General features: G+C 66.5%; 57 protein-coding genes (1 of these 57 cut by a window edge). 28 read left to right on the forward strand and 29 right to left on the reverse strand.

All coding sequences use genetic code 11. The annotated features are described in order from the left end of the window. Positions 1 to 82: 82 nt before the first annotated feature. The 3 genes from AC3WJI_RS02545 to AC3WJI_RS02555 form a co-directional block, all read right to left on the reverse strand. Complete coding sequence (locus AC3WJI_RS02545) at positions 83 to 2,821, reverse strand: TonB-dependent receptor (RefSeq protein WP_492755670.1); 2,739 nt, start codon at positions 2,819 to 2,821, stop codon at positions 83 to 85. Between the two features lie 222 nt (positions 2,822 to 3,043). Further along, entirely contained in the window at positions 3,044 to 4,114 is a 1,071-nt protein-coding gene (locus AC3WJI_RS02550) for an acyl-CoA dehydrogenase family protein (RefSeq protein ID WP_492755671.1), read from the reverse strand. Positions 4,115 to 4,209: 95 nt separating this feature from the next. Continuing rightward, the gene (locus tag AC3WJI_RS02555) at positions 4,210 to 5,484 is read right to left on the reverse strand and encodes an acyl-CoA dehydrogenase family protein (protein ID WP_492755672.1); all 1,275 of its coding nucleotides are present in this window, start codon (positions 5,482 to 5,484) and stop codon (positions 4,210 to 4,212) included. A gap of 269 nt (positions 5,485 to 5,753) precedes the next feature. On the opposite strand from AC3WJI_RS02555, the gene AC3WJI_RS02560 reads away from it, so the two are divergent. Next, positions 5,754 to 6,968, forward strand: coding sequence for an MFS transporter (locus AC3WJI_RS02560; protein ID WP_492755673.1), 1,215 nt, complete (start codon positions 5,754 to 5,756; stop codon positions 6,966 to 6,968). Between the two features lie 6 nt (positions 6,969 to 6,974). Here the strand turns inward: AC3WJI_RS02560 and AC3WJI_RS02565 are convergent, their stop codons facing one another. After that, complete coding sequence (locus tag AC3WJI_RS02565; protein ID WP_492755674.1) at positions 6,975 to 7,307, reverse strand: hypothetical protein; 333 nt, start codon at positions 7,305 to 7,307, stop codon at positions 6,975 to 6,977. 12 nt (positions 7,308 to 7,319) lie between these two features. Beyond that, positions 7,320 to 7,751 (reverse strand): hypothetical protein, encoded by a 432-nt coding sequence (locus tag AC3WJI_RS02570; protein WP_492755675.1) that lies wholly within the window; start codon positions 7,749 to 7,751, stop codon positions 7,320 to 7,322. A 209-nt stretch (positions 7,752 to 7,960) separates the two neighbouring features. Here AC3WJI_RS02570 and AC3WJI_RS02575 point away from each other — a divergent pair, with 209 nt between their 5' ends. From AC3WJI_RS02575 to AC3WJI_RS02600, 6 genes are all read left to right on the forward strand, one after another. Continuing rightward, complete coding sequence (locus tag AC3WJI_RS02575) at positions 7,961 to 9,439, forward strand: class I adenylate-forming enzyme family protein (protein ID WP_492755676.1); 1,479 nt, start codon at positions 7,961 to 7,963, stop codon at positions 9,437 to 9,439. Further along, on the forward strand, positions 9,436 to 10,209 hold the full coding sequence (locus AC3WJI_RS02580) for a thioesterase family protein (protein WP_492755677.1): 774 nt from the start codon (positions 9,436 to 9,438) through the stop codon (positions 10,207 to 10,209). The genes AC3WJI_RS02575 and AC3WJI_RS02580 overlap by 4 nt, the downstream gene beginning before the upstream one ends. Positions 10,210 to 10,351: 142 nt before the next feature. Beyond that, positions 10,352 to 10,780 carry an EF-hand domain-containing protein gene (locus AC3WJI_RS02585; RefSeq protein WP_492755678.1) on the forward strand — a complete coding sequence of 143 codons (429 nt, stop codon included), beginning with the start codon at positions 10,352 to 10,354 and terminating at the stop codon, positions 10,778 to 10,780. Positions 10,781 to 10,858: 78 nt separating this feature from the next. After that, on the forward strand, positions 10,859 to 11,578 hold the full coding sequence (locus tag AC3WJI_RS02590; protein ID WP_492755679.1) for a response regulator: 720 nt from the start codon (positions 10,859 to 10,861) through the stop codon (positions 11,576 to 11,578). A 124-nt stretch (positions 11,579 to 11,702) separates the two neighbouring features. Beyond that, the gene (locus AC3WJI_RS02595; protein ID WP_492755776.1) at positions 11,703 to 13,019 is read left to right on the forward strand and encodes a sensor histidine kinase; all 1,317 of its coding nucleotides are present in this window, start codon (positions 11,703 to 11,705) and stop codon (positions 13,017 to 13,019) included. A gap of 98 nt (positions 13,020 to 13,117) precedes the next feature. Next, a complete protein-coding gene (locus AC3WJI_RS02600) occupies positions 13,118 to 13,456 on the forward strand; it encodes a PilZ domain-containing protein (RefSeq protein WP_492755680.1) in 339 nt (112 codons plus the stop codon). Here AC3WJI_RS02600 and AC3WJI_RS02605 read toward each other — a convergent pair. The 3 genes from AC3WJI_RS02605 to AC3WJI_RS02615 all read right to left on the reverse strand — a co-directional run bounded on the left by AC3WJI_RS02605 (position 13,453) and on the right by AC3WJI_RS02615 (position 14,881). Next, positions 13,453 to 13,698, reverse strand: a complete 246-nt coding sequence (locus tag AC3WJI_RS02605; RefSeq protein ID WP_492755681.1) for a DUF6894 family protein — start codon at positions 13,696 to 13,698, stop codon at positions 13,453 to 13,455. The two genes, AC3WJI_RS02600 and AC3WJI_RS02605, sit on opposite strands and share 4 nt — an antisense overlap. Positions 13,699 to 13,872: 174 nt before the next feature. Continuing rightward, positions 13,873 to 14,295 carry a nucleoside-diphosphate kinase gene (gene ndk, locus AC3WJI_RS02610; protein WP_066794654.1) on the reverse strand — a complete coding sequence of 141 codons (423 nt, stop codon included), beginning with the start codon at positions 14,293 to 14,295 and terminating at the stop codon, positions 13,873 to 13,875. Between the two features lie 145 nt (positions 14,296 to 14,440). Beyond that, a complete protein-coding gene (locus AC3WJI_RS02615; protein WP_492755682.1) occupies positions 14,441 to 14,881 on the reverse strand; it encodes a DNA polymerase III subunit chi in 441 nt (146 codons plus the stop codon). Between the two features lie 107 nt (positions 14,882 to 14,988). Here AC3WJI_RS02615 and AC3WJI_RS02620 point away from each other — a divergent pair, with 107 nt between their 5' ends. The 4 genes from AC3WJI_RS02620 to rsmA all read left to right on the forward strand — a co-directional run bounded on the left by AC3WJI_RS02620 (position 14,989) and on the right by rsmA (position 20,602). Further along, positions 14,989 to 17,310 carry an LPS-assembly protein LptD gene (locus AC3WJI_RS02620; RefSeq protein ID WP_492755683.1) on the forward strand — a complete coding sequence of 774 codons (2,322 nt, stop codon included), beginning with the start codon at positions 14,989 to 14,991 and terminating at the stop codon, positions 17,308 to 17,310. Positions 17,311 to 17,464: 154 nt separating this feature from the next. Further along, positions 17,465 to 18,769 carry a peptidylprolyl isomerase gene (locus tag AC3WJI_RS02625; RefSeq protein WP_492755684.1) on the forward strand — a complete coding sequence of 435 codons (1,305 nt, stop codon included), beginning with the start codon at positions 17,465 to 17,467 and terminating at the stop codon, positions 18,767 to 18,769. Between the two features lie 16 nt (positions 18,770 to 18,785). Beyond that, positions 18,786 to 19,790 carry a 4-hydroxythreonine-4-phosphate dehydrogenase PdxA gene (pdxA, locus tag AC3WJI_RS02630; RefSeq protein WP_492755685.1) on the forward strand — a complete coding sequence of 335 codons (1,005 nt, stop codon included), beginning with the start codon at positions 18,786 to 18,788 and terminating at the stop codon, positions 19,788 to 19,790. Next, the gene (gene rsmA, locus AC3WJI_RS02635) at positions 19,787 to 20,602 is read left to right on the forward strand and encodes a 16S rRNA (adenine(1518)-N(6)/adenine(1519)-N(6))-dimethyltransferase RsmA (RefSeq protein WP_492755686.1); all 816 of its coding nucleotides are present in this window, start codon (positions 19,787 to 19,789) and stop codon (positions 20,600 to 20,602) included. Before pdxA ends, rsmA begins: the two co-directional genes overlap by 4 nt. On the opposite strand, the gene AC3WJI_RS02640 is transcribed toward rsmA, so the two are convergent. The 6 genes from AC3WJI_RS02640 to AC3WJI_RS02665 form a co-directional block, all read right to left on the reverse strand. After that, a complete protein-coding gene (locus AC3WJI_RS02640; RefSeq protein ID WP_492755687.1) occupies positions 20,595 to 21,104 on the reverse strand; it encodes a tetratricopeptide repeat protein in 510 nt (169 codons plus the stop codon). The genes rsmA and AC3WJI_RS02640 overlap by 8 nt on opposite strands. Positions 21,105 to 21,133: 29 nt before the next feature. Then, a complete protein-coding gene (locus AC3WJI_RS02645; RefSeq protein ID WP_492755688.1) occupies positions 21,134 to 22,321 on the reverse strand; it encodes an RsmB/NOP family class I SAM-dependent RNA methyltransferase in 1,188 nt (395 codons plus the stop codon). 3 nt (positions 22,322 to 22,324) lie between these two features. Further along, positions 22,325 to 23,782 (reverse strand): IMP dehydrogenase, encoded by a 1,458-nt coding sequence (gene guaB, locus AC3WJI_RS02650; RefSeq protein ID WP_492755689.1) that lies wholly within the window; start codon positions 23,780 to 23,782, stop codon positions 22,325 to 22,327. A gap of 62 nt (positions 23,783 to 23,844) precedes the next feature. Then, positions 23,845 to 23,967, reverse strand: a complete 123-nt coding sequence (locus AC3WJI_RS02655) for a hypothetical protein (protein ID WP_492755690.1) — start codon at positions 23,965 to 23,967, stop codon at positions 23,845 to 23,847. 74 nt (positions 23,968 to 24,041) lie between these two features. Further along, positions 24,042 to 24,494 (reverse strand): hypothetical protein, encoded by a 453-nt coding sequence (locus AC3WJI_RS02660; protein ID WP_492755691.1) that lies wholly within the window; start codon positions 24,492 to 24,494, stop codon positions 24,042 to 24,044. A 30-nt stretch (positions 24,495 to 24,524) separates the two neighbouring features. Next, positions 24,525 to 25,334, reverse strand: a complete 810-nt coding sequence (locus tag AC3WJI_RS02665) for an HpcH/HpaI aldolase/citrate lyase family protein (RefSeq protein ID WP_492755692.1) — start codon at positions 25,332 to 25,334, stop codon at positions 24,525 to 24,527. Between the two features lie 51 nt (positions 25,335 to 25,385). Here AC3WJI_RS02665 and AC3WJI_RS02670 point away from each other — a divergent pair, with 51 nt between their 5' ends. The 5 genes from AC3WJI_RS02670 to AC3WJI_RS02690 are packed head-to-tail and all read left to right on the forward strand — an operon-like array spanning position 25,386 to position 29,340. Then, positions 25,386 to 26,372, forward strand: coding sequence for an SPFH domain-containing protein (locus tag AC3WJI_RS02670; RefSeq protein ID WP_492755693.1), 987 nt, complete (start codon positions 25,386 to 25,388; stop codon positions 26,370 to 26,372). A gap of 3 nt (positions 26,373 to 26,375) precedes the next feature. Beyond that, positions 26,376 to 26,825: an NfeD family protein gene (locus tag AC3WJI_RS02675; RefSeq protein ID WP_492755694.1), complete on the forward strand. Its 450-nt coding sequence runs from the start codon at positions 26,376 to 26,378 to the stop codon at positions 26,823 to 26,825. A gap of 15 nt (positions 26,826 to 26,840) precedes the next feature. After that, positions 26,841 to 28,661 carry a DUF885 domain-containing protein gene (locus tag AC3WJI_RS02680; RefSeq protein WP_492755695.1) on the forward strand — a complete coding sequence of 607 codons (1,821 nt, stop codon included), beginning with the start codon at positions 26,841 to 26,843 and terminating at the stop codon, positions 28,659 to 28,661. A 41-nt stretch (positions 28,662 to 28,702) separates the two neighbouring features. Further along, the gene (locus AC3WJI_RS02685; RefSeq protein ID WP_492755696.1) at positions 28,703 to 29,026 is read left to right on the forward strand and encodes a ribosomal maturation YjgA family protein; all 324 of its coding nucleotides are present in this window, start codon (positions 28,703 to 28,705) and stop codon (positions 29,024 to 29,026) included. Then, positions 29,023 to 29,340, forward strand: a complete 318-nt coding sequence (locus tag AC3WJI_RS02690) for an antibiotic biosynthesis monooxygenase family protein (protein ID WP_492755697.1) — start codon at positions 29,023 to 29,025, stop codon at positions 29,338 to 29,340. The genes AC3WJI_RS02685 and AC3WJI_RS02690 overlap by 4 nt, the downstream gene beginning before the upstream one ends. Before the next feature lie 26 nt (positions 29,341 to 29,366). Here AC3WJI_RS02690 and AC3WJI_RS02695 read toward each other — a convergent pair whose 3' ends face one another. Genes AC3WJI_RS02695 through AC3WJI_RS02705 form a run of 3 tightly spaced genes read right to left on the reverse strand, consistent with a single transcriptional unit; the run spans position 29,367 to position 31,713 of the window. After that, on the reverse strand, positions 29,367 to 29,561 hold the full coding sequence (locus AC3WJI_RS02695) for a hypothetical protein (protein WP_492755698.1): 195 nt from the start codon (positions 29,559 to 29,561) through the stop codon (positions 29,367 to 29,369). Positions 29,562 to 29,590: 29 nt separating this feature from the next. Next, a complete protein-coding gene (locus tag AC3WJI_RS02700; RefSeq protein ID WP_492755699.1) occupies positions 29,591 to 30,043 on the reverse strand; it encodes a hypothetical protein in 453 nt (150 codons plus the stop codon). A gap of 53 nt (positions 30,044 to 30,096) precedes the next feature. Further along, a complete protein-coding gene (locus AC3WJI_RS02705; protein WP_492755700.1) occupies positions 30,097 to 31,713 on the reverse strand; it encodes a phosphoenolpyruvate carboxykinase in 1,617 nt (538 codons plus the stop codon). Positions 31,714 to 31,893: 180 nt separating this feature from the next. On the opposite strand from AC3WJI_RS02705, the gene AC3WJI_RS02710 reads away from it, so the two are divergent. From AC3WJI_RS02710 to AC3WJI_RS02745, 8 genes are all read left to right on the forward strand, one after another. Further along, on the forward strand, positions 31,894 to 32,601 hold the full coding sequence (locus AC3WJI_RS02710; RefSeq protein WP_492755701.1) for a response regulator: 708 nt from the start codon (positions 31,894 to 31,896) through the stop codon (positions 32,599 to 32,601). Beyond that, positions 32,570 to 34,144, forward strand: coding sequence for a sensor histidine kinase (locus AC3WJI_RS02715; protein ID WP_492755702.1), 1,575 nt, complete (start codon positions 32,570 to 32,572; stop codon positions 34,142 to 34,144). Before AC3WJI_RS02710 ends, AC3WJI_RS02715 begins: the two co-directional genes overlap by 32 nt. After that, positions 34,144 to 34,587, forward strand: a complete 444-nt coding sequence (locus tag AC3WJI_RS02720; RefSeq protein ID WP_492755703.1) for an HPr kinase/phosphorylase — start codon at positions 34,144 to 34,146, stop codon at positions 34,585 to 34,587. The genes AC3WJI_RS02715 and AC3WJI_RS02720 overlap by 1 nt, the downstream gene beginning before the upstream one ends. Further along, on the forward strand, positions 34,584 to 35,522 hold the full coding sequence (gene rapZ, locus AC3WJI_RS02725; protein WP_492755704.1) for an RNase adapter RapZ: 939 nt from the start codon (positions 34,584 to 34,586) through the stop codon (positions 35,520 to 35,522). The genes AC3WJI_RS02720 and rapZ overlap by 4 nt, the downstream gene beginning before the upstream one ends. Position 35,523: 1 nt before the next feature. Further along, positions 35,524 to 35,931: a PTS sugar transporter subunit IIA gene (locus AC3WJI_RS02730; protein ID WP_135962088.1), complete on the forward strand. Its 408-nt coding sequence runs from the start codon at positions 35,524 to 35,526 to the stop codon at positions 35,929 to 35,931. 20 nt (positions 35,932 to 35,951) lie between these two features. Next, complete coding sequence (locus tag AC3WJI_RS02735; protein ID WP_492755777.1) at positions 35,952 to 36,200, forward strand: HPr family phosphocarrier protein; 249 nt, start codon at positions 35,952 to 35,954, stop codon at positions 36,198 to 36,200. Positions 36,201 to 36,329: 129 nt separating this feature from the next. Continuing rightward, a complete protein-coding gene (locus AC3WJI_RS02740; RefSeq protein WP_492755705.1) occupies positions 36,330 to 37,130 on the forward strand; it encodes a TrmH family RNA methyltransferase in 801 nt (266 codons plus the stop codon). Positions 37,131 to 37,211: 81 nt separating this feature from the next. After that, entirely contained in the window at positions 37,212 to 37,913 is a 702-nt protein-coding gene (locus tag AC3WJI_RS02745) for an META domain-containing protein (RefSeq protein ID WP_492755706.1), read from the forward strand. Between the two features lie 75 nt (positions 37,914 to 37,988). Here AC3WJI_RS02745 and AC3WJI_RS02750 read toward each other — a convergent pair whose 3' ends face one another. From AC3WJI_RS02750 to recR, 3 genes are all read right to left on the reverse strand, one after another. Then, positions 37,989 to 39,377, reverse strand: coding sequence for a DNA recombination protein RmuC (locus AC3WJI_RS02750; protein WP_492755707.1), 1,389 nt, complete (start codon positions 39,375 to 39,377; stop codon positions 37,989 to 37,991). Positions 39,378 to 39,522: 145 nt separating this feature from the next. Then, the gene (gene def / locus AC3WJI_RS02755) at positions 39,523 to 40,050 is read right to left on the reverse strand and encodes a peptide deformylase (RefSeq protein ID WP_492755708.1); all 528 of its coding nucleotides are present in this window, start codon (positions 40,048 to 40,050) and stop codon (positions 39,523 to 39,525) included. 256 nt (positions 40,051 to 40,306) lie between these two features. Continuing rightward, positions 40,307 to 40,903, reverse strand: a complete 597-nt coding sequence (gene recR / locus AC3WJI_RS02760) for a recombination mediator RecR (RefSeq protein WP_492755709.1) — start codon at positions 40,901 to 40,903, stop codon at positions 40,307 to 40,309. Between the two features lie 140 nt (positions 40,904 to 41,043). On the opposite strand from recR, the gene fmt reads away from it, so the two are divergent. Beyond that, complete coding sequence (fmt, locus tag AC3WJI_RS02765) at positions 41,044 to 41,946, forward strand: methionyl-tRNA formyltransferase (protein WP_492755710.1); 903 nt, start codon at positions 41,044 to 41,046, stop codon at positions 41,944 to 41,946. Further along, positions 41,943 to 42,683: a tRNA pseudouridine(38-40) synthase TruA gene (gene truA / locus AC3WJI_RS02770; protein WP_492755711.1), complete on the forward strand. Its 741-nt coding sequence runs from the start codon at positions 41,943 to 41,945 to the stop codon at positions 42,681 to 42,683. The genes fmt and truA overlap by 4 nt, the downstream gene beginning before the upstream one ends. Positions 42,684 to 42,711: 28 nt before the next feature. On the opposite strand, the gene AC3WJI_RS02775 is transcribed toward truA, so the two are convergent. From AC3WJI_RS02775 to AC3WJI_RS02800, 6 genes are read right to left on the reverse strand one after another with little or no spacing between them, the layout of a single operon-like run. Continuing rightward, a complete protein-coding gene (locus tag AC3WJI_RS02775; RefSeq protein WP_492755712.1) occupies positions 42,712 to 43,908 on the reverse strand; it encodes a class I SAM-dependent RNA methyltransferase in 1,197 nt (398 codons plus the stop codon). Beyond that, positions 43,899 to 45,302, reverse strand: coding sequence for an NAD(P)H-hydrate dehydratase (locus AC3WJI_RS02780; RefSeq protein ID WP_492755713.1), 1,404 nt, complete (start codon positions 45,300 to 45,302; stop codon positions 43,899 to 43,901). Before AC3WJI_RS02780 ends, AC3WJI_RS02775 begins: the two co-directional genes overlap by 10 nt. Then, positions 45,299 to 45,670, reverse strand: a complete 372-nt coding sequence (locus tag AC3WJI_RS02785; protein ID WP_492755714.1) for a hypothetical protein — start codon at positions 45,668 to 45,670, stop codon at positions 45,299 to 45,301. Before AC3WJI_RS02785 ends, AC3WJI_RS02780 begins: the two co-directional genes overlap by 4 nt. Positions 45,671 to 45,698: 28 nt before the next feature. Then, entirely contained in the window at positions 45,699 to 47,420 is a 1,722-nt protein-coding gene (gene ilvD / locus AC3WJI_RS02790) for a dihydroxy-acid dehydratase (RefSeq protein WP_492755715.1), read from the reverse strand. Between the two features lie 11 nt (positions 47,421 to 47,431). After that, entirely contained in the window at positions 47,432 to 48,166 is a 735-nt protein-coding gene (locus AC3WJI_RS02795) for an N-formylglutamate amidohydrolase (RefSeq protein ID WP_492755716.1), read from the reverse strand. Continuing rightward, positions 48,163 to 48,975, reverse strand: a complete 813-nt coding sequence (locus AC3WJI_RS02800) for an enoyl-CoA hydratase/isomerase family protein (protein ID WP_492755717.1) — start codon at positions 48,973 to 48,975, stop codon at positions 48,163 to 48,165. Before AC3WJI_RS02800 ends, AC3WJI_RS02795 begins: the two co-directional genes overlap by 4 nt. Between AC3WJI_RS02800 and AC3WJI_RS02805 the strand changes: the two genes are divergently transcribed. After that, positions 48,965 to 49,684 carry an MOSC domain-containing protein gene (locus tag AC3WJI_RS02805; RefSeq protein WP_492755718.1) on the forward strand — a complete coding sequence of 240 codons (720 nt, stop codon included), beginning with the start codon at positions 48,965 to 48,967 and terminating at the stop codon, positions 49,682 to 49,684. The two genes, AC3WJI_RS02800 and AC3WJI_RS02805, sit on opposite strands and share 11 nt — an antisense overlap. Before the next feature lie 60 nt (positions 49,685 to 49,744). Then, entirely contained in the window at positions 49,745 to 50,221 is a 477-nt protein-coding gene (locus tag AC3WJI_RS02810) for a RidA family protein (protein WP_492755719.1), read from the forward strand. A 40-nt stretch (positions 50,222 to 50,261) separates the two neighbouring features. Here the strand turns inward: AC3WJI_RS02810 and AC3WJI_RS02815 are convergent, their stop codons facing one another. The 3 genes from AC3WJI_RS02815 to AC3WJI_RS02825 form a co-directional block, all read right to left on the reverse strand. Further along, positions 50,262 to 50,615: a response regulator gene (locus tag AC3WJI_RS02815; protein ID WP_492755720.1), complete on the reverse strand. Its 354-nt coding sequence runs from the start codon at positions 50,613 to 50,615 to the stop codon at positions 50,262 to 50,264. Between the two features lie 39 nt (positions 50,616 to 50,654). Then, on the reverse strand, positions 50,655 to 53,039 hold the full coding sequence (locus AC3WJI_RS02820; protein ID WP_492755721.1) for a hybrid sensor histidine kinase/response regulator: 2,385 nt from the start codon (positions 53,037 to 53,039) through the stop codon (positions 50,655 to 50,657). Between the two features lie 169 nt (positions 53,040 to 53,208). Continuing rightward, positions 53,209 to 55,063: the 3' portion of a M13 family metallopeptidase gene (locus tag AC3WJI_RS02825; protein WP_492755722.1), read on the reverse strand. It continues 239 nt past the right edge of the window; the window shows 1,855 of its 2,094 coding nt (coding positions 240-2,094); the start codon falls outside the window, past its right edge; its stop codon occupies positions 53,209 to 53,211.

Consider the following 55,063-nt stretch of genomic DNA (forward strand, 5'->3'; position numbering starts at 1 on the left):
CGCCCGCACCGCGGCGCACGTCTACCACTGAGGCAAACGGGCCCGCAGTCGCCTGCGGGCCCGCCCTCTCGGTCCGGACCGATCAATAACGCGTGCGCAAGGTCACGCCATAGGTCCGCGGCTCGGCCAGATAGGCCGAGAAGATCTGCCGGCCGCCCGGATATTGCGGATCGGTGAAGGGCGCGCTCGCCGCGCCTTCCTGGAACGGCGAGTTGAACCCGACCTGGGTATAGTTTTCGTTGAAGATGTTCTGCCCCCAGAATTCGATCGACCAGCGCTGCTCGGGCCCGCGAATGCCGATCCGCGCGTTGAAGATCGCATAGCTGTCTTGCTCCTTCTGCGGGAACAGGTCCGAGCCGGTGTTGTAATCGTCGGTCAGGCGCGTGTCGAAATAGACCAGCCCGCTGAGCCCCGAACCGCCCAGATCCGGGGTCCAGGCGAAGGACGCAGTCGCGACGATCTCGGGCGCGTTCGACAGATTGTCGCCCGGCAGTTTCCGCAGTGCCTGGTCGAGCGGCGCGCCCGATGCGTTGCCGACCAATTGGTCGCGATATTTGGTTTCCGAATAGGTCAGCCCCAGCCCGACGCGGATGTCGCGATGCGGTACCAGCGACGCCTCGAGCTCGACGCCCTGCGACAGCACGCCATAGGTCACGTCGCCGCTGCTGCACGCGCCCGTGGTCGCCGCGGCGGCGTTGTAGTTGGCCGTCGCTGCCGGGAACTTGCTCTGGTCGCGGTCGCCGCCGTTCAGGTTGGCGCTGCAGCCATTGACGTTCTGGACGAGGAAGACCGTGCCGTTGAACGTGTTGAGCTGGAAGTTTTTGAACTCCTGCCGGAAGCCGGCGATGTTGAGGCTGAATGGCCCACTCGAATATTTGAGGCCGATTTCATAGGCGTTGACCGTCTCGGGATCGAACTGGAGGTTTCCGACCAGCGCCTGCGTGCCCGCCTGGCCGCCGAACGGCAGGATCGGCACCTTGAGCGCCGAGCGGTCGAGGTTGAACCCGCCCGCCTTGTAGCCGCGCGAGTAGCTGCCATAGACCAGCAGGTCCTCGGTCGGTTTGTACGAGACGATCGCGGTGCCGGTGAATTTGTGCTCGTTGCGCTCGTCGTTGATCGAGACGCCGTTGAGTTCGGCGGTCGAATTGCCCTGGCACGACAGGCCGAGAATGCCGTCGATCACTGCCGTCAATGCAGCGTTCGAGCGAAAGGGCAGCAGGTTGGTCTGGTTTGCGACGCAAGCTGTGTTGTCGTTGCCGAAGGTCGCGTCGAACTTCTTGCGCTCGTTGGTGTAGCGCAGCCCCAAAGTGACATCGAGCCCCTTGGTGACATGGACGATGTTATGCGTAAACAGCGCCCAGTTGCGGCTGTTCTGATTATACACGTCCAGGGTCGACCCGCGATCGTTGATCCCATCGAGCGCGTTGATTGCACCGTAGATCAGCGGACTAGCCGCACCGAACAGCGCCGGGCGCGCGGCGAGGCAGCCTGTCGAAGTCGGGGAATAGAGCGCTGCCAGGGCGCTGCCCGAGATCAGCCGGCAGGTCGCGAACCGGCCATATTGGTTGCCGAAGCGAAGGTTATCGAGGACCTCGAGATCCTCATTGGCGTAATAGCCGCCGATCAGCCAGTCGAGCTTGTCGCTGAACGCAGTGCCCTGCAACCGCAGCTCCTGGCTGAAGGTCTTGAAGCTGCGCGCCGAATTGCCGTCGGGTGCACGGTACAGGATGTCGACGCGGCTGTAATCGGTGTCCGAGCCCTGATCGCTCGAATAGTCCCGATAGCCGGTGATCGAAGTCAGCTTGGCGCCGCCAAGGTCCCAGTCGACCTGGAGCGAAGCGCCCCAATCCTCGGTCTCACCATAATAGCTGCGGCCGGGGCTGACATAGATGTTGCGGCTATAGCCCTCGGTGAAGGCCGCGGCGGGCTGGCCCAGCGCCTGAAGCACGCGAACGATATTGTTCTGCGCGGGGTCGTTGAGCCCGCCGATATATTCATTCATCTGGTTGTTGATGTAGGTCGCCGCGCAGCATTCTTCCTTGCGCTTGGTATAGTCGCCGATCAGCCGGACGGTCAGGTCGCTCGACGGCTCGAACAGCAATTGCCCGCGGACGAAATAGCGGTCGCGGTTGTTGATGTCGCGGTCGTTGGTGAGGTCGTGATAGAAGCCGTCGCGCCGCGAATAGACGCTGTCGACGCGCGCGGCGAGCGTGTCGCCGATCGGCAGGTTGATGAAGCCCGACGCGCGGATCTGGTCGTAATTGCCATAGGTGAATTCGGCACCCGCGCTGTAGACCGGCGCCGGCGCCTTGCTGACGATGTTGATCATGCCGGCCGAGGCATTGCGCCCGCCCAAGGTCCCCTGCGGCCCGCGCAGCACTTCGATACGGTCGATCTCGCCGAGCTCGTTGAGCCCGATCCCCGATCGCGAGCGGTAGACGCCGTCGATGAACACCGCGACCGAGCTTTCGAGCCCGGGATTGTCGCCGACGGTGCCGATGCCGCGGATGCGTGCCGAACCATTGGCCTCGCTGCCGGTCGACGAGACCAGCAGCGACGGCGCGACCTGGTTGAGCTGGCGGATGTCGTTCGCGCCCGATTGCTGGAGCGTCTCGGCGCTGATCGCCGACACCGCGAGCGGCACGTCGGCGAGCACCTGCGCGCGCCCCTGCGCGGTGATCACGACTTCGTTCGAGCTGCCCGGATCGGCGCTTTCCGTAGTATCCTGAGCGTCTTGGGTGTCCTGGGCGTAAGCAGGCGCCGCGAGCGCCATGATCATTGCCGGAGCCGCACAGGCCGACAGAAGGCGTAACCGCATCATCATCTCTCCCACCACGGGCCGGAACACTTGGCGGTTCCATACCCTAAGCTCGAATAACAACCTGTTCGCTAAGAGCCGTCAAGCATAACAAACGTTGCAAAGCGGGACTGGATTGAGGTGTTGCCGGATTGCACCAGTGCGCAGACGGCCGGGCGCAACGGCAAATGTTCCCCTCCCGCAAGCGGGAGGGGAATAGAGACGGCAAGCTCCGCCTTATAATCCTCAATACCCGTTCAACCGCGCGAACCGGTCGCGATGCCACGCCGCATTGCCCCACATCGCCTCGAGCACCCGCGCGCGCTTCAGATAGAATCCCGCCTCATGCTCGTCGGTCATCCCGATTCCGCCATGGAGCTGGACCATCTCGCGGCTGACCAGATGCAGCGTCTCGCCCGCAATCGCCTTAGCAAGACTGACTTCCTGACTGACATTCGCCCGGCCGCTGTCGATCGCCTCCAGCGCGCCCTCGACCGCCGAGCGCATCAATTCGAGCTCGGTGAACATCTTCGCCATGCGGTGCTGGAGCGCCTGGAACGAGGCGAGCACCTGCCCGAACTGGACGCGCGTCTTGAGATAGTCGTTGGTCTGCGCGAACGCGGCTTCCGCCATACCGAGCATTTCCGCGCACAAAGCCGCAGCGGCGCGGTCGGTCGCTTGGGTAAGCAGCTCCTCGCCGCCCTCCAGCTTTACCGCCGGCGCATTGTCGAACCACACCCGGGCATGGCTCCGCGCATCGGTCAACTTGCGCGGGCTCCGCGTGACGCCCGCGTCGCCCTCGACGAGATACAGCCCGTCGTTCGCCGCCACGACGAACAATTGCGCGCTGTCGCCTTCTGCGACGAATTCCTTGGTGCCGCTGAGCCGGCCACCTTCGACCCGCGTCGCGATCCGATCGGGGGCGAAGCGCGGCCCCTCGTCCACCGCCAGCGCCGCGACGATCTCGCCCGCCGCGATCCGCGGCAGCCATTCGGCCTGCTGCGCCTCGGAGCCGCCGAGCAGCAGCGCGCTCGTCGCAGCTGCGGTAGCGGCAAGTGGCGTCGCGGTCAGCGTGCGGCCGAGCTGCTCGAGCACGAGCCCGAGCGACAGATAGCCCATTCCGGCGCCACCCTGCGCCTCGGGGATCAGGATCCCGGCCCAGCCCATTTCGGCCTGCGCCCGCCACGCCGCTGAGTCATAGAATTCGCCCGGTGCCGCGTCGCGCATCTTGCGAAACGCGGTCACGGGGGACTCATTGTCCGCCCATTCGCGCGCCATGTCGCGCAGCATCGTCTGTTCTTCGGTCAGGATTGCCATTTTACTCTTCTCCCTCTCCGATCGGGAGAGGGAGGGAGCCGCGAAGCGGCGGGAGGGTGAAGACAGGAAGAATTCCTGCAGCGACCGCCCTGCCCTCACCCTCCCATCGCTCCGCGATGGGCCCTCCCTCTCCCGATGGGAGAGGGGTTTCGCTGATGATCCAGCATCCCCAGGATCCGCTTGGCGATCACATTGTTCTGGATCTCGCTCGACCCGCCATAGATCGACACCGCCTTGCCGAAGAGCCAGCTGCGCACGTCCTTGAGCGCGTCTTCCTCGAACCCTTCGCCTTCCCAGCCAAGCCCGGCCAGCCCGCGGATCTCGATCAGCAGCTCGGAGCGTTCCTGCATGATCCGCGCACCGACATTCTTCATGATCGAAGTCGCCGCCGACGGCCCCTGATTGGATTTCGCCTCGTCCGCCGCGCGCCGCAGCGTCAGCAGGAAGGCACGCAGGTCCATCTCGTGGCGGACGATCCGGCTGCGCAGGTCGGCGTCGGCGATCCGACCCTGCTCGTCGGCCCCGATATATTTCTTGGCAAGCTGCCCGAGCGGCACGCCGGCGAACATCCGTCCCGCGGTCGATCCGCCGCCCGACAGGCTGCTGCGCTCGTGCTGCAGCAGGCGCTTGCCGATCGTCCAGCCCTGTCCTTCCTCGCCAACCCGGTTGGCCTTGGGGACTCGCACATCGGTGAAGAAGGTCTCGCAGAACGGCGACGAGCCCGAAATCAGCCGGATCGGCTTCACTTCGACGCCCGGGCTATCCATGTCGCAGAGCAGGAAGGTGATGCCTTCATGCTTCTTCGTCTTGTCGGTGCGGACGAGCATGAAGCATTTGTCCGCCCATTGCCCGCCGCTGGTCCAGGTCTTCTGGCCGTTGACGAGATAATGGTCGCCTTGGTCCTCGGCGAAACACTGGAGCGAGGCGAGGTCCGATCCCGCCCCGGGCTCCGAATAGCCCTGGCACCAGCGCACCGTCCCCTTGGCGATCGCCGGGATATGCTCGCGCTTCTGCGCTTCGCTGCCATATTCGAGCAGGGTCGGGCCGAACATCATCACGCCCATTCCGCCGATCGGGTTCCACGCGCCGATCCGCGCCATTTCCTCCTGCAGCACTCGCGCTTCGCCGCGGCTCAGCCCACCTCCGCCATATTCCTTCGGCCAAGTCGGCACGCCCCAGCCCTTCTCGCCCATCGCCGCCTGCCAGGCCGCTTCGTCGGGCGAGTTCTCATGCGGCCCTTCGACCGCGGACATCGCATTGTCCTTGCCCTTCAGCGCGGGCGGGAAATGGGCCGCAAGCCATTCACGGGCTTGCACTCTAAAAGCGTCGAGCGGTCCAGTCGGCGTGTCGATCTCGGCTGCGGTCGCCATCATCCCCTCCATGGCCGGCTTCGGCCTGATTCGAAGATGCGGTATGCCATCGGCGCCGTCAAGCGGGCTCGCGACGAGGTCACACGCCACCTCTTCCCGCCACCCCGGCCTCAAGCCTGGGTCCACCGCGCCGAAGCGATGGAAAAGATCTGAGAGGGCTTCGCGCGCCGCACGGTGGACCCCAGCACCCGGCACAAGGCCGAGGTGGCGTTGAGCCTTTGACGTACCCTAATTGTTCCGCCACAATCGCTGCAAAAGGGGAGACACCGATGCAGTTCCATCACCGTGCGGTGCCGATCGTGCTCGCCGCCGTGCTAATCGACTCGATCGGCTTCGGCATCGTGATGCCTGTGCTCCCGCGGCTGATCGTCCAGCTCGCGCATGTAAGTCTCGAGGATGCCACGCGGATCGGCGGCTACATGCTCGCCGCCTATGCCGGGACCCAGTTCTTCGCCGGCCCGATCCTCGGCACGCTCGGCGACAGCTTCGGCCGTCGTCCCGTCCTGCTCTTTTCGATGCTCGCTTTCGCTGCCGATTACGCCTTCATGGCCGCCGCGCCGACGATCGCCTGGCTGTTCGTCGGGCGGATGATCGCGGGCGTGGCTGGCGCTTCCTACGGCCCCGCCAATGCGGTGCTCGCCGACGTCACACCGCCCGAGAAGCGCGGGGCGACGTTCGGGCTGATGGGGGCCGCGTTCGGCGTCGGCTTCATCCTCGGGCCCGCGCTAGGCGGACTGCTCGCCGGTTTCGGCACCCGCGCGCCGTTCATTGCCGCGGCTGTTCTCGCCGGGCTCAACGCGCTGTGGATCCTGACCGCGCTTCCCGAGACGATGCTTCCCGAACGGCGGCGCAGCTTTCGTTGGGGCAACGCCCATGTCTTCGCCGCGTTCAGGCCGCTCTTCCATGCCGGCAATGCCGGGTGGCTGCTGCTCGCCGCGTTCCTCTGGCAATTCGCGCACATGGTCTATCCGTCGACCTGGGCCTTCTGGTCCGAGATCGCGCTCGGCTGGAACGAGCAGGCGATCGGCTGGTCGCTCGCTGCCTCCGGCCTGGCGATGGCGCTGGTCCAGACACTGGTCACCGGGCGCGCGATCAAGCGCTGGGGCGAGGAGCGCACCGTCGTCCTCGGCATGCTCGCCGGCGGCGCTGTGTTCAGCGGCTATATCTTCGTCCGCCACGGCTGGATGGTTTACGCGCTCATCCCGATCGGCGCATTCCAGGCGCTTGCCTATCCGTCGATCAACGCGTTGCTATCGCGGATGACCGACGCGCAGCATCAGGGCGCGCTGCAGGGCGGGATGGCCAGTCTGAGCAGCATCGCGCTGATCCTCGCGCCGCTGACGCTCAGCCAGGCGCTGGCCTTCGGCGCGGAGCGCGGCTTTCCGGCGGGCAATTTCGTGCTTGCCGCCGCGCTTGCGCTCTCGGCCTTGCTCATCGTGATCGTGCGCGTGGTGCCGCGCGTTAAAACCGCGCCGGCGACGTGAACCGGGCTATTTGACCAGCGGAAAGCCGAGTGCCGTCGTGACCGTGCCCTTGACCAGATCGAGCACGCCGTTGATCGCCTGCTCGGCGGCAACCAGCCCGATGCCCTCGACCGTTCGCAACACCGCGCGCGAATGCTGCATCTGGATGTCGAGATAGAGCGGCGCCTCGTCGGGCAGGATCTCGCCGTCGCGCACCATCTCGGCGATCTGGCGGATCGACAGCGCGATCTTCTCACCCTCGGTGCGTGCGAAACCGCCGGCACTCTTGCCATAGCCGGCGAGCACGCCGGTGATCCTGTCCCCGATCTGCCCTGCCAGCGCTCCGAAATCGAGATCCATCGCCTGTCTCCCTCAGAGCGTACGTTGCTTGACCATCTCGAGCTGCAGGATCGTGCGGACGATCCCCTCGAGCCCGCCGAAACTGTTCTCCATCGCCTTGAGAGCCATGCATTGCCCGTCGCCCACGGGCTGCCCCTCGCGGTTGCGGTGGATCTGTTCGAGATCGACGACCCCCGCTTCGAGCGCCGCGACCTGATCGCTGGTCTGCGCATTCTTGGCGATCGCGCCGACCCGCACGCGCAGATTGGCGATGTCGCCATGGATCGTGCGATAGAAATCGACATGCTTCGAATAGACGCAGTCCGGCGCCTTGTTGGTGTAGATCAGTTCCTGATGAAATGCCGAGAGCTCACCCTGGATCTGGGTCACCATCTCCTCGGTGCGGCTGTCATAGGGCGCGATCAACGACACGGCGCACGAAGTGACGATAGGCAATACTGCCAACGGCGCCATCATCGTCATCAAACGCCACCAGACCGCGCTTGAACAACTCGCCCGCATCGAACGTCCCCCTGATCGCCCGGCCCGCATCATAGCGAGTGCGGGACGGCACTGTCGAATCGATTTCCAGAGCCGCCGCGCGCGACTTTTCGAAAAATGCGTATGGCGTTCGCCGCCGCGCGCGCTAAGGTCGTCCCGATGGGGGCGAGACTATGACTGCCGAGGCGCTGCTGGCACGCGATTTCGCGACGCTGCCTGAGCTCATTCGTGCGCATGCCGGCGAGCGCGGCGCCAAGCCGGCGCTGATCTTCGGTGATCGCACGATCTCCTATGCCGAGCTCGACCGGGTGATGGACCGCATCGCCTTCTCGCTCCAGCGCGACGGCGCGAAGCAGGGTGACGCAATCGCGATCCTCGGCGCGTCCTCGCTCGAATATGCCCTGGTCTTTCTCGGCGCGCTGCGTGCCGGCTGCGTCGCCGCGCCGCTCGCGCCTTCGGCGACCCCCGAGCAGCTCGCCGCGATGGTCGCCGATTGCGGCGCGCCGATCCTGTTCCACGAGGCCGCGCACGATATCCCTGTCCCGGTGCGCAAGGTCGCGTTCGAAGCGCTCGACGCCTGGTTGGGCGACGGCACACCGGCCGCCGTGGCGGTCGGCCCCGACGACCCGTTCAACATCATCTATTCCTCGGGGACCACCGGCACGCCCAAGGGCATCGTCCAGCCCCACGCCATGCGCTGGGTCCATATCGCACGCGCGCCCGCCGGCTTCGGCGACGCCGTGACGATGGTCGCGACGCCGCTTTATTCGAACACCACCTTGGTGAGCTTCTTCCCCACGCTCGGCTGGGGCGGCACCGTCGTGCTGCTCGCCAAGTTCGACGCGCGCGAATATCTGACGCTCGCCGAAAAGCATCGCGGCAGCGTCACCATGCTGGTGCCAATCCAGTACAAGCGGATCATGGCGGATCCCGAGTTCGACCGCTTCGACCTGTCGAGCTTCACGCTCAAGACTTGCACCAGCGCGCCCTTCCCGGCCGTGCTGAAGGCCGACGTGCTCGCGCGCTGGCCCGGCCTGCTCGTCGAATATTATGGCATGACCGAAGGCGGCGGCACCACCGTGCTCCTCTGCAACGCCCATCCCGACAAGCTCCACACCGTCGGCAAGCCGATCGAGGGGCACGACATTCGCCTGATCGACGATGAGGGCCGCGAAGTCGCGCAGGGCGAGGTGGGCGAAGTCGTCGGGCGCTCGGGCGCGATGATGTCGGGCTATCATGGCCGCGCCGGGGCCACGGATGCGGCAACCTGGTACGATAAAGACGGCAATCGCTTCATCCGCCACGGCGATGTGGGGCGCTTCGACGAAGACGGCTTCCTGACCTTGCTCGATCGCAAGAAGGACCTGATCATATCGGGCGGGTTCAACGTCTATCCCACCGATCTCGAAGCGGTGTTGCGCGAGCATGCCAAAGTTGAGGACTGCAGCGTCGTCGGGGTGCCGTCCGAACAATGGGGCGAGACGCCGGTCGGCTTCTATGTCGGTAGCGGCGACGCGAACGAGATCCTTGCCTGGACCAACGCACGCCTCGGCAAGACCCAGCGCCTCGCCGATCTCCGCCGCGTCGACGAGCTTCCGCGCAGCGCGATCGGCAAGATCCTCAAGCGCGAACTTCGCGACCTCTATCGGTGACGCCTATCGCCCAACTGCTCGCCGCGGCACCGCGCCACGCGGGCGGCTTCGCCACCGATATCCCGAGCGACTGGATGCAGGGCCGCACTGCGTTCGGCGGGCTTTCCGCGGCATTGGCGCTGCAGGCCACGCTGGAACTCGAATCCGATCTCCCTCCGTTGCGCTCCGCTCAGATTGCCTTCATTGGTCCGCTCGCCGGCGAAGTGACCGTCACCGCGACCAAGCTGCGCCGCGGCCGCAACGCCGCCTTCATCCAGTCTGACGTCACGTCCGCCGCCGGTCTCGGTCTTCGCGCAACCTTCGTATTCATGGCGCCGCTTGCCTCAGCGATCGAGCATGACCAGGCGCGCCGGGGCGAGGTCACGCCGCCTGCCGCCGACGCGACGCTCTACACCGGCCCCGACAGCTTCTTCACAGGCAATTTCAACTTCTTCGATCCCAAGGCCGAGCTTGGCGCCGCCGAATGGCTGCGCTGGGCGCGGCTGCGCGCACGCGAGGGACTGCATCCGATGGTCGAGCTTCTCGCAATCGGCGACGCCCTGCCGCCGGGAGCGTTCAAGCTTGCCGCCGAGCGCCAGACCCCGCTCAGCTCGCTCAACTGGCAGATCAACTTCCTTACTCCCGAGCCCGCCACCACCGACGGCTGGTGGCTGCTAGGCGCCGCCGCCGACACCGCCCGCCACGGCTATAGCAGCCAGCGCATGTCAATCTGGAACGCTGACGGCGAGCCCGTCGCGGAGGCGATGCAAGGCGTCGCCATTTTTGGCTGAGCCCAAGAAGCCCGTCGCCATTTTGGCTGACACCGCGACAATTTGCGACAACTTGCCCCGCACCTGACAAACCCCTGCGACAGCTCCCCCGTCAAAAGGCGATCAGTCGCGGCACGGCCGCTCTAGTGCTGGAGATCGTTCGATGAAGAAGCCCCTCGCTGCCGTGCTGCTCGGCACCACCCTGCTCGCCGGCAGCGCGATCGCCGCGCCGCAGGATCGTCCGATGGGCGGCGGCATGCTCACCATGTCCGACACCAACGGCGACGGCGTCGTCACCAAGGCCGAATTCCTCGCCGATGTCGACGCGCGCTTCGCCAAGCTCGACGCCAACAAGGATGGCAAGCTCAGCAGGGACGAGCTGCCCGGCGACGGCGAAGGCCGCGGTGCGCGCATGCTGAGCCGGATCGACGCGAACAAGGACGGCGCAATCTCGCTCGACGAGCAGCGCGCCCAGGCCGACCGGCGCTTCGACCGCCTCGACACCAATGCCGACGGCAAGATCGACAAAGCGGAAGGCGACGCCGCGCGTGAGCGCATGCGCGCCATGATGGAGCGCCGCGGCGCCAACTGATCCCGCCTGTGCCGGGCGGCGCCCCTCCCCTCGCCGCCCGGCACTTCTTTTCACGCGCGGAGTTGTTACGGTCGCAACATGTCCGATCTCCCCCATCTCCTTCTTGTCGACGACGAGCGCTCGATCCGCGAGCCGCTGGCGCAATATCTCACCAAGCAGGGATTCCGCGTCACCCAGGCCGGCGACGCCGAAGGCGCGCGCGCGCGGATGGCGGCCTATGCGATCGACCTCGTCATCCTCGACATCATGATGCCTGGCGAGGACGGCCTCAGCCTGTGCCGCCACATCCGCGAGACCAGTGAGATCCCGGTGATCCTGCTCACCGCGCGCAGCGAAGAGACCGACCGTATCGTCGGGCTCGAAATGGGCGCCGACGACTATGTCGTGAAGCCGTTCAGCCCCCGCGAGCTCGCCGCGCGGATCAAGGTGGTGTTGCGCCGCTGGACCGCCGGCGGCGCCAAGCAGCACGCGCCCGAGACCGGCAGCTTCGCCTTTGCCGGCTGGGTGCTCAAGACCGGCGAGCGCGCCTTGGTCGACCGCGAAGGCGTCTCGGTCGCGCTGTCGACGGGCGAGTACAATCTCCTCCACGCCCTGGTGACGCGGCCACGCCAGGTCCTCACCCGCGACCAGTTGCTCGACCTGACCCAGGGCCGCGAGGCCGCCGCGTTCGACCGCGCAATCGACAATCAGGTCAGCCGACTGCGCAAGAAGATCGAGCCCGACGCCAAGAACCCGTCGCTGATCAAGACCGTCTGGGGCGGCGGCTACACCCTCGCCGCGGAGGTGACCCGGCTTTGACCTTGCGTCTTTCCCTACTCCTGCGAAAGCAGGAGTCCAAGGTTACAAATCGTATAGCCTGCGACACTCGGCTCCTACTTTCGCTGGATCACGAATGCGCCGATATCCCCCCGCGCATCGCCACATGACCCGCTTCCTCCCGAAATCGCTCGCCGGCCAGATGGCGCTCCTAATCGCAGTAGCGCTCTTCGCCGCGCAGGCGCTAAACTTCGCCATCGCCGTGCGCGACCGCACCCAGTTTCGCCTCAGCCAGGCGGCCGGCCAGTCGGTCACCCGGATCACCGACGCACTTGAGCGCGAGCGGACCACCGGCCGGCCGCTCGCCGCCAATCGCGGCCGCGTCCGCCGCGTGCCGGCGAACCCGATCCCGGGCAACCTCGAGCGCCGCGACGAAGTCGCCGCCGAACTCCGCTCTCAGCTTGCCGAACTCGGTATCGCCGTCGGCAGGATCGACACCGGCATCCGCCAGGTGAGCGCCGAGGAAAACCGCGACCGCCGCCGCTCCGGTCTCGCCCTCGTGATCGCGATCGAGCAACCCGGGAAGGGCTGGCTCACTACCAATGCGCCCTGGTACCGCGCCGATCGCCGGCTGTTCGCCGCATTGCTCCTCCAGACCCTGATTCTCTACATCGTCATCCTGCTGCCGGTGATGTGGATCGTCCGCCGCATCTCGAAGCCGCTGCGTTCGCTCGCCGGCGCCGCCACTGCCTTCCGTCCCGGTGAAGCTGCCCAACCGCTCGAGCAGCGCGGCCCCAGCGACGTCCGCGCGGTTATCGCCGCCTACAATGCGCTGAGTCTGCGGGTTAACGCGATGCTCGACGAGAAGGACCGCATGCTCGGCGCCATCGGCCACGATCTGCGCACCCCGCTGGCGGCGCTGCGCGTCCGCATCGAATCGGTCGAGGATGACGACGACCGCAACCGCATGGCCGACACGATCGACGAGATGAACCGCACGCTCGACGACATCCTCAGCCTCGCCCGGCTCGGCCGGCCCAGCGAGCCGCCCACGGATGTCGATCTCTCGGCGCTGATCGATGCCGTAGTCGAGGATTTCCGCGACCTGGACCATGACGTCGCGTTCGAAGAGACCGAGCGGCTGAAAATGCACCTGCGCCCCTCCCTGATGCGCCGCGCGGTACGTAATCTCATCGAGAATGCGGTCAAATATGGCGGCGGCGCCGAAGTGCGCCTGCTAGCGGGCGAACGCAGCGTCGCGATCCAAGTCGCCGACCGGGGGCCCGGTATCCCGCCCGACAAGCTCGCCGCGGTGTTCGATCCGTTCACCCGCCTCGAAACCTCGCGCAACCGCGAGACCGGCGGCATCGGCCTGGGTCTCGCGCTTGCCCGTGCGATCGTCCACGATGCCGGCGGCGACATCAGCCTCGCTAACCGCGACGGCGGCGGCCTCACCGCCACGATCACGCTGCCGCGCGGATAGGACTTGGAACAATAGTTCAAGTCTTGACGCAAATCGACAATCGCGCGGGGCGACCTTGTTAACTTGCCTGTTGCTAGTTGGACCTCGGAGGTCCGGCTATGCAGGCAGTCGTTGAACTTAAAAGCTCGCGCCGGCGCGCCGCGTCATGGCGCAATCGACGGCAGGACGAGCGCGTGCCCGCCGATCTCAGGGCCAAGCTGCGGGCGCGGGGCAGCGGCGTGCGGGTCAAGGCAGAGGTCGTCGACATCTCCACCACCGGCTGCAAGCTGCTCACCTGGGAATATCGCGTCGGCGACGAAGTGCTCGTGGCGATCGCGCATCTCGCGGCGGTACCGGCGCAGGTCTGCTGGGTGCAGGACGGCGCCGTCGGACTGCAATTTTCCGAGCGTCTCCATCCGTCGACCGTGTCGCATCTCGGCGGACACTGCCGAAGCTAGGAAATCTGGCGCGCGACGTCGGCGAGCAGGATGCGGGCGATAGGCTGACGGCGCTCGTCCTCGATGTCCAGAAATCCGCGGAGATCGTTCGGCGCGCGCCGCACCCGCTTGTCGACCAGCGCACGCGCGGTGCTGTTCGCCTCCGCAAGCGCGGCGCGCAGATCGGGAAACGTGCCGCCTTGCAGGGCAGCCAGAGACGGATCGGGATCGGTCGTCCGGAGACTGAAGAAATATTGCGGCATGCAACTGAAATGCGCTGCATATCAGCAAGTTGCAGCGATAAACCTGGATCAATACGATTTCGTACCAATCCGCAGAGCTATCGCCAGTTTGTGTGGCCGGCTCTTATCCGGGTAAAGAAAAAGCGCCGGCGGGTAGTCCCCAACGGCGCTTCCTCAAATCGCTCTGGCAGACGATCAGCCGACGATTTCTTCGGGCTTGAAGAAGTAGGCGATCTCGATCGCGGCATTCTCGTCCGAGTCCGAACCGTGCACCGAGTTCGCCTCGATCGACTCGGCCAATTCCTTGCGGATCGTGCCGGGCTCGGCGTTGGCGGGGTTGGTGGCGCCCATGATGTCGCGGTTGCGCTGCATGGCGTTCTCGCCCTCGAGCACCTGCACGACGACCGGGCCCGAGATCATGAACTCGACGAGCTCGCCGAAGAACGGACGCTCTTTGTGAACGGCGTAAAAGCCTTCGGCCTGCTCGCGGGTCATCTGGATGCGCTTCGAGGCGACGACGCGCAGCCCGCCATCCTCGAGCATCTTGGTGACCGCACCGGTGAGGTTGCGGCGAGTGGCATCGGGCTTGATGATCGAAAAGGTCCGGGTCGCGGCCATGGCCGTGCGGCTCCTGTTATTGAAGTTGTGGAAAGTCGCGGCTCCCTAGTCCGGAGGCGCGGCGGATGCAAGCTGCCCGCCGCCAACTTGCGGTTCTGCGGCGGTTCTGCGCTGGCAAAGTGTCGCTTGCGGCCGGCGCTCGGTCTCAGGCGGCTTTCTCCCACCTGCCCGACTCATTCTGCTTCCAGTAATTGCGGATCACGCCTTCGCGATCGGCGAGCCCCTTCCATGCCACCCGCGCCGCGCCGATCGCGTCCTCGTCAAAGAAGTGAAACGCCCGATCGAACCCCAGCGCCTCCTCGCGCCAGACACCGTCGACCAGCGCGATGTGCCGCGCGCCATTGGCCGCGACCGGCGCGTCGCTGATCAACACTGGCTGTCGCACATCGTCCTCACCACCGCTTTGGCCGTGCGGCAGGAAGCTTTCGGGAGCATAGGTCCAAAGCAACTGGTCGAGTTTTGCCCGCTGTCCCGCCTCGCCGGCGACGACGATCAGCCGTCCGCCGGTTGCGACCACCTTCTCGGCGATCTGCGGCAATGCGCGTTCGAGCGGGACCTGCGTGAGATGGTAGAAGTCGACTTGCATGGCTCCTGTTAGCGTCTCCGTGCGTTCGGGCCAACGCACGCGACGTTGCGATGCCGCAACCGCTGCGATAGGGCGGACGGCGCCGCGTGCCGGGAGTGAAGTAAAAGGTGGGAATCGTCGTTACGCGCAAGGTGTTGCTACTGTCGGCCGCGCTGGGTCTGTGTCTTGCGGCACAGGCGCGGGCGCAGGAGACTGCTGACCCGATCGATGCACCCACGCGCCAGCCCGATTTGCCGCAATTGCCCTCCGTCCCCAGCCCCGAGCTGCAGGACCGCGGCGTGGCGCCCCCGCCGCCGTCGACCGAAGCCACGTCGGCGAATCCCGACGAAGTGCAGTTCACCGCCGACCAGCTCGATTACGATTACGAAAAGGACGTCGTCACCGCCGCCGGCGAGGTCCGCCTCAGCCGCCGCAGCGATCGCCTGCGCGCCGACAAGATCGTCTGGAACCGCAAGACGGGCAAGGTCGTCGCCGAAGGCAACATCGTCATCGTGAATCCCGAGGGCGACGCAGCCTATGGCGACCGGATCGAGCTGACCGACACGCTCAAGGATGGCGCGATCGACAACATGCTCGTCGTGCTCGACGCCGGCGGCCGCATCGCTGCCCAGCGCGGCCGCCGCGACAACGGAATTATCACCGTCGAGCATGCGGCGTATACGGCATGCTCGGTGGTCGATAGCGAAGGCTGTCCCAAGGAGCCTTCGTGGAAGATCACCGCGCGTCGCGTGGTCTATGACCCGACCAAGAAGCGCATCCGCTATACCGGCGCGCGGATCTCGGTGTTCGGCTTCGCCTCGGTGCCGCTGCCGGCCTTTTCGCACCCGGTCGGCGGCACCAGCGACGACGGTTTCCTGACCCCCGACATCCGGCTCGATCGCACCAACGGCTTCCAGATCGCGCTGCCTTATTATTTCAGCTTCGCGCCCAACCGCGACCTGACCGTCACGCCGCGCGTGTTCACCAACACGCTGCCGATGCTGCAGGGCGAATATCGCTCACTCGAAAGCTTTGGGGCCTATCGCGTCACGGCCTATGGTACTTATAGCCGACGCGCCGACGATCTCACCGTGCCGCTCACTCCCGAGACGTCGAGCAACGATTTCCGCGGCTATCTCGATGCCGTTGGCCGCTTTCAGCTCTCGCCGGAATGGAGCGCGAGCGCCTCGTTCCGGCTCGCCACCGACCGGACCTTTCTCCGGCGCTACGACATTTCGCGCGACGACCGGCTGCGCAACAATGTGCGGCTCGAGCATATCGATGCCGACAGCTATTTCGCGATCAACGCTTGGGCGGTGCAAACGCTACGCGCAGGCGAGCGCCAGGGCATTCAGCCCTTTGTGCTTCCCGAACTCGACTATCGCCGGCGCATGGACGACGGGCTACTCGGCGGGCGCTTCGAATTCCAGCTCAACACGCTAGCGCTCGCCCGCTCGGACGGCCAGGATTCGCAACGCGCCTTCGGCAGCGCGCGCTGGGACCTGCGCAAGCTGACCAATTGGGGCCAGGAAGTCACCTTCACTGCCTATGGTCGCGCCGACGCTTACAATACCCACGACACGCTATCGACCACCGTTGCCAGCTATCGCGGCGATGAGGGCTTCCAGTTCCGCGGCATCGCCGCCGCCGCGGTCGATGTGAAATGGCCGCTCGTCGGCGAATTGTTCGGCGGATCGCAGCGCATCACCCCGCGCGTCCAGGTCGTCGCGGCACCCAAGCTCGAGAACCTCGCCGTTCCCAACGAGGATGCCCGCGCCGTCGATCTGGAGGATTCGAACCTTTTCGCGCTCAACCGCTTCCCGGGATACGATCGCTTCGAGGATTCGACCCGATTCACCTGGGGCGTCGATTATTCGCTCTATCTGCCGGGCTTCAGCGTCGACGCCAATGTCGGCCAGAGCTATCGCCTGACGTCGCGCCCGACGATCTTCCCCGACGGCACTGGACTCACCGATCGCGTCTCGGACATCGTCGGCCGAACGGTCGTCCGCTTCCGCGACTTTGTGAGCTTCACGCACCGCTATCGGCTCGACAAGGACGGCCTCGCCTTCCGCCGCAACGAGATCGACGCGACGGTCGGTTCGCGCGGCACCTATCTCCAGCTCGGCTATCTCCGCCTCAATCGCAATATCGGGCCCTCGCTCGAAGACTTGCAGGACCGCGAGGAAGCACGCGTCGGTGCGCGCGTCCAGATCGCGCGCTCCTGGTCGGTCTCGGGCGCGACGCTCATAGACCTGACGAATCGCGACGAGGACGTGCTGTCGGAGTCCGACGGCTTCCAGCCGGTCCGCCACCGGCTCGGCGTCACCTATGAGGACGACTGCCTTCGCCTCGGCCTCACCTGGAAGCGCTATTACGAGACGACCGGCGATGCACGGCGCGGCAACTCGTATCTTTTGTCGCTGGCGTTCAAGAATCTGGGACGCTAGCGTAATGCCTTGGGGCGGGATGTAACCGAATCCCGTCAAGCCTTGGTTCAGGCACAATTGGCGAGTATGCGCCACGATCTCCCGGGATATGAGGGTACGGCTTCACGTGAACATGGGTGTTGCAAAGGCGGCGCGCTTCGGCCGCAAGACTATTATGGCTCTCGGCCTCGCGGGGGTTGCCTCGATCGCCCTCGCGCAGACCGTCCCCGATCAGCAGATGCCGACCTCCGGCCTCGATCTTCCCGCGAACTTCCAGTTCTTCGGCAAGAGCGATCCGAACATCCGCAAGCCCACTGCGATCGTCAATGACACTGTGATCACCGGCACCGATGTCGACCAGCGGGTCGCGATGGTCGTCGCGATCAGCAGGCTCAACCTCAAGCCCGAGGAGCGTGACCAGCTGCGCCTGCAGATGCTGCGCCAGCTGATCGACGAGGCGCTCGAGATCCAGGAGGCCAAGGCCAACGAGATCACGGTCGACCCGCGCGAGATCGAGCAGAGCTTCGCGCGCGTATCGAAGAACTTCCAGAAGACACCCGACCAGATGCGTGGTTGGCTTCGTGAAATCGGCGCCTCGGAGCGCACGATCCGTCGCCAGATCGAAGCGGATATGGCGTGGAACCGCCTGCTGCGCCGCCGCGTCAACATCAACGTAGGCGAGGCCGAGGTCAATGCGATGATCAATCGCATGAAGGAAGCCAAGGGCAGCGACGAATATCATGTCTACGAAATCTACATGAACGCCACGCCGGATCGCGCGCAGGAGGTGCATGCCTCGATGCAGAAGATGATCCAGCAGATGCGCGAGGGCGCGCCGTTCGACTATCTCGCCAAGACCTATTCGGAATCCTCGACGAAGTCGGTCGGCGGCGATCTCGGCTGGATCCGCCCGGCGATGCTGCCCGATGCACTCGCCCGCGCTGCACAAGAGATGCAGGCTGGCCAGGTTGCGGGTCCGATCCAGCTGCCGACCGGGTTCTCGATCCTGTATCTCGCCGAGAAACGCCAGGTGCTGACCGCCGACCCGCGCGACGCCAAGCTCAGCCTGCGCCAGGTAGCAATCACTTTTCCCAAGGGCACCACCGAGGCGCAGGCCAGTGCCCGCGCTGGTGAATTCGCCACCGCGACGCGCGCTATCAAGGGCTGTGGCGATGTCGCCAACGTCGCCAAGGCGCAAAACGCGGAAACCGTCGATCGTGACGGAATCGCGATCAAGGACCTACCCCCTGCGCTGCAAAACATGATCATGCCGCTTCAGGTCGGACAGGTTACCCAGCCGTTCGGCTCGGTCGAGGACGGGGTACGTGTGCTCGTTCTGTGCGGCCGCGACGATCCGAAGGAAGCCAATGAGCCTTCGGTCGAGCAGGTTCAGCAGCAGCTCGAAGAGCAGCGCACGAATCTGCGCGCCCAGCGCATGCTGCGCGACCTGCGCCGCGACGCGCTGGTCGAATATCGCTGAGGTGAGCGGCGGGCGGATGCCGGTTCCGCTCGCCATCGCGATGGGCGATCCCGCCGGGATCGGACCTGAGATCGCCGCCAAGGCGTGGAGCGCACGCGCGCTGCATTCGCTGCCGCCCTTTTTCACGGTAGGCGATCCGCGCGCGATCGAGAAGGTCTGGGACGGTCCGATCGCGCGGATCACCAGTCCGGACGAAGCCGGCGCAGCGTTCGACACGGCACTTCCCATCCTGGTGATCGGCGACAATCTCGAAGTCGCGCCGGGTATCCCCGACGTCGAAAGCGCCCGCTGCGCGCTCCAGTCGCTCGAAGTGGCCGCGGGCATCACGCGCTCGGGGGCAGCGGGCGCATTGGTGACCGGCCCGGTCTCCAAGGCGCAGCTCTACAGCATCGGCTTCACCTATCCGGGCCAGACCGAATTCGTCGCGGAGCGCTGCGGCGTCGCCAGCGAGAACACGGTGATGATGCTCGCCGGGCCGACATTGCGCGTTGTGCCGATCACGGTGCATGTCGCGTTCGCCGAGGTGCCGGTGCTGATCTCGCAGGAACTGATCGTCGCAAAGGCGCGCGTCACAGCTCGCGGTCTGCAACGCAATTTCGGGATCGAGAAGCCGCGGCTGGCCTTTGCGGGGCTCAACCCCCATGCCGGCGAGAGCGGCGCGATCGGTCGCGAGGAGATCGACATCCTGATGCCGGCAATCGAGCAGCTTCGCGTCGAGGGGATCGACGCGGTCGGGCCGTTCGCCGCCGACACGATGTTCCACGCCCGCGCGCGTGCCGGCTATGACGCTGCACTGTGTCTCTATCACGATCAGGCGCTGATCCCGATCAAGACGCTGCACTTCGACGACGGCGTCAACACCACGCTCGGCCTGCCGATCGTCCGCACCTCGCCCGATCATGGGACGGCCTTCGGGATTGCCGGTCGCAACGAGGCCAATCCCGGCGCGATGATCGCCGCGATCCGCATGGCTGCGGCACAGGCTGATCGACGCGCAGAGGCGCTCGCAGGCACCACGTGACCGAATTGCCGCCGCTCAGGGACGTCATCCGCAAACATGGTCTCAGCGCGAGCAAGGCGCTTGGGCAGAACTTCCTGTTCGACCACCAGCTTCTTGGCCGCATCACGCGGGTGCCCGGCAATCTCGCCGGCGCCGAGGTGTTCGAGGTCGGACCAGGCCCGGGCGGCCTTACCCGCGCGTTGCTCGAGGCCGGCGCATCGGTCACGGCAGTGGAGCGCGACCGGCGCTGCATCCCGGCGCTGAACGAACTCGGCGAATTCTTCCCGGCAAAGCTCAAGGTGATCGAGGGAGACGCGCTGGAGGTCGATGCGCCTGCGTTGTTCGAGACCAAGCCGCACGTCGTCGCCAACCTGCCCTACAATGTCGGCACCGCCTTGCTGGTCGGCTGGCTGTCAGCGGCCTGGGAGCCATGGTGGGCAAGCCTGACCCTGATGTTTCAGAAGGAAGTTGCCGAGCGCATCGTCGCGGCGGCGGGGTCGGAGGCCTATGGCCGGCTGGCGGTGCTGTCGCAGTGGCGCTCGACGCCGCGGATCGCGATGACGGTCCACCGCTCGGCTTTCACACCGCCGCCCAAGGTGATGTCGGCGGTGGTGCACATCGTCCCCGCCGCGGCACCCGAAGGTGTCCGTCTCCAGATTCTCGAGGGCCTGACCGGTGCCGCGTTCGGCCAGCGGCGGAAGATGCTGCGGCAGAGCCTCAAGGGCGTGCCGGGCGCGCTGGCGGCGATGGAGCAGCTCGGCATGGATTCGAGTCGCCGCGCCGAGACGGTCTCGGTCGACGAGTTCGTCGCTTTGGCGCGAACTCTCAGTTAGGCTTGGCGGCCGTCGGCGTCGCAGGCTCGGCCTGCGCCGTCGCGGTCACCGGCGGGCCCTTGGCGATCGACGCGGCGAGTAGGGTCGCGTCGTTGCAATCGCCGCCGCACGCGGTCTTGATCTTGGCGAGATTCTCCTGCGCCTTGGCGGTCGCGCCCTTGGCGACCAGGGCCTCGCCCTGCCCGCGCAATGCCGCAACGTCGTTGGGTTCGAGCGCAAGCGCTTCCGAATAGAAGCGAATCGCCTTACCGGGGAGCCCGCGTGCGCGCGCGACGTCGGCGAGGACGAGGAACGCCTCGCGATTGCGTGGGTCCACCGCCAGCGCGCTTTCCAGTGCGTCCTGCGCGCCGTCGAGATTACCCGCGGCCTTTGCCGTCCGCCCCTCCTGGAGCAAAGCGAGCGACTTAGGGTCGATCTGATCGTCGGGACGCTGCGCCATCAGCGAGGTCGAAACCGAGAGCACCATCAGCGCCGCGGCCGCCGAAATCGCAGTGATCCGCATGAAAATCTCCGAAACTGAGGGGCGTAGCGCTACCATGGCCGAACCATCTTCGCGACAAAAAAGCCGTCGGTCGAGTCCGCCAGCGGGGTGAGCCGCATTCCGGCGCCGCGCGGCCGGCCCGCACCCAGCGCCAGCGGCGCGGCGGTCCAGCCGGGAAATGCGTCGAGGAAGGCCGCGACCTGGCTCGCGCCCTCGTCGTCGAGCACCGAGCAGACGACATGGACCAGCGCCCCGCCCGGCCGCACCAGTTCGGCGGCGAGGCCCAGTATGTGGCGCTGGGTCGCGACCAATTTGTCGAGCCGTTCGGGGGTCAGCCGCCAGCGCGCCTCGGGGTTGCGCCGCCAGGTGCCCGTGCCCGAGCAAGGCGCGTCGACGAACACGAGGTCGGCACGCCCCCTCTGGTCGCCCAGTTGCTCCGCCTCGCGGCCCGGGTTGAGAAGCCGGGTCTCGGCGATCGTCACCCCTGCCCGCGCGGCGCGCTCTGGCAGCCGCTGGAGCCGGCCTCGATCGACGTCGCAGGCGAGGATGCTGCCCTGGTTGGCCATCGCTACCGCGAGCGCCAGCGTCTTGCCGCCGCCGCCGGCGCACAGATCGATGACATGCTGCCCGGGCGTGGCATCGCCGGCCAGCGCCACGACCTGGCTGCCAGCGTCCTGCACTTCGAACTGCCCCGCCGCGTAACCGGCAAGCTGGTCGACGCGCGTCTCGGCCGGCAGCCGCAGCGCGTCGGGCGCGAAGACGAGGGTTTCGGAATCGGGCAATTCAGCGGCGACCTGTTCGCGCGTCGCCTTGAGCCGATTGACGCGGAGGTCGAGTGGCGCCCGGCCGAGCAACGCCGCCTGCTCGTCGATGCCGATATCGGACGCTCGCAGTTTCTTGATCAGCCAGCCTGGCGCGTGCCCCTTGATGGCAACGGGCTCGCCCGCCGCGATCGGCGCGGGTCCATAGGAGCTGCCGTCGAACGTCGCGGCGATCTCGGGGTGCTGCGCGGCCACCGCCCGCATCGCCGCGCGGCCGCTTTCGGGCCGCTCGCCGCATAAGCGGATCGCGTCATAAACCAATTCGCGGATCGCGCGCCGATCCTTCGATCCGGCATAGCGGCGCTCAGCGAACCAGCGCGCGATCAGCGTATCGGCCGCCGCGCCCTGGTCCCGCGCGGCGACGATGATGCGGTCGAGCAGGTCGATCGCCGCCTGGGTGCGTGCGGCGGGGTTCATGCGTCAGCGTGTCGGATAATTGGGCGCCTCGCGGGTGATCGTCACGTCGTGGACATGGCTTTCCTTGAGCCCCGCCCCGGTGATCCGCACGAACCGCGCCTTCTTCTGGAATTCGGCGATCGTCGGCGCGCCGACATATCCCATTGCCGCCTTCACCCCGCCCACCAGCTGATGAACGACATCGCGCGCAGTGCCCTTGTACGGCACCTGGCCCTCGATGCCCTCGGGAACGAGCTTGAGCTGGTCCTTGATGTCCTGCTGGAAATAGCGGTCGGCCGAACCGCGCGCCATCGCGCCGACCGACCCCATACCGCGATATGATTTGTAGGCGCGGCCCTGGTAGAGAAAAGTCTCGCCCGGTGCTTCCTCGGTGCCGGCGAGCAGCGAGCCGACCATACAGGTCGAGGCCCCCGCGGCGAGCGCCTTGGCAAGATCGCCCGAGGTGCGCAGCCCGCCGTCGGCGATCACCGGCACGCCCGACTTTGCCGCCTCGCCCGCCGCGTCCATGATCGCAGTGAGCTGCGGCACGCCTACGCCGGCGACGACCCGCGTCGTACAGATCGAGCCCGGGCCGATGCCGACTTTGAGTCCGTCGGCACCCGCATCGATCAGCGCCTTCGCCGCCTCCGCCGTGGCGATGTTGCCCGCGACGACTTGGACCCGGTTCGACAGCTTCTTCACGCGCTCGACCGCACGTCCGACATCCTTGTTATGGCCATGCGCGGTGTCGATCACGATGAGGTCGACTTCGGCGTCGACCAAGGCCTCGGTACGCGCGAAGCCCTTATCGCCGACCGTGGTCGCCGCCGCGACGCAGAGCCGGCCGCTGGGGTCCTTGGTCGCGTTGGGGAAATTGACCGCCTTCTCGATATCCTTGACCGTAATCAGCCCGACGCAGCGATAGTCGCTATCGACGACGAGCAGCTTCTCGATGCGGCGCTGGTGGAGCAGGCGCCGTGCCTCCTCCTTGCCGACGCCCGCGGCGACGGTGGCGAGATTGTCGTGGGTCATCAGCTCGGAGACCGGCTGGTTGGGGTTCTCGGCGAAGCGGACGTCGCGGTTGGTGAGGATGCCGACGAGCTTGCCGCTTGCCTCGACCACCGGGATGCCACTGATCCGGTGGCGCTCCATCAGCAAGCGCGCCTCGGCCAGCGTGCCGTCGGGGGCGATCGTGATCGGATTGACCACCATCCCGCTCTCGTAGCGCTTGACCGCGCGCACCGCCTCGACTTGCTCCTCCACGTCGAGGTTGCGATGAAGCACGCCGATCCCGCCCAATTGCGCCATGACGATCGCCATGTCGGCCTCGGTCACGGTATCCATCGCCGAGGACAGGATCGGGATGTTGAGCGCGAGCCCCTTGGTCACGAAGGTGCGCGTGTCGGCCATGCTCGGCAGCACCTCGGACTCGCCCGGATACAGGAGCACGTCGTCGAAGGTTAGGCCGAGAGGGATATCCATGGGTGCGCCAATGTCCTGAGTCGGAGGTTGGCGGCCCATGTAACCGCGCTCAGGCCAAACCGCTAGTGCCCGGCGCGGCGATCGCCCTGACGGCGCTCCGTGCCCTGATAATCGGGGTTCGAATCCTTGCGGCGATCATTGTCGGCGCGGCGATTGTGCGGCGGTTCTTCGGTGCGACGGTCCATAACGTCTCCTATCCACCCCTCGGATATGAGGCCATGACCTTCGAATCGCGTTATAAAGCGGAGTATCCGCGGCGTTAACCGGCGCGATTCTCGTCCAGATACGGATAGAGCACTGCTTTCTCCTCCTCGATCTGCGCGCGCATCGCGCGCCGCATCGTCGACGAGGCCTCGCAATAGCCCGGCCAGTTCTTGACGACCTCGCGCAGGCTCCAGGTACTGATATGCGAGGAGGATGCTGTCATGGCGGCGGTGTTGCTGTCGTGAAGCGCATCGAGCGCGGCCGAGCCCTCGGTGCCGAGCCAGGACTTGCACTCCGCACAGAGGGTGTCGACCAGCCGCCGCCGGGCGCTGCTGATGCGGGTCAGACGATAGCGCACGCCTGCCAAGGCCGCCTCGTCGGGTGCCGGCCGCTGGGTCAGCGCCTCGAGCTCGTCGAGCATTTGCAGCAATTGCGCGTGCAGTTCGTGAAGTTCGGACATGGTCACCCTGGCAGAGGCCTGTTCGCGACGCCCATAGCCGCGTCGCACGCCCGCGACATTGCAGGGAAAGTCCGGAGCTTAGCGGCGATTGCGCGCGATCAGTGCGTGCGCCTGCGCGACGTGCATCGCCTCGATCATGCGGTCGCCGAAGCGCTCGGCGCCGCCGGTCGCCGCTGCGATCAGCGCATGCGCATCGTTGAGCTCGCGGTCGCTGGGGCCGAATGCCTGCGCGGCGATGGCGATCTGGTCGGGATGGATCAGCGACTTGCCGTCGAAGCCGAGCGCGCGGCCGTGGCGGCATTCGTCGGCTAGGCCGTCGGGATCATCGAGCGCGTTGAACACGCCGTCGATCGCCCAGCCGACGGCGGCGCGCGCGGCGAGCACGATCGTCTGCAGCGCCAGCGACAGCCCGTCGCGTCCGCCATCTGCGGGTATGCCGAGCGTGGCGCGCAGATCGTTCACGCCGGCTATCAGCCCGGCTACGCCAGGGACCGCGGCAATATCGGCCGCGGCAAGCACGCCACGCGGCGTCTCGATCATCGCAAGCACGGGCTTGGCCACCGCCGTGAGGGCGGCCGCATCCGCCGCAGTCTCAACTTTGGGCACCACGACGAAATCGCAGCGCGACCCCGCCACTGCCTCGCGGTCGGCGGCATGCTCGGCCGAGTCCAGCCCGTTGACCCGGATCGCGCACAGCCGATCCCCAAACCCCTCGCCCGCCGCCGCGACTGCCGCCGCGCGCGCCTCGGCCTTGGCATCGTCGCGCACCGCATCCTCGAGGTCGAGGATCACCATGTCGGCATCGAGGGTGCGCGCCTTGGCGATCGCGCGCGGGTTCGAAGCGGGCAGGAACAGCGCAGTGCGCGGCGCAAGGCTGGCTGTGGTCATGGCCTGACTCTATGCTAGCAAGGCGGACGAAATGCGAGGGGGAGTCGGGGTATGGACGTGCTGAACGTGTTTCTGATCGTGGTGGTGGCGGTGGTCCTGCTCTACCTCTTCTCAAGCGTGAAGATCGTCACCCAGGGCTATCAATATACGATCGAGTATTTCGGCCGCTTCACTGCGGTGGCCGCGCCCGGGCTCAATTTCTACCCCGCTTTCTTCTACCGTGTCGGCCGCAAGGTGAACATGATGGAGCAGGTGATCGACATCCCCGGCCAGGAGATCATCACCAAGGACAATGCGATGATCTCGACCGACGGGGTCGTGTTCTTCCAGGTCCTCGATGCCGCCAAGGCCGCCTATGAGGTGTCGGACCTCTATGTCGCCTTGCTCCAGCTGACCACCACCAACCTGCGCACCGTGATGGGGTCGATGGACCTCGACGAGACCCTGTCCAAGCGCGACGAGATCAATGCGCGGCTGCTCAACGTCGTCGATCACGCGACCACGCCCTGGGGCGTCAAGATCACGCGCGTCGAGATCAAGGACATCCGTCCGCCCGCCGACATCGTCAACGCGATGGGCCGCCAGATGAAGGCCGAGCGCGAGAAGCGCGCCAACATCCTCGAGGCCGAGGGCACGCGCGCCTCGGAGATCCTGCGCGCCGAGGGCCAGAAGCAATCGAAGATCCTCGAGGCCGAGGGCCGGCGCGAAGCGGCGTTCCGCGACGCCGAGGCGCGCGAGCGCTCGGCCGAGGCCGAGGCCAAGGCTACCGAACTCGTGTCCGATGCGATCGCCAAGGGATCGAGCCAGGCGATCAACTATTTCGTCGCGCAGAAATATGTCGAGGCGGTCGGAAAGTTCGCGACTTCGCCCAACGCCAAGACGATCCTGTTCCCGGTCGAGGCGACCCAACTGATCGGCACCCTGGGCGGGATCGGCGAGCTCGCCAAGGATGCGCTCGGCCGCGGCCCGCAGCCGCCGGCGCCCCCCGCCCCGCCTGCGCGCCCGCGCCCGACGCCGTTCGGTAGCCAGGAGGGCTGAGCCATGGCCGCATTGCTCGCCACTCCCGGGCTCTCGTGGCTGATCCTCGCGGCGGTGCTCGCCATCACCGAATTGCTCGTCCCCGGTATCTTCCTCGTCTTCGTTGCAGCCGGCGCGGCGGTGACCGGCGTGGTGACCTTGATCATCCCGGGTTTCGCGCTGACCTTTCAGGTCGCGGTGTTCGTGATCGCATCCTCGGCGGCGGTGGCACTCGGGCGGCGCTGGTACGTCAAGAACCCGGTGCCGAGCGCCGATCCCCTGCTGAACGACCGCGTCGCTCGGCTGATCGGCGAGGTGGTCACCGTGGTCGAGCCGATCGCGGCCGGCAAGGGCAAGGTTCGCGTTGGTGACAGCGAGTGGCTCGCCTCGGGACCCGACGCTCCCATCGGCGCCCATGTCCGCATCGTCGGGGCGGTAGGAACCTCGCTGACCGTCGAACCCGTAATCGCCTGACTTCAAGGAATGACCATGCGTACCACTCGCCGCCAGCTGCTGCTCGGCACAGCCGGAACCCTTGCCGCAGCCGCGCTTCCGCGCCAGGCGAGCGCCCTATTCGCTGAGGGCGACGCGCGCGCCGAAGCATTATTGTCGCACACGGCCGAGACCTTCCTCACGCTCTATCCGGAAAGCGCCACCTCGCTGGGGATCGACAAAGACGCGCGCGCGCCGCTCAAACATCAGCTCGCCGATCGCTCGCCGGAGGGGATAGGCAAGATCGCCGCGCATCTCCGCACGACACTTGCCGAACTCGGCAAGCTCGATCCGGCGTTGCTCAGCCCGCTGACCCGCACCAACGTCGAAGTGGTGCAGACCGCCTACGGCAATGCGCTCGAAGGGTTCGCCTTCCCCTATGGCGACGTCGCGGTCGGCAGCTGGCGCAACACGCCTTATGTCGTCATCCAGAATGTCGGCGCCTATCTCGACGTGCCGCGGATGCTCGACACCGATCACCAGGTGAACACGCCTGAGGATGCCGAGGCCTATCTCGATCGGGTCGAAGCCTATGCCGATCAGCTCGACGGCGAGACCGAACGGCTCAAGATCGCCGGCGGCCAGGGCGTGGTTGCGCCCGATTTCCTGCTCGACAAGGCGCTCAAGCAGATCCGGCTCGCGCGCAGCGGCAACACTGCCGGCTGGGGGCTGGTGACCTCGCTCGCCAACCGCAGCGCCGGGATGGAAGGCGATTTCGGCAATCGCGCCTGGATGCTCGCCAACGACAAGATCGTGCCTGCGCTCGACCGTCAGATCGCCGAGCTCGAACGCCAGCGCAAGCGCGCGACGTCAGATGCCGGCGTCTGGAAGTTCAAGGACGGCGAGGCCTATTACGCCTGGGCCCTGCGCGCCGGCACGACGACGAAAATGAGCCCGCAGGAAGTCCATCAGATGGGGCTCGACCAGCTCGCGGCGATCCAGGCCGAGATGGATACGATCCTCAAGAAGGAGGGCTATAGCCAGGGCAGCGTCGGCGCACGGATGGAGGCACTCGCCAAGGATCCGCGCTTCACCTTCGCGGAGGGCGATCCCGGACGTGCCGAGATCATGAAGTTCCTCAACGCGCGAATCAGCGACATCCGCAGCCGCATGCCGCAGGCGTTCAACACCTTGGTAAAGGGTAATGTCGAAGTGCGGCGCCTACCGCCCGAAGAGGAGCCGGGCGCGCCCGGCGCCTATGGCGGCCCCGGCTCGATCGACGGGACGATCCCGGGCAAGTTCTGGATCAATTTGCGCTCGACCGGCCTGCACACCCGCTTCAGCCTGCCCGATCTCGCTTATCACGAAGCAATCCCCGGCCATGTCTGGCAGGGTGAATACACGTTCAAGCTGCCGCTGATCCGCAGCCTGCTCCAGTTCAACGCCTATTCGGAAGGCTGGGCGCTCTATGCCGAGCAGCTCGCCGACGAACTCGGCGTCTATGCCGACAATCCGGCCGAGAAGCTCGGCTATCTTCAGTCGCTCGGTTTCCGCGCCTGCCGACTGGTGGTCGACACCGGGCTCCACGCCAAGCGCTGGACGCGCCAGCAGGCAATCGAGTGGTTCGTGCATGCCAACGGCTCGTCGGTCGACGAGGTCACCGGCGAGGTCGACCGCTATTGCTCGTGGCCGGGTCAGGCCTGTGGCTATAAGGTGGGCCATAGCGAGATCAACCGGCTGCGCGACCGCGCCAAGGCGGCGCTGGGCACACGCTACGACTTCAAGGCGTTCAACGATGCCGTGGTGCTCGGCGGCAACGTGCCGATGACCGTCCTTGGCCACGTCGTCGATCGCTATGTGGCGGGACAAAAAGGCTGAGCCGCTTGACCTGGTCGCCGCGTCACGCCGGGGCGGCGGCGGTGCTGCTCGGCATCGAGATCCTCATCGCCCTCTATGTCCGCGATCGTTTCGTCCGGCCGTATCTGGGCGACGTATTCGCGGTGATATTGGTCTATTGCAGCCTGCGCGCGGTGCTGCCGTTGTCGCCCTGGCAGGCGACGGCCATCGCGTTCGGTGTCGCGTCGGCGATCGAGTTCGGCCAGGCAATCGGCATACTCGATCTGCTGGGATGGCGTGAAAGCGCGATCGCGCGCATCGTGCTGGGCAGCGGGTTCGAGTGGAAGGACTTCCTCGCTTGTGCAGCGGGCGCGGCGGTCCCCTTTGCAGTGGAGGGACGGAAATGATCCTGCGACGCTGGCGCGGCGTGATCCGCACGCATCAACGCGACGCCTATCGCGACTATATCGCCGGCACCGGCGGCGCTGATTATACATCGACGCCAGGCAATCGCGGCTTCCAGATGTTGTTCCGCGACCTCGGCGACGGCACCACCGAAGTCACGACCTTGAGCTGGTGGGAGAGCCTCGATGCGATCCGCGGCTTCGCCGGCGCGGACATCACGATCGCGCGTTATTACCCCGAGGACGACACATATCTGCTCGAACGGCCGGTCCACGTCGAGCATCACGACATCGTAGCCGGCGAAGGGCTGGTCTAAGTCCCGAACCTTTCAGAGCGGAACGCTCAGCCCTGCGCAGCCGCGGTGACCGCGTCGGTGATCTCGGCCACGGTCGAGCTCACGACGACTTCGTGCGCCTTGTCGAAGCCGATCACGCCCATTTCGACCCCGGCGAGGTCGATCGAGGAGACGGTCCGGACCGCGGTAATGTTGACGAGGATCGGCTCGCCGTTGATTGCCTTCAAGGTGATGAACTTCACTGGGGGATCCCTACGCAGTTACCAATCCCTTATAGACGGGATGGAAGCGGCGCGCGGTCGGGCGGCACGAAACCACGTCGCGCATTCACCGAGAACAGCAATTCGCGGCTGTAGAAGCCCAACGGCCAGTCGCGCCGGCCCATCGGCGAGCTCAGCAGCGCATTAACGCGCTCCGCAAGGCTGCCCGCCTGATGGGAGCGCAAGAACAGACGAACCCCAGCGACGTAAACCTGCGTGATCGTGTCGTGATAGCCGCCCTTATCATCGTTCACGCCGCCTACGCTCTCGTTGAAGCGTGAGATCAGTCCACCGATCTCAGCGTCGACGTCCACATCGGTTCGCTCAGCGAGCAGATACAAGCACGCGGCAAGATGCGCCTCGTGAGTCCAGTCTTCCTTCTGCAGGCTGCACGCTAGCAGCCCTTCGCCGAGACGGACGATCTCGGCGTCGGAATCGAACAAGCGGGGCGGAAGGTCGGTCATGCATCGGCTTGAACCAGCCTTCGTGCTCCTGCGCAAGCAGGAGTACGACGAGGTCAGGCCGGTTGCGAGATACGCGGCGCCGATTGCCGCACGCCTTCGTCGACATGATCGACGAATTGCGTGAAGTTCGCGTTGAACAGGTCGACCAGCTTCGCGGCGGTGGCATCGTATCGCGCCTTGTCTACCCAGTTCGCGCGCGGATCGAGCACCGCCGGGTCGACCCCAGCGACCTGCACCGGCACCTTGAACCCGAAATTCGGATCCACGCGGAACTCAGCGTTCCTCAGGCTGCCGTCGAGCGCCGCGCCAAGCAAGGCGCGGGTCAGCTTGATCGGCATGCGCTGGATGCCCGGATCGGTCGCCATGCCCCCTGCCCAACCTGTATTGACCAGCCAGCAATCGACCCCGCCTCTGGCGATTCGCTCCTTGAGCAGATTGCCATATTCCGACGGGTGCCGCGGCATGAAGGCGGCGCCGAAGCAAGTCGAGAAGGTAGCCTCGGGCGCTGTGATGCCGATCTCGGTGCCCGCCACCTTGGCGGTGTAGCCTGAGAGGAAATGGTACATCGCCTGTTCGGGGCTGAGCCTGGCGATCGGCGGCATGATCCCGAAAGCGTCCGCGGTGAGGAAAATGATGTTCTTCGGCACCGGCCCGAGATTGTTCGCCGAGGCATTGGGGATGAAGTCGATCGGATAGGCGCCACGGCTGTTCTCGGCGAGGCTGGCATCGTCGAGATCGAGTTCGCGGCTTTCGCCGTCCATCGCGACATTCTCGAGCACCGTGCCGAAGCGCTTGGTCGTCGCGAAGATTTCGGGCTCGGCCTCCGCCGAAAGCCGGATCATCTTGGCATAGCAGCCGCCTTCGAAGTTGAAGACGGCGGTGTCGGACCAGCCGTGCTCGTCATCGCCGATCAGCGTACGGCTGGCATCGGCTGATAGCGTGGTCTTGCCAGTCCCCGACAGCCCGAAGAACACGGCGGTGTCGCCGTCGGGACCGATATTGGCCGAGCAGTGCATCGGCATCACGCCCTTGGGCGGCAGCAGATAGTTGAGCAGCCCGAAGACGCTCTTCTTCATCTCGCCGGCATAGGCGGTGCCGCCGATCAGGATCAGTTTCTCGCTGAGGCTGACCGCGATCACCGTCTCGCTGCGCGTGCCGTGGCGCGCCGGATCGGCGCGGAAGCTCGGCAGGTCGACGATCGTATATTCGGGAACGAAGCTTTCGAGTTCGCTCGCCTCGGGCCGGACCAGCATCGTGCGGATGAACAGGCTGTGCCAGGCCAGCTCATTGATCACGCGGACGTTGACTCGGTGCTCGGGCTGCGAGCCGCCGTACAGATCCTGCACGAACAGCGTCTCGCGCTGTGCGATCTCGGCGAGGAAGTCGGCCTTGAGCGCGGCGAAGTGCTCGGGCATCATCGCCTTGTTGGCCTTGCCCCACCAGACGCTCGTCTCGGTCTCGGCGTCTCGGACGATGAACTTGTCATTGGCCGAGCGGCCAGTGTGCTTGCCGGTCGTGACGACGAGCGGTCCATCCTTGGCGAGCTTGCCCTCGCCGCGGCGAAGCGCGTGCTCGACGAGCGGCGCGGTCTCCAAATTCCAGAATAGCTCCGCCCCAGTCTCGATGCCCTGCGCACCGAGACCATGCCGCGAAATGCGCGTGGTCGACATCCATACCTCCAAGGTCGCTAAGCCTCTTCCCGAAGGCGAGGCCGCGTTATCAATGACATGGCGCTTAGGCGGCACATCCTCGGAGCGTCAATCCAGGTAAGCGTTGTCAACCGATTGAGCCGGCCGCGACTTTGCTTTAACCCCTGCCCTGATGCTCCAAAGCCACGCACGCTGCCCGGCATGACCGCGACGATCGCGCTGGTCGATGACGACCGCAACATCCTGACATCGGTCTCGATCGCGCTCCAGACCGAGGGATTCCTCACCCGCGTCTATTCGGACGGCGAGAGCGCGTTAAAGGCGCTGATCGAGAATCCGCCCGATCTCGCGGTGCTCGACATCAAGATGCCCAAGATGGACGGGCTCGAGCTGCTGCGCCGGCTTCGCGAGAAGAGCGCGATCCCGGTGATTTTCCTGACCAGCAAGGACGACGAGCTCGACGAGGCGCTGGGGCTCGCAATGGGCGCCGACGATTACATCGCCAAGCCGTTCAGCCAACGGCTGCTGATCGCCCGCATCCGCGCGATCCTGCGCCGTACCGAGCCTAGCCAGCCGAGCGCCGAGGGCGGGACGCAGGAGGCGGCCGAAAGCCTGGAGCGCGGGCGGCTGGTAATGGATCCGGCGCGCCACCGCGTCACCTGGGGCGGCACCAACGTCACACTGACCGTCACCGAATTCCTGATCCTCGAGACGCTGGCGCAGCGCCCGGGGATCGTAAAGACGCGCAACCAGCTGATGGACGCCGCCTATCAGGACGACATCTATGTCGACGACCGCACGATAGACAGCCACATCAAGCGCGTGCGGCGCAAATTCCGGCAGGTCGATCCCGAGTTCGATGCTATCGAGACGCTCTATGGCGCCGGTTATCGCTTCTCGGACGAATAACGAGCGCGACCTCGCGCTTAAATGGTCGAACCGCGTGAGCCTCACTCCGAGGATTCTCGCGGTCAACATCTTCGCGCTCGCCTTGCTCGGCAGCGGTTTTTTCTACCTCGACAGCTATCGCAGCCGCATCGTCGACAGCCGGGTGGCCGAAGCGCGCGGCGAGGTCCGGCTGATCGCACAGGCGCTCGCCTCGGCGACCCCTGCCCGCCGCGACCTGCTCGTGCTCAGCCTCGCCCGCGACACCGGCACCCGCATCCGTTTGTTCGACGAGGGCGGCAGGCTGATCACCGACAGCCACGATCTCGGGCTGCGGAATCTCGTGCTGCGCGATCCCGACAAGGACCCGCCCAACCAGACCACGGCGCGCTTCCTCGACGCGCTGATCGACACCGTCGCGGGCGCCGACCGCGCGCCGCTGTACCGCGAGCGCAGGCGCGACCGCGGGCTCGACTGGCCCGATGTCCGCATCGCCCGCGAAACCTTGGGCACCCCGGCGACCGTCTGGCGCGCACCCGATCGCACCCCGGTGATCACCGCGGCGGCACCGATAACCCAGCTCGGCGTGGTGATGACGACGATCAACGCGCGCGACATCACCCAGACGGTGCGGCTTGAGCGCTTCCGACTGAGCGTGGTGCTGGCGATCGTCGCCTTGCTGTCGATCCTGCTCTCCTTGTTCCTCGCGCGAACGATCGTCCGGCCGCTGCGGCGCCTCGCCCGCGCGGCAGTACGTGTCCGGCTTGGGCGCGCGCGCGAAGTGGTGGTGCCGCGGCTGCCCGAGCGCAGCGACGAGATCGGCATGCTCGCGCGCGCGATCTCGGACATGAGCCAGGCGCTACGCGCACGGATCGATGCCACCGAGAGCTTCGCCGCCGATGTCACCCACGAGCTCAAGAACCCGCTCGCCTCGCTGCGCTCCGCGGTCGAAGGCCTGACCAAGGTCAAGGATCCGGCGCTGCAGGAGCAATTGCTCGCGATCGTCCGCGACGATGTCCATCGCCTCGATCGGCTGATCACCGACATTTCGGACGCCTCGCGGCTCGACGCCCAGCTCAGCCGCGCGACGTTCGAAGCGATCGACATCGGCGCGATGATCGCTGCGTTGCTCGACCAGCGCACTACGCGCGGCCTCCCCTCCGACATCCGCGTCCTGTTCGATCGCCGCCCCGGCGCCTCGCTCACCGTGCTCGGCGAGGGCGCGCGGCTGGAGCGTGTCTTCGAGAACCTCATAGAGAACGCCGTGTCCTTCTCCCCCAAGGGAGGGCTGGTCACGATCTCGGCCGCGCGCGAGCGCGACATGCTGGTCGTCCGCGTCGAGGATGAGGGCCCGGGCGTTCCCGAAGCGGCGCGCGAGGCGATTTTCCGGCGATTTCACTCGGTGCGTCCCGAGAGTGAAGCCTTTGGTCAGCATTCGGGGCTAGGGCTTGCCATCGCACGCACCATCGTCGAAGGCCATCAGGGGAGCATTTCAGTGGAAACACGCGAGGATCGATTGCGCGGCGCGCGCTTCGTCGTACGGCTGCCGCTGGCGGAGCGCGGCTGATGCCCGAGATCCGGCTTCCCGAAGTCTCCTCGGAGACGGTGCACGGCGCGTGCGTCGCGATCGGCGGTCGCGCGGTGCTGATCGAAGGGCGTTCGGGCGAGGGCAAGTCCGACCTTGCGCTACGCCTGATCGACCGCGGCGCGGCCCTGGTCTCCGACGGCCAAGTGATCTGCCAGCGCCAGGATGGCGGGCTCATCGCCTGCGCGCCGGCGCATCTTGCGGGACGGATCGAAGTACGCGGGCTGGGCATTGTCGAGTTGCCCAGCGTGGAGCGCGTTCCGGTGGACCTGCTGATCGTCATTCTCGACGCCCCGCCCCGCTTTCCCGAGGATCCCCGGTCGCGCCGCATCGCCGGGGTGGACGTGCCGGTGCTCGCCCTGGCCGCGCTCGAGCCATCGGCGCCGATCAAGGTCGAGCTGGCGCTCAAGCAGAGCGCGCGGTGAGCCAGCGGCGGCCCAAGCAGATCCTGCTCGTCACCGGCATGTCGGGGGCGGGCAAGTCGACCGCGCTGCGCACGCTCGAGGATCTCGGCTGGGAGACCGTCGACAATCTCCCCCTCCTCCTGCTCCACCGCCTGCTCGACACGCCTCCGGGCGAAGGCGCGGACGGCGACGACGATCGCCCGCTCGCGCTGGGGATCGGCACCCAGACCCGCGGGTTCGACGCCGAGAACATCGTCCAGCGCGTCAAGAGATTGAGCGAGCAGGAAGGTCATCAGGTCGGCACCCTGTTCCTCGAATGCTCCGGCGTGGAGCTGGAGCGCCGCTATTCGGAGACCCGGCGGCGCCACCCGCTGGCGCAGGACCGTCCGGCGAGTGACGGTATCGCCCGCGAGCGTGAATTGCTGATGCCGCTGCGGCGCTGGTCGAGCCGGCTCATCGACACCACGACGCTGTCGTCGAACGAGCTTCAGCAGCAGATCAGGGCAACGTTCGCGGTCGACGGGCTTGGGCGGACAGTCGTGACGATCGCTTCGTTCGGCTTTGCCCGCGGACTGCCGCGTGACGCCGACTTGGTGTTCGACATGCGCTTCCTGCGCAATCCGCACTGGGTCCCTGCGCTGCGTCCCGGAACGGGGCAGGACGACGATGTCTCGGCCTATGTCGCCGCCGATCCCGCTTACGGACCGGCGATGGCGCAGATCGAGGCGCTGCTGCTCCTGCTGTTGCCCCGCTACCAGGCCGAAGGAAAGGCGTATGTTACCGCCGCATTCGGGTGTACGGGGGGGCGTCATCGCTCGGTGCACGTCGCCGAGCGGATGGCGCGGCGGTTGCGCGAAGAGGGATTTTCGCCCACGGTGACGCACCGCGATTTGCAGACCGCGCCGCAGGACTCGCTGGAGGGGGCCCCGGTGACCATATCAGGGGGCGGAGTTTGAGATGATTGGTTTGGTGCTCGTGACGCACGGACGACTCGCCGAGGAGTTCGTGGTCGCGATGGAACATGTAGTCGGCAAGCAGGAACGGATCGAACCGATCTCGATCGGCCCCGACGACGATATGGAAGCCCGCCGCGCGGACATCGCCGCGGCGATCGCGCGCGTCGATGAAGGCCGCGGGGTGATCGTGCTCAGCGACCTGTTCGGCGGCACGCCCTCGAACCTCGCCATCTCGCTGATGGAGGCGGGGCGGATCGAAGTCATCGCCGGCATCAACCTGCCGATGCTGATCCGGCTGGGCAGCGCGCGCAAGGCGATGAAGGTGACCGAAGCGGTCGCCGCCGCCCGCGACGCCGGGCGCAAATACATCACCGTCGCATCCGAGGTTCTGGGAGAGGCCGCCGCGTGAGTCGTACGACGCGTAACGTGATGATCGAGAACCGCCGCGGCCTGCATGCCCGCGCCAGCATGGCCTTCGTCACGCTGGCATCCAGCCAGCCGGTCGAACTCACCGTCGAGAAGGATGGATCGAGCGCATCGGGCACGTCGATCCTCGACCTGATGATGCTGGGCGCGGCCAAGGGCGACACGATCACGATCAGCGCCGAAGGCGACGGCGCACCCGAGGCAGTGCAGGCACTGGCCGAACTCGTCGAGGCGCGGTTCGGCGAGGAATGATCTCTTCTCCCCTCCCGCTTGCGGGAGGGGTCGGGGGGGGGGGGGGGGAGGGCATGTGGCGTCCGTGGCCCGAAATATCTTCCTGCTCAGCCCCTCCCCTAACCCCTCCCGCAAGCGGAAGGGGAACTGATGCCGCGCGAAATCACTGCTTTCTCCAACCCGCTGATCAAGCGCGTCCGCCTGCTGCGCGAGAAGCGACACCGCCGCGAGGAAGGGCTGTTTCTCGCCGAGGGGCTCCGCATCCTCACCGAGGCGCGCGAAGCTGGGCGGCTGCCCCAGTTCCTCTTCTTCGCACGCGACATGGCTGCACACCCGCTGGTCCAGGCCCTGGTCGCGGCGACCGAGGGTGCGGGCGGCGAGGCGATCGAAACCAACGCCGACATCCTCTCCAAGCTGTCGGGCAAGGACAATCCCGGCGCCGTCGTCGGCGTCTATCCCGAATTCGCGCTCGGTCTCGCCGATCTCGACCGCGGCTCCTCGCCAATCTGGCTGGTCGCCGAGCGTCTGCGCGATCCCGGCAATCTCGGCACCATCCTGCGCACCGGCGACGCGGTCGGTGCGGGCGGGCTGATCCTGCTCGACGAATGCGTGGACCCCTTCTCGGTCGAGGCGGTTCGCGCGAGCATGGGGGCGCTATTCACCGTGCCGGTCGCCAAGGCGGGCTGGGGCGAGTTCGTCGCATGGCTGCGGGCCGGACCGGGGCAGTTGGTCGGGCTCAGCCTCGACACCGAACATGACTATAAGGCACCGGCTTACACCGCGCCCACCTTCTTGCTCACCGGCAACGAGGCACAGGGCATGCCCGACTTCATGGCCACTGAGTGCGACCTGCTCGTCAAGATCCCGATGCTGGGCAAGGCCGACAGCCTCAATGCGGCGGTTGCAACGGCAGTGATGGCGTATGAAGTCCTGAGCAGGACGCGCGGTTAGATCCTGAACGCGACCCGATCATTACGGCCATGCGCTGTTCAGCCGCGCCGGGGCACGGCGTCGCGACAAAGGAGACAAGCCGTGATCAAACTTGCCGCTACCGGATTGCTGCTGCTGACCGCCCTGCCCGCGTTCGCCCAGTCGAACGCCGAGCCCTATCGTGCCAGCGGCACCGAGCCGTTCTGGTCGCTGACGATCGACGGCGGGACAATCCGCTACGAGCCGGCAGGCGGACGCATCGTCCGCGTCGCCAAGCCGCGGCCTATCATCGGCTTCAACGGCGAGCGCTACGAGGCACGCGGGATGACCGTCGACATCACGCATTTGGAATGCAGCGACGGGATGCGCGATCGCACCTTCCATGACACGGTCACGGTGACCCTGGGCAAACGCACGCTGCGCGGTTGCGGCGGTGCCGTGCTTTCGGACGCCCCCGCCCAGGCCTCGCTGCTCGAAGGCAATTGGCGGATCGAGTCGATCGACGGCCGCCGCGTGGCACCGCGCACCACGCCGCGCGTGACGTTCAACGGCGACCGGATCAGCGGTAATGCTAGCTGCAACAACTTCAACGGCAGCTTCCGCTTCGAACGCGGGCGGCTGACTGCCGGCCGTCTCGCCTCGACGAGAATGGCATGCGTGCAGCGGGCACAGAACGCGCAGGAGACCAATATCCTGCGCGTCCTCGGCAAACCGCTCAGCGTCAGCCGCAACCGCGGCGGCAAGCTCGTCCTGACGGGCAGCGGCGGGAGCCGGCTGGTACTGGCGCCCGCCCCTCGGCGCTGAGCTACCGGCCCTGATCCCTCCACCCATCCAGGGCGTCGGTCAGTGGCCCGAAGCCCTGGCGCGTGCGCGGAGTCGCTATTCGGCCGCCTCCGCCTCGGGCTCCGCATTCGGCTCATGAGCATGGCTGGCGAGGAGTTCGACCGGCGGGATGCTTTCGATCTCGCGCGCGCCGGTCTCGATGTTGAGGTCCTTGAGCTTGCGCGCGCTTACCAGCGCCCGGTTTTCGAGACTGCTCGCGAAGGTATTGAAATTCTTGACCGCCGTGTTGAGCCCGCTGCCGACCACGCGGAGGTCGCCTAGCGCCTTGGCGAGCCGGTCGTGCAGCTCCTTGCCGAGCTCGCCGATCTGCCGTGCTTCCTTGGCGAGCTTCTCCTGACGCCACACCGCGGCGACGGTACGCGCGATCGCGATCAAATTGGTCGGGGTCGACAGCAGCACGCGCTTGTCGAAGGCGAAGTCCCATAGCGTCGGGTCATGTTCGAGCGCGGCGGAGAGGAAATGCTCGCCGGGGACGAACATGATCACATAATCGGGAGCGTCCTCGAACTGGCTCCAATAGGCTTTGTTGCCGAGCCCGTTGATATGCGCGCGCATCGAATCGGCGTGGGCCTTCAATCCGGCGAAGCGCTCGATTTCGTCGACCGCCCCGAACGCGTCCTGATAGGCGTTGAGCGACACCTTCGCGTCGATCACCAGCGCGCGGCCGCCGGGCACGCGGACGATCGCGTCGGGACGCAGCCGACCGCCCTCTTCGCCCGCGGCGTTGACCTCGGTCTCGAAATCGGTGTGCTCGGACAGTCCGCAGGTCTCGAGTACGTTCTTCAATTGCTGCTCGCCCCAGCGCCCGCGCGACTTGGGCGCGTTGCGCAGCGAATTGACCAGCTTGGCAGCCTCGGCGCTGACCTTCTCCTGGCCGATCCGCATCTGCTCGATCTGGCCCTTCAATTCGCCGAACGCGTCGCGGCGCTCGGCCTCGACCTTGGCGACGCCTTCCTCATAGCGCTGAAGCCGGTCGCTGACCGGCTGGAGCATCGAGCGGAGGTTCTGCCCAGCGACTTCCTCGGACTGTTTGAAGCGGGCCTCGGCGCGCTCGAGGAAGGCCTTTTGCGTCTCGCCGAGCATGTTGGCGGCAAGCTCGCGGAACTGGCCCGCCATGACGTCACGTGCGCCCTTGAATTCGGCGAGCCGCTCCTCGAATGCGCCGGCCTTGGCCTTGAGCTCGACGAGTTCGAGGCGGGCGAGATCACGCTCGTCCCGCAGGTGCGAGACTTCGCTGCGCAAGCCGGGGACTTCGCCCGCGCGCTCTTCCGCCGCGGCGAGATCGGCGATTGCCGCCTTGAAATCGGCTTCGCGCTTGTCGCGCTCGGCGCGCGCTTGCGCGACGCCGCGCGTGCCGAGGAACCAGCCCAGGCCAAGCCCGACGACCAACGCTGCGACGACGACGATGAGTGCGAGCGAGTCCAACCTTCACCTCCTGGAACAGAAGGCGAACCTAGCGCGCGGCGGCTCGTCGAGCAATCCTATACTCACAGTGCTCCTGCGAAAGCAGGAGTCCAGAATGACAGCGGGCTTAGCTACCCTGGGCTCCTGCTTTCGCAGGAGCGCTGGGTCAGGCCGCGGCCTTGCGCGCCTTGGAGAGCTTCTTGAGGATCATGTCGCGCTTGAGGCGCGAGAGATGGTCGATGAACACGATCCCTTCGAGATGATCCATCTCGTGCTGGATGCACGTCGCCAGCAGGCCTTCGAAGACCTCATCATGCGCAATACCCTGCGCGTCGAGCCATTTGACGCGACAGCGCGCCGGACGCTCGACATCGGCGAATTGCTCGGGGATCGACAGGCAGCCCTCGGTATAGACCGACTGCTCTTCGGCGGGGTCGAGGATCTCGGGATTGATGAAGACGCGCGGCGCGCGGATCGGCTTGCCCTCTTCGTCTTCCTCTTCCTGCAGGTCCATGACGATGACGCGCTTGGGCACGCCGACCTGGATCGCCGCAAGGCCGATGCCGGGGGCATCGTACATCGTATCGAACATGTCGGCGATCAGGTCGCGCAGCTCGTCATTCACCTCCGCCACGGGCTGGGAGATGAGGCGCAGGCGCGGATCCGGAACTTCGACGATGGGGAGAATGGCCATCAGGGTAAAATAGTCCGACGTTGCTTTGGTCGCAAGCCGCTCAGGTCATTTTGGTTTTGCGCGAATGCGAAGAGAGAAGTGGTTCGCGCAGAGGCGCAGAGGCGCAGAGGCGCAGAGGAGGCAGAGGTGCTCAGCCAAGCGCGAAGCGCAGGAAGCTTCCACGATTGAGGAAGAGCGGCTGCGCCGAAAACGGGACCAGTCTCTGCGCCCTCTGCGCCCTTTGCGCGAATAATCTTCTTCGCGACCTCCAATAAGATCAAGCCACGGGGCGGCGCGCGCGGAGGGCCTGGGCCAAGGTGCCTTCGTCGAGATAGTCGAGCTCGCCGCCGACGGGGAGGCCGTGGGCGAGCTGGGTGATCCGCACCGGATAGGCTTCAAGGCGCTCGGCGAGGTAATGCGCGGTGGTCTGGCCGTCGAGCGTGGCGTTCATCGCCAACACGACTTCGTCGACACCGCCGGCGGCGACGCGGCGGACCAGGCTGTCGATGCGCAAATCCTCGGGGCGAACCCCTTCGAGCGCCGAGAGCCGGCCGCCCAGGACATGGAACTTGCCGGGGAACAGCCGCGCGCGATCGAGCGCCCAGAGATCGGCGACTTCCTCGACGACGCATAGCGAGCGCGCGTCGCGGCGCGGATCGGCGCAGATCGCGCAGGGGTCGGTGGTATCGACATTGCCGCAGATGCCGCAGGTCGACAGACGGCGACTGACTGCGGTGAGCGCCGACAGCAGAGGATCGAGCGCAGTCTCGCGCTTCTTGAGCAGATGGAGCACCGCGCGGCGGGCCGAGCGCGGGCCGAGCCCGGGGAGGCGCGACAGCGCCTGGGTCAGGGCTTCGATTTCGGGGGAGGCCATGTCGCATCCCTAACCGTTCGGGCTGAGCTTGTCGAAGCCCTGTCCTTTCTCAAAACCAAGAAGACAGAGCGGCCCTTCGACAAGCTCAGGGCGAACGGATTTTTGTTGCGCCTATCGCCGCTCCCACCGAAAGCGGCGCCATGCGGATCATCTTCATGGGCACGCCCGAATTCGCCGTTCCGGTGCTCGACGCGCTGGTGCAGGCGGGGCACGACGTCGTGGCGGCATATAGCCAGCCGCCGCGGCGCGGAAATCGCGGCAAGACGGCGCCCTCGCCGGTGCACGCGCGCGCCGAAGCGCTGGGGATCGACGTGCGCACGCCGCTTTCATTCCGCAAGGAACCTGATGCGATCGAAGCCTTCGCCGCGCTCGACGCCGATGTCGCGGTGGTCGCGGCCTATGGCCTGATCCTGCCCCAGGCCGTGCTCGATGCGCCGCGTCTGGGCTGCCTCAACGTCCATGGCTCGCTGTTGCCGCGCTGGCGTGGCGCCGCGCCGATACAGCGGGCGATCCTCGCCGGTGACAGCGAGACCGGCGTGGGAATCATGCAGATGGAGGCCGGGCTCGACACCGGCCCGGTGCGGCTCGAAGGCCGGACGCCGGTGGCCGGCAAGACCGCGGGCGAGTTGACGGCCGAGCTGAGCGCGCTGGGGGCGCGGCTGATGGTCGAGGTGCTCGGCGACATCGAGGCTTATCCGGCGGTGGCGCAACCCGGGGATGGCGTCACTTATGCCGCGAAGATCGACAAGGCCGAGGCGCGCCTCGATTTCTCGCGGCCCGCGGTGGAGGTCGAGCGCCAGGTGCGTGCCTTCAACCCGGTGCCCGGGGCGTTCTTCGAGATCGCCGGCGAGCGCGTTCGGATACACACCGCCGAGGTGGTCGCGGAAACGGATGTGCCCGGAACGGTGATCGACGGCCAGCTGACGATCGCTTGCGGTGGCGGGGCGATCCGCCCTACCCTCGTCCAGCGCGCCGGACGGGGCGTCATGACGTCAGGCGAGTTGCTGCGCGGCTTCGCGATCCCGGCGGGCACGCAGCTTTGACGCGGTTTGCGCTCACCGTGGAGTTTGACGGCCGTCCCTTCATGGGCTGGCAGCGGCAGGATCATGGCCCGAGCGTCCAGCAGGCGATCGAAGAGGCCGCCTTCGCGGTCACCGGCGAAAGGATCGTGGTGCACGCAGCAGGGCGCACGGATGCCGGGGTGCACGGTCTAGGCATGCGCGCGCATCTCGATGTCGCGCGCGACATGGCCGCGTTCCGGCTGATGGAGGCGTTGAACGCGCGGCTGCGCCCCGCCCCGGTAGCGATCCTCGACTGCGTGGCAGTGCCGGACGACTGGCACGCGCGCTTCTCGTGCCTGGCGCGGCACTACGAATATCGCATCGTCTGCCGCCGTGCGCCGCTGACCTGGGAGAAAGGACTGGCGTGGCGGATTCCAGGGGAACTCGACGCAGATGCGATGCACGATGCGGCGCAATCGTTAGTCGGGCGGCATGACTTCACTACTTTCCGCTCGGCGCATTGCCAGTCGGAGAGCCCGGTCAAGACGCTCGACCGGCTCGACGTGTCGCGCGACGGCGACCGCCTGACGGTGCGCGCTTCGGCGCGATCTTTCCTGCACCACCAGGTGCGCTCGATGGTCGGGTGCCTCGGGCTAGTCGGCCAGGGCAAATGGCAGGTGGCGGACGTGCGCGCGGCGCTCGAGGCGCGGGATCGGGCGCGGCTGGGGCTCAATGCGCCTCCGGATGGGCTGTTCTTCGTGCGCGCGGATTATCCCTGAGCCAGGCGCCGCGGCCACAAAACGCAAGCTATCTCGTGAACTTCGCCGCCAGTTCGACATGGGTGGACCAGCGGAACTGGCCAACCGGCTGGACCCAGTCCAAGCGATACCCTGCTTCGCATAATGTCTCAGCGTCCCGTGCAAAGGTGCTGGGATTACACGAAATATATGCGAGCACCGGCACACCCGATTGCGCGATCTCCGCAACTTGCTCCCGCGCACCGGCGCGTGGCGGATCGAGTACGACAGCGTCGAAGTTCGATAGGTCCTTGGCAGTGACAGGACGGCGGAACAGGTCGCGGTGCTCGGCGAACACCGCTCGCCCCGCCGCGCCGGCCGCAGCCTTCAGCGCCATGATCGGATCGCGCGCCGCCTCGGCGGCGTAGACCTTGGCTTTGGGGAAAGCGAAGGTGAAGGTGCCGAGCCCGGCGAACAGATCGGCGACCGCTTTGGCATCCCCGGTGATATCCTGCACCGCGGCGACCAAAGCCGCCTCGCCCTCGGGGGTTGCCTGGAGGAAATTGCCAGGCGGAAACGCGACCGGCACCCCGCTCAGCGTGACGGTGACCGGCTCGGGCTCGTAGCGCGCGCCCGGGCCGAAGCCCTCGTCGATCGACAGGCGCGCGAGGTGGTGGCGGTGCGAGAAGGCACTCAGCGCCTCGGCGGCGGCAAGTCCTTCGGCTTCGAGCCCGTCGATCAGTATGTCGGGCCCCTGGTCGGTCTGGGCGACGTGGACGTTGATCCGGCGCGTGCCCGGGATCAACGCGGCGAGCATGCCGCGCAGCGGCGCCACCAGCGCGAACAGTTCGGGGGCGAGGACCCAGCATTCCTCAATGTCGATCAGCTCGTGACTGCTCTGCCGCGTGAAGCCCAGGCGGACTTGGCGGCCCCGGCGCTCGGCGTGGAGCGTGGCGCGGCGGCGGGTATTGGGCGGCGACAGCAAAGGCGCGCGGACCCAGGTCTCGATGCCCTGCGCCGCGAGCGCGCCCGCGACCCTGTCTGCAAGGAATTGAGTCCAGCTGGCATCGTCGAGGTGCTGGAGCTGGCATCCGCCGCATTCGAGGAAATGCTTGCACGGCGGCACCTGATGGTGCGGGCCGGGAACGAGGGTGCCTTCCGGCGTCAGCCGGTCGCCGGGCGCGGCAAACGCTACGTGGCGGCCATCGGCGGTGACGCCATCGCCGCGCGCGGCGACGCGAAGGACCTCGTCATCATTCACAGACATTCTGAAACCGCCCCAGAAATATGCTCGACCAGGTCATCGGCGATCAGCGCCGGTCCGGCAAGCCGCGCCGCGCGGGCATGGAGCCACGCCGCAGCTTCCGCCGGGACAACGCCCTTCCCGCCTTGCACCACCTGTGCAGCGAGCAGCCCGGCGAGCACGTCCCCGGTCCCCGCGGTCGACAGCCAGGGCGAGGCCCCGGCGAGCACGCGAACCTCACCTTGGGGCGATGCGATCACGGTATCTGCACCCTTGTGGACGATCGTCGCGCGCGCCTCCGCGGCCGCCGCGACGGTGCGGTCAATCTTGCTGCCGCCGCCCTCGAACATCCGGTCGAACTCGCCCGAATGTGGCGTGATCCAGGTCGGCGCGGCGCGCGACGCGAGCCAACGTGCAGCGCCGGTACCCAGCAGGGTCAACGCATCGCCATCGAGGATCAGCGGACACGGTGAGTCGAACGCGGCGCGAAGATACGCCTCGGCGCGGCGGTCGCGTCCGAGACCAGGACCGAGCACGACGGCGTCGACGCGATCCCAGCCGAGAAATTCGGTCAGGTCCTCGGCGCTGCGCACTTCGCGACGCACGAGCGCATCGGGTCCCCCGCCCCACGGGCGATCGCCGGCAAGCACGACATAGCCCGCCCCGCCCGCCATCGCCGCCCGGGCGGCAAGGCGCGCGGCGCCAGGCATCGCGCCCTCGATCACGGTGACGAGCCCACGGCTATATTTGTGGCTGTGCGCGCCCGGAGTCTCGATCCTGGGCCGCGCGACGGTGCGCCATTGGGTGTCGACGGGAATGTCGAGATCGGCGAGCAGGAGCTTGCCGCAACGCTCGAGTCCAGCGTCGAGCAGATGCCCGGGCTTGAGCGCGCCGAGTGCGAGGGTGACGTCAATCCCGCGCGGCGCGCCGAGATCGGCGCCGGTGTCGGTATCGATCCCCGACGGCAGGTCGATCGACAACGTGAACTCGGCCTGCTTGCACAGATCGGCGAAGACCGCGGCTAGGCCGCGCTCGAGCGGGCGCGTCATGCCGGTTCCGAACAGACCGTCGACCAGCACCGGGCGCGGCCGTGCCGCGTAGAGCGAACTGGTCGGGCCGTGCCACAGGGCATGCATCCGCTCGGCCGCGCCGGAAGCCGGGGCGCCGGTTGCGACGAGGCTGACGTCATGACCGGCATTCTTGAGCAAACGCGCCGCGACATAGGCGTCGCCACCATTATTGCCCGGGCCGGCGAGGACCAGAATGGGCCGACCGGCCGCAAAGCGCGCGGTCTCGCGCGCGACCGCGGCGCCCGCCTGTTCCATCAACGCATCCTGCGACACGCCGCTGGCGAACACCGCCTGCTCGGCGGCGCGCATCTCGGCGGCGGTGAGGATCGGCGCGCCGGCGGGGATCACTGACGGACGATCGCGGGGAGCCGATAGCGCGCACCGCCAACTTCAACTTCGATGCGGTCGGTGCCGAAGGGCGTCACCTTGGCGGGCTCCGCACCGTCGGCGGCGATGACGCCGCGGCCGTCCTGCGTGATCTGGATGCGGTGGAAGGCGCCCTCGGGATGACGGAGCGTGAGGACGACACCCGCCGGGGTTTCTGCGCGCTCGACGGTGCAGACCGGCGCGAGTTCGGCGGTACCGGCAGCGGCGCAGGGAATCCGGGGAACTGCGGACTCCGGCGCGGCCTGGTTTGCCTCCGCTGGTGGCTCCTCCGACCGGTCAGATGCCGATCCACACGCAGCGAGTTGGAACGTGACTATGGCCGCAAGCACGCCCCTCCCGAATGAGAGGCGCCTATTTTCAGATATCCGCGTAAACATGGCGTTCGGCGCTCGCTCCCGGGTGCGTTACCGCGCCCTTATAAGCGGGGCCGACGGTACGGGAATAGCGCCAGAGCGCGCCCGCCTGGTAATCATTGACGCGTGGCTGCCACTTTGCCCGGCGCTCGGCGAGGACGCTCTCGGGAACGTCGAGGTCGATCGTGCCCGCTTCGGCGTCAATGCGGATGATATCGCCATTCTCGACCAAGGCGATCGGGCCCCCTTCGGCCGCCTCGGGGCCGACATGGCCGATACAGAAGCCGCGCGTGGCGCCCGAGAAGCGGCCATCGGTGATCAGCGCGACCTTCTCGCCCATGCCGAGGCCGTAGAGCGCGGCGGTCGTCGACAGCATCTCACGCATGCCGGGACCGCCCTTGGGACCTTCATAGCGGATGATCAGCACTTCGCCGTCCTGGATCCGGCGGTTCTCGACCGCATCGAAGCAATCTTCCTCGCAGTCGAAGACGTGCGCCGGACCCTCGAACTGGAGGCGGTGCATCCCGGCGACCTTCACGATCGCACCCTCGGGTGCCAGCGTGCCGCGCAACCCCACGACGCCGCCGGTAGGCGAAAGCGGCGTCTTGACGTCATAGATGACCTTCTGGTCCGGGTTCCAGGTGACCTGATCGATATTCTCGCCGAGCGTCTTGCCCGTCACGGTCTTGCAATTGCCGTCGAGGAAGCCGCCCGCGAGCATCGTCTTCATCAGCATGTAGACGCCGCCGGCCTCATGCATGTCCTTGGCCACATACTTACCACCGGGCTTAAGGTCGGCAATGTAAGGCGTTGATTTGAAAGCCTCTGCCACATCATGGAGATCAAATTCGATTCCTGCCTCGCTGGCCATCGCGGGCAGATGGAGCGCGGCATTGGTCGAACCGCCGGTGGCCGCAACGACGCGCGCCGCGTTGATGAACGCTTCGCGGGTGCAAATGTCGCGCGGGCGCAGGTTCAGTTCGATCAGGTTCATCACCTGATGCCCCGCGGCGACGGCGATCTGCTCGCGCGACTGATAAGGCGCGGGGACCATGTTCGAATTGGGCAGCGAGAGCCCGATCGCCTCGCCGACGCACGCCATGGTGTTGGCGGTAAACTGGCCGCCGCAGGCGCCGTGGCCGGGGCACGCGACCTTTTCGAGCGCGGTCAGCTCGTGGAGCGGACAGTTTCCCGCGGCGAACTTGCCGACCGCCTCGAACACGTCGACGACAGTGACGTCCTTTTCGTGGAAGCGGCCGGGCAGGATCGACCCGCCATAGACGAAGATCGAGGGCACGTTGAGGCGGAGCATCGCCATCATCATCCCGGGCAGCGACTTGTCGCAGCCCGCGAAGCCGACCAGCGCGTCGTAGCAATGGCCGCGCACGCTGAGCTCGACCGAATCAGCGATCACCTCGCGACTGACCAGCGAGGATTTCATCCCCTGGTGCCCCATCGCGATGCCGTCGGTGACGGTGATCGTGTTGAAGCGGCGCGGCATGCCGCCATTGGCGATCACGCCCTCGCGCGCGGCGTCAGCCTGGAAATCGAGTGTGGTGTTGCATGGCGCGCTGTCATTGCCTGCGCTCGCCAGTGCGACGAAGGGCTTGGCGATATCCTCTTCAGTAATCCCCATCGCGTAATAATAGCTGCGATGCGGGGCGCGCTCGGGTCCGACGGAGACGTGGCGGCTGGGGAGGCGAGATTTGTCGAATCGATTGGTCATGATGCGCAAGCCTATGTCGTGGTAGCCCCATTTTGCGCAAGACTATTGCGCAAAGAATTTGCCAGGCCGCCCAACGCCTCGGTCCATTGCGAAACCCCGGTGTCGTCGCGGATAAGATCGTTCCGGACTTCGATCGCGACGGAGGGAATGCCGTTTGCCTCGGCATGGCGATTGAGCGTCGCGTTGAGCAGGCGGCCTGAATAGGGTTCGTTGTCGCCGGTGTTGAAGCCCTGATCGCGGAGATAGTCTATCGCCGGGCGGGCGGCCCGGGCGTCGCGATTGTAGAGAATGCCGACCTGCCAAGGGCGTGACGTCCCGCCGTGTTCGAGGCGAGGCGTGAAGCTGTGGATCGACAGGATCAGCTTGGGCCGCTGCGCACGGATGCGGCGCGACAGTTCGCGATGATAGGGCGCATGGAAGCGGGCGATGCGATCCTCGCGATCGACGGGATCGTTGCCGGGGATCCAATGACCGTCGCTGCGATGCGGGATCAGGCCGACATGATCGGGTTCGCGATGCAGGTCGATCACTAGCCGCGACACTTTAGCGAGGATCGCGGGAGCGTCGAGCCGCGCGGCAAGGCTGCGGGTGAGCGGTCCCGCACCGATATCAATCGCAATATGGAGATCGAGCAATTCGGGAGCAATGCCGAGATCGATATCGGCCGGCACCCCATTTGCGGCATGATCGCAAAGCAGCAATATATCTTTCTGTTTTCCCTCGATTATCTCCGCGATATCGCTCATAGGTACAGCGCCTTACGGCGTTCTCGGAAGGCGGCGAGACCCTCGGCGAATTCGGGACCTCCGAATGCATCGTCGAACGCCTGGTCGAGGCCCTCTCCACCCCGGATCGTCCGCTTGAGCAGGGCAACCGCTTGAGGCGCATTACCGGCGATCGCCGTCGCGAGCCCGGTGGCGGTGTCGATCGCCTTTTTGGCACGCAGTTCGACGAGGCCGATGCGCTTGGCCTCGTCGGGGACCAGCCGGTCGCCGGTGAACAACATGAGCGACGCCATGCCCTGGCCCACTTGCTCCACCAGCCGGGCGACATCCTCCTGCGGGTAACCGAGGCCAAGCCGCGCGGGGGTGGTGGCGAATTCAGCGTGATTGCCGGCGACGCGGATATCGGCGGCGAGGATCAGCGCGACCGCGGCACCGAAGCATCCGCCGTCGATTGCGGCGATCACGGGAATCGGCACCGACGCGAGCGCTTCGATCGCGTCGCGCATTGCGATGCGGAAACTCGTGCGTAACGCCGGGTCGGCCTGCAGCGCCTCGAACTCGCGGACGTCGGCACCGGCGGAGAAGATGCCGGGAACGTCGGATTTCAGGATCAGCGCGCGGGCATCGCCCAGGTCGCGCGCCGCAACGGCGAGGGCCTGCCACGCCGCAATCGGCAGCGCGTTCTTTGCCTCGGGCCGCGCGAGCGCGATGGTCGCGACCGGGCCGTCGCGGGTGAGGTTGATCATGGCAGCGCTCTGCCCGATCGTGCCGCGGCTGTCACGGGTTGCGGCATCGGCCTTTGCCCGATAGCGCGCCGCGATGACTCGCATCGTCGGCCATGTCGCGGCGCTGAACCGCTTCCCCGTCAAATCGATGGCGGGCGAGAAATTGGCTGTCGCCGAAGTCGACTGGCAGGGCATCGAAGGCGACCGGCAATATGCCTTTGTCCGCAAAGCCAATGGTACCCGCTTCCCTTGGCTGACCGCGCGCGAAGTGCCGGCGATGGTGCTGCACCGCGCGACCTTCGCCGATCCGGGCGCGCCCAAGACCTCGGCCGTGCTGGTCGAGACGCCCGACGGCGCGGTGGTGCCGCTGCATGACCCGCTGCTGCATGCGCATCTCGAGGCCGCGGCGCGGGAACCGGTCGGGCTGCTCCAGGTCGCGCGTGGCATCTATGACGCAATGCCGATCTCGATCGTCACGACCGCGAGCCATGGCAAGGTGGAAGCCGTGCATGGCTGCGCGCTCGATCCGCGGCGCTTCCGGATCAACGTGGTGATCGAAAGCGAGTTGCCGGTGAACGACTGGCAGGGGCTGCGGCTCGCCTTCGGAAACGCCGCCGAGGATGGCGCGGTGGTGCAGATGGCCGATCCGATCCCGCGCTGCGTATTGATCACGATCGACCCTGACACCGCCGCCAAGGATGCACGCGTGCTACGGACGGTCGCGCAGCATTTCGGCAATGCCTATGGTGTCTACGCCACTCCAGCGCGGCCCGGGCTGATCCGCGCGGGGGATCCGGTGCGGATTGTCGATTGACTGCTCGACACGGTTGGCGCGCGCATCGGGATTCGGTTACATCGCATTCGGAGGTGCGAGATGACACTAGGCCCCTCGTCGATCGCCTTGCTGCCGGCTTTGCTCTGCGGTGCGTCGGCAAGCGCTCAGGACGTTCGCAAGATCAATCCGCCGACCGTCGCGAAGCCGGTCGCGGCCTATAGCCATGTCGCCGTCGTACCGGCCGGCACGCGACTGTTGTTTCTTGCCGGCCAGGTCGGAAATCGACCAGACGGCACGGTGCCGAAATCAATCGAAGAGCAGGCGGCGCAGGCGCTCGACAACATCGACGCGATCCTCGCGTCGCAAGGCGCGCGTCCCGCCGATATCGTCAAGATGACGATCTATGCCACGACAAAGCCGACCGATTTTGCCGCGATCGCGCACAAGCGCAGCGCGATGTTCGCCGGTACCGAGCCGCCACCGAGCACTTGGGTCTACGTGTCCCAGCTCGCGCGGCCCGAATATCTTATCGAGATTGAAGCGATTGCCGCGATGCCCGACGCAGGAAAGCGTTAGATCGCGATACCAGACCCCGATCGAAATGGGTCGGCGATGCTCAGCCCAGCGCGTCGAGCGCCTTCTCGACTCCATCCATCGTGAAGGGCTTGGACAGGATCGGACGATCGCGCCACGGCTCGGCAATCGAATCGCCTGCCCCGCCGGTAGCCAGGATGAAAGGAATGTCGAGTTCCGCGAGCTTGGCGGCGATCGGCCAGCTCTGCTCGCCGCCGCGCAGATTGACGTCGAGAATCGCAGCTTCGACCCCGCCCGCCTCGATCTGCACCAACGCGCCCGCGACGTCGTCGGCGGTGCCGGCAACCTCCCGGTCAAGCGCATCGAGAAAGTCCTCGAGCATCATGGCGATCAGGGGCTCGTCCTCAACGATGAGGACCCGGCGAAGCGTCGGCATATCCGGCCTTTTGCAGGAAATTTCGCCGCCGCCAAGAGGTTATTTCGGGGCGAGAACGTCGCGGGCAGCCTCGGCAAGCTGTTGAACCGAAAAGGGTTTGGGCAGAAAGGCGACATTGTCGATATCGATAGACTTGCGAAGCTGCTCTTCGGCGTAACCGGACATGAACAGGATCGGCAAGTCGGGATAGCGCGCGCGGACCTGCCGCGCCATCGTCGGCCCGTCCATCGACGGCATCACCACGTCGCTGATCAATAGGTCGGGCTTTTCGATCTCGGCGATCTTCTCGAGCGCGGCCTCGCCGTTTTCGGCCGTGACGACGGTATAGCCCTGGCGCGTGAGCGCCCGCTCGGCGACGGCGCGGACCATGTCCTCGTCCTCCACGAGCAGGATCGTTCCAGACCCCCACAGGTCTATCTGCTTTGGCTTCACCGGCGCCTTGGCGACGACCGCCTCGGGCGCGCTGTGGACCGGCAGATAGATGGTGAATTCGGCACCGCCGCCGGGGATGTTGTCGGCGAAGATGAACCCGCCCGATTGCTTGATGATACCGTAGACGGTCGAAAGGCCGAGCCCGGTCCCCTTCCCCACTTCCTTGGTGGTGAAGAAGGGCTCCCAAATCTTGCCGAGAATGTCGGGCGGAATACCGGTGCCGGTGTCGGTGATGCGCAGCGCGGTATAATCGCCGACGGGGAGAACGTCGTCGTCCATTTGGCGGACCTCGGCCGCGGCGACGCACGCGGTGGCGATGGTGAGCGTGCCGCCGCCATTGGGATTGGCCGAGAGCATCGCGTCGCGGGCATTTACCGCCAGGTTGACGACCACCTGCTCGAGCTGACCGGGGTCGGCACGCACCGGGCCCAGATTGCGGCCGTGCTTGACCTCGAGCCGGACCGTCTCGCCGAGCAGGCGCTTGAGCAGGTTCGAGACTTCGGAGATGACGTCGGGGAGCTGAAGCACCTGCGGGCGCAGGGTCTGCTGGCGCGAGAATGCGAGCAACTGGCGGGTCAGCGAGGCGGCACGGTTGGAATTGGCGCGGATCTGCTGGATGTCGTCATAATCGCTGTCGCCGGGCGAATGGCGCATCAGCATCAGGTCGCAATGCCCGATGATTGCGGTCAGGATATTGTTGAAATCGTGCGCGACGCCGCCGGCGAGCTGGCCGACCGCCTGCATCTTGGTCGCCTGGGCGATCTGGCGCTTGAGCTTGCCCTCCTCGCCCGAATCCTTGAGGCTGATCAGCACCGCGGCGTCTCCGAGCCCGCGCGCGCCGGCGATGGTGAGCGCCACCGGTTCCTCGGGGGCGTCGACGAAGCGAACGGTCATCTCGGCCGACTGCGCGGCGCCGCCGGCGAAGCGGCGGACGGCGTCGGCGAGCGCAGCCTTGTCCTCGCGCACCACCAGGTCGATTGGGTAAAGCGGCGGCGCGGCGGCGTTGATCCGCGCGGCGCGGACGAACGCATCGTTCATGCTGACGAACCGTCCGTCGCGATCGACCAAGGCGAGCCCCGAGGGGAGCATGGCGATAAGGGAGCGGACATGTGCGGAAGCACTTGCGCCGATTGCCGGAGTCGGCAGCGCGAGATTGTCCTCGTCGAGCAACGCCACGAGCATCGGCGCGTCCTCGCCGTCGAGGAAGGGAATCTGGAGCACGCGCAGCGGATTGCCCTCCAGCCCCTCGCGCTCGAAGCGGACAAGCCCCATCGAATCGGTGATCAGAAAGCGTGTGAAGTCGCGACCCTCCGCAGGTGCGTCGGGCGAACCCATTGCGCGTGCCTTGAACACACGGTTGGCCGAGCGGACCCGCCCCTCCGGGGTGACCATCACCGCCATGATTCCCGCCGAGGCAAGCCGATCACCGGTGTTACCGTGGATCAGCGCCTCGACCTGCGCGGCGAGGTCGAGTGCCTGGACGCCGACGAAGCGCCACACCAGCGATTCGTCACCGACTCGTTCGACGCGCGCCGATACGGGTGCGCCGAACACCTGGATATTGTCGACATGCGCCTCGCCGTCCCGCCACGCGGTGCGCGCGGCGACGCCGAGCGCTTCGACTGCGGCATCGCTCACCGGTAAGGACGGCGGCGTCGGCCAGCCGGCGAAGAGAATCTCGTAGCGGGTGTTGGCGCACACCATGCGGCCGGCGCGGTCGGTCACCGCCAGTGCATCGCCTGCCGCAGCGGCAAGCGCCTGCGCGACCGACCAGTCGGTATGGACCTCGACGTCGGCATCGCGACGGAGGAGATGTCGGGCACCGAACAGGATCCCGGCAGCGAGGATACCCGCTGCGAGGAACCCGATCGCGACTGTGCGGTCGCCCAGCGTTACAAGGATCAGCGTGGCGGCGATCACGCCCCCGGCCGCAGCGGCGAGCAGCGGCAGCAAGCGGCGCGTGGGAGGTACGGGAGTCGGCAGGGTCGCCATGCGGCTAGCGATGTTCGCTGTGGCGCGGCGGGTCAAGTATTCCCTCTCCCATCGGGAGAGGGAATGAGCCGCGGAGCGGCGGAAGGGTGAGGTCGTTACCTGCCCTCACCCTTCCCACGCGCTCCGCGCGCGGGCCGCTTCCGGCTCCCGAAGGGAGCGGGAGTCTACATCACCAGATGCGGACGCGCTGTTCCGGGGTCAGGAACAGCTTGTTGCCCGGCGCCGGCGCGAACGCCGAATACCAGGGGTCGAGGTTGCGCACGACCCAGGCGCGCTGCTCGGACGGGCTGTGCGGATCGGTCAGCAGGCGCTGGCGCAGGTTCGCCTCGCGGTAATTGCGCCGCCAGACCTGTGCCCAGCCGAGATAGAAACGCTGATCGCCCGACATGCCGTCGAGCACCGGTGCGGCCTCGCCACCCAGCGACTGCTTGTACGCGTCATAAGCGACCGTGAGGCCGGCAAGATCGGCGACATTCTCGCCGAGCGTGAGGGCGCCCTTCACATGCATGCCGGGCAGCGGCTCATACTTGTCGTACTGCGCCACCAATGCGTCGGTGCGCGCCTTGAACGCCGCGACGTCAGCCGGAGTCCACCAGTCGGTCAGGCGGCCTTCATTGTTGTACTTGGCACCCTGGTCGTCGAAATGGTGGCTGAGCTCGTGGCCGATCACCGCGCCAATGCCGCCGTAATTGACCGCGGGATCGGCGTTAGGGTCGAAGAAGGGCGGCTGGAGGATGGCGGCGGGGAAGACGATCTCGACCATGCCGAAGTTGGCGTAGGCGTTCACTTCCATCGGGGTCATGCCCCATTCCCAGCGGCGGATCGGCTGGCCGAGCTTCGAGATCTCGTCCTCGTGCGTCCAATTGTTGGCGCGGACGTTGTTGCCATAGGCATCGCCCGCGACGATCGAGAGGTTCGAATAATCGTGCCAGCGATCCGGGTAGCCGATCTTGGGCGTGAAAGCGGCGAGCTTGGCGTGCGCCTTCACCTTGGTCTCGGGTGCCATCCAGTCGAGCTTGTCGATCCGGCGGTCCATCGCGGCGATGACGTTCTTGACCAGCGCATCGGCTGCGGCCTTGGTCGCCGGCGGGAAGTATTTCGCGACATAGGCCTGGCTGACCTCATCCGACACCGCCCCCGTGGTGAATTCGACCGCGCGCTTCCAGCGGACTTGCTGCTCGGGCGTGCCCGAGAGCGTGGTGCCGTAAAAAGCGAATTGCTCCTTGTCGAAGCTCGACGGCAGCACGTCGGCGAAATTGTCCAGGCTACGGACGAGCAACTGGTCTTTCAGCACTGCGAGCGGGGTCGCCTGGACCAGCCTGGCGATCCCGGTCACTGCGCTCGGCTGTGCGACAATCACAGTGTCGACATTGGCACCGATGCCGGTGAAATAGCCCTTGAAGTCGAAGCCCGGCGCCTTGCGGGTCAGCTGGGCGACGGTCATCTTGTTGTAGGTCTTGTTCGCGTCGCGGCTCTCGATGCGCGTCCAGTGCGCCTGCGCGATCCGCGTCTCGAGCGCGACGATCGCCTTGGCGCGCGCCGCCGAATTGGATTCGCCGGCCAAGCTCAGGACGTTGGTGAGGTGCTTCTCATAGGCTGCTTTGGTTTCAGCGAGCTTGGGATCCTTCGACAGATAATAGTCGCGATCGGGCATGCCGAGGCCGCCCTGCGAGAGGCTGAGCGCATAGACTTCGGGGTTCTTGTCGTCCTGGCCGACATAGCTTCCGAAAACACCGCGCACGCCGTTGCGATCGGCCTGCGCGTAGAGCGCCGCGAGGCCCGACTTGGTCTTGACGTTCTTGATCTGGTCGAGCCACGGCCGGATCGGCGCGAGACCCTTGGCGTCGATCGCGGCGGTGTCGAGATAGGTCGCGTAGGCAACGCCGATCTTGGAATTGGGATCGTTCTTTGCCGCCTCGAGGATTTCCTGCGTGCGCTGCTTCGAAAGATCGTCGATGACGTTGAACGCGCCGAAATTGGACTTGTCCGACGGGATCGGCGTCGTCCGCGCCCAGGTGCCGTTG

It is taken from the genome of Sphingomonas sp. FW306-1B-B10E (assembly GCF_058782005.1).

Excerpts from the sequence above, each read along its gene's own strand:
- def (WP_492755708.1), bottom strand. The coding sequence starts at position 40,050 with ATGGCCATTCTCCCCATCGTCGAAGTTCCGGATCCGCGCCTGCGCCTC.
- AC3WJI_RS02550 (WP_492755671.1), bottom strand. The coding sequence starts at position 4,114 with ATGGCAATCCTGACCGAAGAACAGACGATGCTGCGCGACATGGCGCGC.
- AC3WJI_RS02565 (WP_492755674.1), bottom strand. The coding sequence starts at position 7,307 with ATGGATCTCGATTTCGGAGCGCTGGCAGGGCAGATCGGGGACAGGATC.
- AC3WJI_RS02675 (WP_492755694.1), top strand. The coding sequence starts at position 26,376 with ATGGCCGCATTGCTCGCCACTCCCGGGCTCTCGTGGCTGATCCTCGCG.
- AC3WJI_RS02705 (WP_492755700.1), bottom strand. The coding sequence starts at position 31,713 with ATGTCGACCACGCGCATTTCGCGGCATGGTCTCGGTGCGCAGGGCATC.
- AC3WJI_RS02815 (WP_492755720.1), bottom strand. The coding sequence starts at position 50,615 with ATGCCGACGCTTCGCCGGGTCCTCATCGTTGAGGACGAGCCCCTGATC.
- ndk (WP_066794654.1), bottom strand. The coding sequence starts at position 14,295 with ATGGCCGCGACCCGGACCTTTTCGATCATCAAGCCCGATGCCACTCGC.
- AC3WJI_RS02605 (WP_492755681.1), bottom strand. The coding sequence starts at position 13,698 with ATGCCGCAATATTTCTTCAGTCTCCGGACGACCGATCCCGATCCGTCT.
- guaB (WP_492755689.1), bottom strand. The coding sequence starts at position 23,782 with ATGGATATCCCTCTCGGCCTAACCTTCGACGACGTGCTCCTGTATCCG.
- AC3WJI_RS02795 (WP_492755716.1), bottom strand. The coding sequence starts at position 48,166 with ATGAGCGATATCGCGGAGATAATCGAGGGAAAACAGAAAGATATATTG.
- AC3WJI_RS02640 (WP_492755687.1), bottom strand. The coding sequence starts at position 21,104 with ATGCGGATCACTGCGATTTCGGCGGCCGCGGCGCTGATGGTGCTCTCG.
- AC3WJI_RS02555 (WP_492755672.1), bottom strand. The coding sequence starts at position 5,484 with ATGGCGACCGCAGCCGAGATCGACACGCCGACTGGACCGCTCGACGCT.
- AC3WJI_RS02680 (WP_492755695.1), top strand. The coding sequence starts at position 26,841 with ATGCGTACCACTCGCCGCCAGCTGCTGCTCGGCACAGCCGGAACCCTT.
- AC3WJI_RS02590 (WP_492755679.1), top strand. The coding sequence starts at position 10,859 with ATGTCCGATCTCCCCCATCTCCTTCTTGTCGACGACGAGCGCTCGATC.
- AC3WJI_RS02775 (WP_492755712.1), bottom strand. The coding sequence starts at position 43,908 with ATGTCTGTGAATGATGACGAGGTCCTTCGCGTCGCCGCGCGCGGCGAT.
- AC3WJI_RS02585 (WP_492755678.1), top strand. The coding sequence starts at position 10,352 with ATGAAGAAGCCCCTCGCTGCCGTGCTGCTCGGCACCACCCTGCTCGCC.
- AC3WJI_RS02735 (WP_492755777.1), top strand. The coding sequence starts at position 35,952 with ATGATCGAGAACCGCCGCGGCCTGCATGCCCGCGCCAGCATGGCCTTC.
- AC3WJI_RS02805 (WP_492755718.1), top strand. The coding sequence starts at position 48,965 with ATGACTCGCATCGTCGGCCATGTCGCGGCGCTGAACCGCTTCCCCGTC.
- AC3WJI_RS02615 (WP_492755682.1), bottom strand. The coding sequence starts at position 14,881 with ATGCAAGTCGACTTCTACCATCTCACGCAGGTCCCGCTCGAACGCGCA.
- AC3WJI_RS02820 (WP_492755721.1), bottom strand. The coding sequence starts at position 53,039 with ATGGCGACCCTGCCGACTCCCGTACCTCCCACGCGCCGCTTGCTGCCG.
- AC3WJI_RS02700 (WP_492755699.1), bottom strand. The coding sequence starts at position 30,043 with ATGACCGACCTTCCGCCCCGCTTGTTCGATTCCGACGCCGAGATCGTC.
- AC3WJI_RS02730 (WP_135962088.1), top strand. The coding sequence starts at position 35,524 with ATGATTGGTTTGGTGCTCGTGACGCACGGACGACTCGCCGAGGAGTTC.
- AC3WJI_RS02720 (WP_492755703.1), top strand. The coding sequence starts at position 34,144 with ATGCCCGAGATCCGGCTTCCCGAAGTCTCCTCGGAGACGGTGCACGGC.
- AC3WJI_RS02740 (WP_492755705.1), top strand. The coding sequence starts at position 36,330 with ATGCCGCGCGAAATCACTGCTTTCTCCAACCCGCTGATCAAGCGCGTC.
- AC3WJI_RS02670 (WP_492755693.1), top strand. The coding sequence starts at position 25,386 with ATGGACGTGCTGAACGTGTTTCTGATCGTGGTGGTGGCGGTGGTCCTG.
- AC3WJI_RS02625 (WP_492755684.1), top strand. The coding sequence starts at position 17,465 with ATGGCTCTCGGCCTCGCGGGGGTTGCCTCGATCGCCCTCGCGCAGACC.
- AC3WJI_RS02800 (WP_492755717.1), bottom strand. The coding sequence starts at position 48,975 with ATGCGAGTCATCGCGGCGCGCTATCGGGCAAAGGCCGATGCCGCAACC.
- AC3WJI_RS02560 (WP_492755673.1), top strand. The coding sequence starts at position 5,754 with ATGCAGTTCCATCACCGTGCGGTGCCGATCGTGCTCGCCGCCGTGCTA.
- AC3WJI_RS02690 (WP_492755697.1), top strand. The coding sequence starts at position 29,023 with ATGATCCTGCGACGCTGGCGCGGCGTGATCCGCACGCATCAACGCGAC.
- ilvD (WP_492755715.1), bottom strand. The coding sequence starts at position 47,420 with ATGACCAATCGATTCGACAAATCTCGCCTCCCCAGCCGCCACGTCTCC.
- pdxA (WP_492755685.1), top strand. The coding sequence starts at position 18,786 with ATGCCGGTTCCGCTCGCCATCGCGATGGGCGATCCCGCCGGGATCGGA.
- AC3WJI_RS02595 (WP_492755776.1), top strand. The coding sequence starts at position 11,703 with ATGACCCGCTTCCTCCCGAAATCGCTCGCCGGCCAGATGGCGCTCCTA.
- fmt (WP_492755710.1), top strand. The coding sequence starts at position 41,044 with ATGCGGATCATCTTCATGGGCACGCCCGAATTCGCCGTTCCGGTGCTC.
- AC3WJI_RS02645 (WP_492755688.1), bottom strand. The coding sequence starts at position 22,321 with ATGAACCCCGCCGCACGCACCCAGGCGGCGATCGACCTGCTCGACCGC.
- AC3WJI_RS02710 (WP_492755701.1), top strand. The coding sequence starts at position 31,894 with ATGACCGCGACGATCGCGCTGGTCGATGACGACCGCAACATCCTGACA.
- recR (WP_492755709.1), bottom strand. The coding sequence starts at position 40,903 with ATGGCCTCCCCCGAAATCGAAGCCCTGACCCAGGCGCTGTCGCGCCTC.
- AC3WJI_RS02600 (WP_492755680.1), top strand. The coding sequence starts at position 13,118 with ATGCAGGCAGTCGTTGAACTTAAAAGCTCGCGCCGGCGCGCCGCGTCA.
- AC3WJI_RS02810 (WP_492755719.1), top strand. The coding sequence starts at position 49,745 with ATGACACTAGGCCCCTCGTCGATCGCCTTGCTGCCGGCTTTGCTCTGC.
- AC3WJI_RS02575 (WP_492755676.1), top strand. The coding sequence starts at position 7,961 with ATGACTGCCGAGGCGCTGCTGGCACGCGATTTCGCGACGCTGCCTGAG.
- AC3WJI_RS02545 (WP_492755670.1), bottom strand. The coding sequence starts at position 2,821 with ATGATGCGGTTACGCCTTCTGTCGGCCTGTGCGGCTCCGGCAATGATC.
- AC3WJI_RS02655 (WP_492755690.1), bottom strand. The coding sequence starts at position 23,967 with ATGGACCGTCGCACCGAAGAACCGCCGCACAATCGCCGCGCCGACAAT.
- AC3WJI_RS02715 (WP_492755702.1), top strand. The coding sequence starts at position 32,570 with ATGGCGCCGGTTATCGCTTCTCGGACGAATAACGAGCGCGACCTCGCG.
- AC3WJI_RS02665 (WP_492755692.1), bottom strand. The coding sequence starts at position 25,334 with ATGACCACAGCCAGCCTTGCGCCGCGCACTGCGCTGTTCCTGCCCGCT.